A 57,671-nucleotide genomic window follows, 5' to 3' on the forward strand; every position below is an offset into this window, starting at 1 on the left:
AAAGTCTCTATGTCAAATATCCAAGCTCAAGAAAACTTGCCAAAAGACTAGGGGTATCACATACTGCAATTGCGAATAAGCTTAGGGATTATGGGGTGGGACGTTGAGCATTTTAATAATTATATGTTTGTTAAACAAGGTTTAATATTAGTTATTAAAAACAAATATGATTTAACTTTCATTACGTAAAGCATAATGATATATTTACAATATTAACATTTACTATAAACATTGAGAATATTTCAAGTTTAATTAAATATGACAGGAATTTATTATGATAAACCGGAACATTTTTTTATTGTTAGGTGGAAATAAGTTAAATTATGGTATTTATCAAAAATTTAAAAATAAAAATATGTTGGTTTATGTTGTTGATTGGAATGAAAAACCAGATATTGTTGGCGATAAACATTATCGTTTAGATGTTAAAGATGGTAAAAGTATTGCAAGAGCGCTTGAAAAAGACGGGGTAATTAATGATGTAATTTTTGCTTACTCGTCTATAGACCTAGCAGTGGAAGCGGTTGCATATTTAAATAAATTATTTGGATACAAAACATTAAATGATCATGGTGTTGCAAATGCATCATCTAAATCAATGATGACTAAAAAATGGAATGAAGCAGGTCTATTAAATCGATTTTCGAGAGCTTATTCAAGTTATGATTCATCTATATTGGAACAAAACAAACATGTTTCACTAATATTTAAGCCAGACAATTCTAGTTCTTCAAGAGGAATTACAATATGTCCTAAAGCTGATGATGAGGCAAACTTGTATAATGCTTTTATAAAAGCTTCGACTGAAAGTTCGAATGGTTTGGTTATAGTTGAAGAATTTGTAATAGGAACCGAATTTACCGTTGAAATGTTAGGAGATAGCAATTCAAATGTTAGTGTTTACGGAATTTCTAAAAAATCACATACTCCATATAATAAAAACAACAAAATTGCAGTTAAATTGCATTATAATTCAATTAGTGATTCTTTACAGAATAAAATTGCTAACTATGCTATACAGTGTTACCAAGCTTTAAATTTCTCATCGTCATTAGGACATTTAGAGATATTATTAAAAGAAGATGGGACATTATCACCGATTGAAATAGGTGCCAGATCAAGTGGTTTCATAGCCTCAGATCTTGTTGATATTGTTTCGGGACGCGATTATTTAATGGATTTATTAGATGTATATAAAGGTGGAATTGTCTTTCATGGACTTCTTCCTCAAACTAATTTTTCATCGATGTATTATTTTTATGATTTTCCAAATAATTTCACAATTAAGAAACAATGTTCACTATTAGACTTTTGCGATAAAAATATTGTGAGCCTTTATTCAGATCATTCATCTTTAAAATCAGGAGTTTGTTTTAATATTATTGATAATGATAATGCTAGAGTGGGATTTGAAATTTTGAAAGGTGATAAAAGTATATTAACTAAGGACTATATTGATTTACTTGAGAAAAAAATGTTAATGGAAATGGGAGGTTAAATGTTTTTTGATAGCCATATACACACTAAAACAAAAGAAAGTGGTGGATTTATCATTGGTCTTGAAGGAGCTCCTAAATTTGCAGATACAATGAATAATCAACAAGCATTAACTTATCATTCTCCTCAAAATGGTTATGTATCATATTTTTATGTTACAAAAAATATGTTGCATGAAGTAATTGAACATAAATTTTTAAAATATCATCCTCGTAGAGAACATTATACGCCTGAGCAAGTTATTCAATCGATATATCTCAATAAACCGCATTGTGTTATGATCGATACTTTAAATGAACCTTATTGGCAACCTTATGATTATTGGCAAATAGCTCGTATTTTCCCCGATATTATTTTTATATTTCCTCATTCGGGGGGATATTTAATTAATGACTTTATAAAAATATGTCATTTTCAGAAAAACATATGGATTGATTTCTCTTTAACACATACTGTTTTAGGCGGTTTAGGAAAAGGACTTGCCTATATAAATGATGCAATTTTATATTCATGCAAAAGTGCTTTCGCAGAAAGAGTTTTATTGGGATCTGATGCTCCTTTTTTTAATCAGCAGGATGTTGTGGATTTTTATAGGCGATTTGATTTGATAGATTCATTAAATTTGAATTTTAAAAAGTTGTTGGAGAAGATTAATGAAATTAAATGATAAAGTTGTAGCAATTCCGCCTGCTGCATCAATTTTGATAAATCAAATTGTATATGATAAAAGACAGCTAGGTGAAAAAGTATATACTTATTCTTTAGGTGAGGCTTTTTTTGAAATACCACGATTTGATATAACTGATGAAGAATTTGTATCAGGCTACCATTACTCCAGTAGTTTAGGGCAATTACTTTTACGAAAAAAAATTGCTGAACTTTACCAAAAATATTATGAAGTTGGAGTTGAAGCTGATTCTGAAGTTTTGATTAGTGCTGGCTCGAAAGTTATCATCTATATGTTATTGATGACGATAATCAATCCTGGTGATGAAGTGCTTGTTTCTGAACCGTCATGGTTAAGTTATAAAGAACAAATATCATTGGCAAATGGAGTTTATGTAGGGATACCTTTCACTGAAAATATTAATCAATGGGAAAAATATATTACTGATAAAACAAGAATTATAGTTATAAATAATCCCAACAATCCATCAGGCTATTTATATTCTGAATCTGAATTAAGTTTTTTACTAAATTTAGCTAAAAAATATAATTTAATCATTTTATCTGATGAGGCTTATAGTGATTTTCTTCTAAAAGATGATAAATTTATCTCAATTTTAAATTTAGACAAACACAAAGAGCATTCCATTGTTGTTAATTCCCTCTCTAAAAATATGGGGATGTCTGGTTGGAGAGTTGGTTATGCTATTGCTAATAAAATTATTATTTCTCAATTGTTAAAACTTAACCAACATTTAATTACGTGTGCACCTACATTATTACAAGATTATTTAGCTAAAAATTTTGATTCAATTTTAGAACATACTATACCTCAAGCTCGCCAAATGGCTGAAAAAAGGAAACAAGTACAATTACTTATTAATGAGCACAAACTTAATGTACTACCTGGTATTGGAACTTTTTATTTTATGATTGATGTTTCAAAATTCCCAGGCTCTACAGATGAGTTAGTATTAGAATTATTATTTAATCATAATATAGCAACTGTTTCTGGTAGTGCATATGGAATAAGTACAAGTGATTTTATTCGATTCGGTATAGGGGTTGAAAATCTTAATGATATAAATAAAAGTTTGAGTATTATTTCCTCATATTTGAGGTTGGATAAATATGATAATAAAGCTTTAAGGAAACAGTTAACACAACCTAGTAATAAATAAATTATCTTAAATTTTTCTTTCAAATAAATTTGGTGAATAATTATGGCAAATATTTTAGTTTGCGCTGATGGTTTTTTTCGAGCAATATCTCCGTTAGCTTTAGAACCACTAATAGAAGGATTTGTTGAATCTCTCGTAAAAAATGGAAATAATGTTTTACTATATATTAAAAAAGATTTCCCAGAAGATAAAAGTTTATCTACCAAATTATTGGAGTTTAAAGCAACTAAAGAAGTAAAAACTTTTAACCCTGAAATAATATTTACTTTTAATAATTGTATAAGAAAAAGTTTCCTACAGGTAACAAATTGTCCGGTTTATATAATTGCATCAGATACTCCTGTATATTGGAATAGAGGAAGACTGATAGAAAAATTTAATTCAAGATATCATTTACTGTATTTTAATGATGACTTGTGTGAAGATGTAAAGAATTTATACAAAATTGGATTTGAGAAGCAAAGGCGAATTCCTTATGTTACCGCGATAAATGCAAACTCAAAATTACCAAAGAAATATGATATTTCTTTTATAGGAAATTTTTATAATATTTCTCAATTTTTATTTGAGAATATTATCTATGAGCTTCATGTTAGAAAAGATGAAAAAACTTACAATGAATTTTGTGAACTTGTTGACGATATTATAATCTCAAAGAAAAAAACATCTAATATTCAAAGTAAGTGGCAACAGATTAAAGATAAGATAGGTAAAAATATATCCTTGGATTTATTAATTAAAGAAGTGTTTTTGATGAAAACTTCTGATATAAGACAAAACTACTTATCTAAAATTTCAGATATGGATTTACATATTTTTACTTGGATCCAAAATTTAAGAATTTCTTCAAATAATTTTAATCTTGCGAAGAGTACTCATATTTTGCCAATCTATGATATAAAGGGTAATGAAAAAATTTATAATTCATCAGTCATATCCTTAACGTTACCTCATGCTCAAGTTGATACGGGATTTTCATGGAGAGTTTGTGATATTCTGGCTTCTAACTCTATGCTACTCTCTAATCCGAGTAAAGATCTTGACAACATGTTCAACGGTATTATTCCTGTGTATAAGGACCCTTCTTCGCTACGGGATTTATGTAAATATTATATAAAGAACTCCAAAGAAAGAACAGAAGTTGTATCAGAATGTCAAAGAATAATAAATAAAAATTGCAGATATGATAACTTTTTAGATGTTTTATACGATTTTACAAAAATAAATTTTAAAAATTGTCAAAATATTGGTAAATTGATTAACTTTAAAAGTGTAGAAACCAAGCAGAATAAGTATTTTGCAATTAACAAATAAAACAAAATCAATTTGTTTTATTAATTTAAAAATTTTTTATAGAGCAGATGTTAAGATTAACATCTTGGTTGATATTTTATATGAAATATAAAAGTGTGAACAATGCATACAATTATTGATTTTAACGTTAAAGGCGATGAACGAGGGAATTTGGTTGCTTTAGAGCAATTTTGTGGTTGTCCTTTTGACATCAAAAGAGTGTATTATATTTGGGGAACCCTTGAAGGAGTAGTTAGAGGAAAACACGCTCATAAAAATTTAGAACAGATTATAATATGTGTATCTGGAAGTTGTGATTTTATTTTAGATGATGGAGTAAGTAGAGAAATAATTCACTTAGATACTCCTAAAAAAGGATTATATATTAAAAATAAAGTTTGGCGTGAATTCACAAACTTTTCGAAGGATTGCGTCGTGATGGTTTTGGCTAGTGAATGCTATAATCCTGAAGATTATATTAATGATTATGAGGAATTTATAAAAGAAGTGAGGACAAATAAATGATCAAATTTCTCGATTTATATAAAATAAATGAACAGTATCGCTCTGAAATTGATTGTTATTTTAACAAAGTTATGGATAAAGGCTGGTATTTACTTGGTGACGAAAACACTTCTTTTTGTAATGCCTTTGCTAAATATTGTGGTACTAAATATGCTTTAGGTGTTGCCAACGGACTTGATGCATTAAATTTAATTATTAAAGCATACGGATTTGGCCCTGGAGATGAAATTATAGTTCCAGCTAATACTTATATAGCTTCTATACTTGCTATCTCAGAAAATGGCTGCAAGCCCATTCTAGTTGAACCAGATATCAATACCTATAATATCAATCCCAATCTTATCGAAAAAGCAATAACACCAAAGACCAAAGCTATTATGGTTGTCCATTTGTATGGTCAAGCAGTAGAAATGGAAAATATATGGCGATTAGCTGAAAAGTACAACTTAAAAATAATAGAAGATTCAGCACAAGCTCATGGTGCAATGTATAAAGGCCGTAGAGTTGGTAATTTAGGTGATGCTAGTGGTTTTTCCTTTTATCCTGGAAAAAATTTAGGTTGTTTAGGTGATGGTGGTGCTATAACTACAAATGATGAAGAGTTATATTTAAAAATCAAAGCAATTGCAAATTATGGTTCTGATAAAAAATATGTCAATATTTACAAAGGGGTAAATTCTAGATTAGATGAATTACAAGCTGCTGTAGTAAATGTAAAATTACCTCATTTAGATGAAGATAATAATAAGCGACGTAAAATAGCCAATTATTATATAAAGAATATAAATAATCCGTTAATTGTATTACCGAAATTACCAAAAGAAGATATGCATGTATGGCATCTCTTTGTTATAAGAACTGAAAATAGAGATAAATTACAAAGTTATCTGCAAGCTAATGGAATACAAACTCTTATTCATTATCCTATTCCTGTTCATAAACAGGAGGCATATAAAGAATGGGGAAACCTTAGCTATCCTATTAGTGAAAAAATACATAAAGAGGTTTTATCTTTACCTATTAGTCCAGTAATAACAAGTGATGAAATGATTAAAGTTGTAGAAGTGATAAATGAATATAAGTAAATTACCGTTAGTTTCTGTTGTTATTTCTGCATATAACCATGAAAACTATATACAAGAGACTATTAACTCTATTATCGCACAAACGTATGAAAAAATAGAACTAATCATTATCGATGATGGTTCAATAGATTTAACTTTCGAAAAAATCCTTGAAATGGAAAATGTTTGTAAAGAACGTTTTATTAATATTATATTTAAAAAGCAAAAAAACCAAGGAATTGGTACAACAGCTAATAGTCTAATAAATTTATCTCAAGGAAAATATATATACTATATTGCTTCAGATGATTTAGCTAAGCCTACAGCTATATATGAAGAAGTCTCATTTTTAGAGAAACACGATGATTATTCACTAGTTGTTGGTGACAATGAAATCATTGATAAAAATGGAATAATTTGTTATTGGGATAAATCAAGAAATTTGATTTATGAAGAGAGTGCCGCTACCCACAAAACATATGGTGATTTTTTGAAGATTAAAGAATTAGGCAATAATTTTGGGCGATATTTATATTTATACAAAGGTAACCATATTCCTAATGGTTATCTAGTTAGAAAAGAAATATATGAAAAAACAGGTATAAATAATGAAAAAGCACCTTTAGATGATTGGTTTATGAACCTTCAAATAGCCAAGTATGCTAAAATTAAATATTTAGATAAAGTTTTATTTTCCTATAGATGGCACCATACAAATACTAGTAAACAAGGTCAAAAGATGCAATTGTTATATGATTTAACAATACAATATGAAAATGATTTACTCTCAAAAACTGATTTTAAATTAGTTCATAAAGATGCTTTATATTGCTTTTTATTTGGAAAGATTATAAAGAAAGTAAGTATAATAAATAACAAAATTGAATTTCATAAATATAGAAAAAATAATATCAAAATGTGGGTATTACATATTTTGGGATGTGAATTTATCATCAGAAAAAAATTTCTATCAAATGATTAAAAAACATTCTTTTAGTGGTGATATTGAAAAAATTAATAGAGTTATAAATTAAATTTTTAACAATTTTTTTTGTTTATTTCTTATAGAAGAATAGGATTGATTTTTATCCAATCCTCAAGTTGTTATATGATATAGTTTAACAAATTATATCTTATTGAAGTATTTAATAATACAATGAAGATTAAAAAATAAAATAAATAGTATTTTTAATCAATTAATTATTTTTTGGTTATTTTTAAAAATTAGTATTTGTTGGCCTAATATTTTTTTCAATACTCATCCCAGATCTAGGATGCTGTTTTGTTATAACACACTTTATAAGTTTTAAAAAACTTATAAAATTCAAATTATCTTTTTTCTTCATTTTATATGCATAAAATAAGTTGCGTCTAATTTGTTTTTTTGGATTTTGTTTTCGAAACATTCTTAATAACATTTTAGCGTATGCTATTTCAAGCCTTGCTCTTTCACTAAGTTCTCCTAATGAAAGCTCACAGGTCATGTCATGCTGCATTTGACCAATACATATTCCTTTTAAATTAGCCGATTGAGGAGTGTCATGAATTAAATCAAAAAATCTATGGTCAGTATGGTAAAAAGCAAATTTTTCATCAAAAACATAATTATTAATCGAAATTAATGTATTAACCAAATTTTTTGAAATAGCAGTTCCCGAATTTATAGTGCGGATATCACCTAATGTAAATTCACCTAATGGAGTTATTATCTCTTTTTGCTCATAATCTGAAGGAAATTGATGAATACCTTTATTTTTTTGTGGATAAATAGCTGGGCAAATCAAAGCATATTGCGAATTACCATGAATATTTTCAAAAAAAGATGGATCGATTTTAGAATCTTGGTCAAAAATAACAAAAAAATCGTAATTAGTCTTATAAATAAAATTATTATATATTTTGCTTAATGATAAATTACGTATATCTTGATAAATGGATGTTACTATACCTTTGTCTTTGCTTTTAATTAAATAATCATTAATATCTTTTTCTTCAAGTAACGTAGGTCCATTATTCCAAATAATCAAATTCAACTCTATATTGTCTAATTTTGTATCTAGAAGTGATTTTAATGTGATCGAATCAGATAGAGAAGAATTATATAAAACTGTTAAGAGATTTATTCTCATAATTAAAAATTAAAAATTAAAAAAGTTAAATATCATTTTACCATATGCACTACATAATTGTTAATATAAATTCTTAGCTCAAATTACTATATTAAGATTTATATTAAAAATGTAAGGATTATCTATATATAATATTGCTATTTATTTACTTTGTTATTATCATTTTATAATAGTTTTTTAAGAGGGAAGATAAATGAAATTGATTGTAACTGGTGGTGCTGGATTTATTGGCTCTGCTGTTGTTAGATATATTATAGAAAAAACGGAAGATGAAGTATTAGTTATCGATAAATTAACTTATGCTGGAAATTTAGAGTCTTTAGATGAAGTATCTAAAAGTAATCGATTTTATTTTAAGCAAATTGATATTTGTGATAGAAATTCCCTAAGGAGAGCAATAACAGATTTTCAACCTGATATTATCATGCATTTGGCTGCTGAAAGTCATGTTGATCGTTCTATTGATAATCCATCCACATTTATAGAAACTAATGTAATAGGTACTTTTTCTCTTTTAGAAGAGTCTTTAGCATACTGGAAAAATATAGATTCTACCAGAAAGGCAAATTTTCGTTTTCATCATATTTCGACAGATGAAGTTTATGGTGATTTGCATGGAACAACAGATTTATTTACAGAAAAAACTCCTTATTCACCAAGTAGTCCTTATTCTGCATCAAAAGCATCAAGTGATCACCTTGTTCGAGCTTGGTATAGAACTTTTGGATTACCAACGGTGATTACTAATTGTTCTAATAATTATGGACCTTATCATTTTCCAGAAAAGTTAATTCCGTTAATGATTTTAAATGCTTTAGAAGGTAAGCCTTTACCCGTTTATGGCAATGGACAACAAATTAGAGATTGGTTGTATGTTGAAGATCATGCTAAAGCGCTTTATCTCGTTGCAACTCAGGCGAAAATTGGTGAAACATATAATATCGGTGGACATAATGAACGAAAAAATATCGATGTTGTTAATATAATTTGTGAACTACTTGAAGAATTAGTACCAAATAAACCAACTAATGTTAAATCTTATAAAGAGCTTATTATAAATGTAACAGATAGACCAGGTCATGATCAACGATATGCTATAGATGCTTCTAAAATACATTGTGATTTAGGTTGGAAACCACAAGAAACTTTCGAGAGTGGTATGCGAAAAACAGTTGAATGGTATTTAAACAATCAAGCTTGGTGTGATCATATTAAAGATGGTTCATATGCTAGATTTAGACAAGGTATATTAAAATAATAGGTTAAATTATATGAAAGGAATAGTACTTGCAGGTGGATCGGGAACTCGTTTATATCCAATTACTCGAGGTATATCAAAACAGTTACTCCCTATATATGATAAACCAATGATTTATTACCCTTTATCAGTATTCATGTTAGCTGGTATACGTGACATTTTAATCATTTCTACCCCTGATGATTTACCTATGTTTAAGCGATTATTAGGTGATGGCTCGCGATTTGGTATCAAACTTAGTTTTGCTGAACAACCTAGACCTGAAGGCTTAGCACAAGCATTTTTGATAGGTGAAGAATTTATTAATGGTCAAAAATGTAGCTTAATTTTGGGGGATAACTTATTTTTTGGTGAGAGTTTCGGTAAAAAATTAGAAAAAGTTGTATCTCAAAAGACAGGTGCAACAATTTTTGGTTATCAAGTGATTGATCCGGAACGTTTTGGTGTTGTTGATTTTGATAAAAATTTTAAAGCATTATCAATTGAAGAAAAACCAATAAAACCAAAATCCAATTGGGCAGTTACTGGACTTTACTTTTATGATGAAAATGTTGTTGAGATGGCAAAACAGGTCAAACCGTCAAATAGAGGTGAATTGGAAATAACTACGCTTAATCAAATGTATTTAGAAGCAGGATTATTAAATGTTGAGATCCTCGGAAGAGGGTTCGCATGGCTTGATACAGGAACTCATGACAGTTTATTAGAAGCATCATCTTTTGTTCAAGTTATTGAAAAACGACAAGGCTTAAAAGTGGCTTGTCTTGAAGAGATTGCATATCGTAATGGTTGGTTAAGTATAGAACAAGTTAAAGAAGAAACTGTACACTTAGGTAAAACAATGTATGGTCAATATTTAGCTAGATTATTAGAACAGTAGTAGGTAAATGAATGCAAGTAACTGAAACAGAAATTCCGGATGTAAAAATTGTTAAACCCAAAGTATTTGGTGATGAAAGAGGTTTTTTTCTTGAAACTTTTGAACAGAAACGTTATCAACAAATGTTAGATATAAATTTTAATTTTGTACAAGATAATCATTCACGTTCTCAGAAAGGTGTTCTAAGAGGTCTACATTTTCAAAAACAAAATCCTCAAGGAAAATTAGTCAGAGTAGTAAGAGGGCAAGTATATGATGTAGTTGTTGATATTCGCAAAGATTCAAAAACTTTTGGTAAATGGGTAAGTATTATTTTATCCGAGGAAAATAAAACACAACTATGGATCCCGCCTGGACTTGCTCATGGATTTGTTGTTTTATCTGATATTGCAGATTTTGAATATAAGTGTACAAATTACTATGATCCCAAGTCAGAAGAAAGTTTATTGTGGAATGATCCTACAGTGAATATTGATTGGCCAGTTACAAATCCAATATTATCAACTAAAGATAAACAGGGTAAAACATTAATGGAGTTAGTATAGGCATATGAAAGTTTTGTTAACAGGTGCTAATGGTCAATTAGGTAATTGTATAAAAGCTATATGTCCCTTGAATTATGAATTAATTAATACTGATAGACAACAACTTGATATAACTGACAATTTAGCTATTGAAGCTATTATTAATAAATATAAACCTGATGTGATTATAAATTCAGCTGCTTATACAGCAGTTGATAGAGCTGAAGACGAACCAACGTTAGCTAATCAAATTAATGTTATTGGACCACAAAATTTAGCAATTGTAGCAAAAAAGTATAATATAAAACTCATTCATATTTCTACAGATTATGTTTTTGATGGCAATCAAAATATTCCTTATATTGAAAATGACGTAACTAATCCTATTAATATTTATGGCAAAACAAAACGCGATGGAGAAATTACTGTTCTAAATAATTATCCATCTTCAATTATTATTAGGACATCTTGGGTTTTTAGCGAATATGGTAATAACTTCGTCAAAACGATGTTAAAATTATCTAAAACAAGAACCGAACTGTCTGTAATTAATGATCAAATAGGTAATCCAACCTATGCTGGCGATATAGCATTAACAATTTTTGATATACTTGAAAAGAATATTCCCGGTGGTATTTATCATTATTGTGGGGATCAGTCTGTCAGTTGGTATGAATTTGCTAAACGTATTTTTGATATTGAACAACAATTAAATTCAACAATTAAAAAATCACCGGTTAATGTTTCACCAATTTTAACCAAAGATTATCCTACAAAGGCATGTAGACCTTTATATTCTGTTCTAGATATGCAGAAAATAAATTTATTAACTGGTATTTCGGGATCAGATTGGAACAAGGCGTTGAGACATGTGATCCCTCGAATAAATTTATAATAACTGTTTTGTTTTCATAGGTATACGAGATCTAGGATGTTTTCGAGTTACTAAACATTTAAATAGATTTAAAAAAATAGTTAAAGAGTATTCTTTTCTGACGAACCTTCTTAGTAAATATAAAAATACATTTATACTATTTTTATTATCATAAAATAATTTATTCAATACTTTTGAATATTCCATTTCAAGTTTTCTTGATGGACTAATTTTGGTTCTATCTTGTAAATTAAAATTTAAAGAATGATTGATTTTCCCAATACATAACCCTTTAAACGTTGTTTTGCTTAATGATTTCAAATCAATAAAAAAACATGTATCTATAGCATATAAAGCGTAATACTCATTAAATATATGCGTTCTCGTACTCTTTAGATAATCTATTAACTTATGTGATAATGTTAATCCAGAAGAAATAGATTCTATTTCACCCATCTTAAAGATATTTTTATCTAATAATTTTTCAGTTTGCGAATAAGTAGGAAAGCAAAGTGAATTTTCTTTTGTTCGCCATCCAGCAGAATAGATAGAAGGAACAATAATATCAAAATTATTATTTAATAATATATTTTTAAAGAAGTCAGAAGCTAAAACTGAATCTTGATCTAGGATTGAAAAAAAATCGTAATTTTCCTTGTTAATAAAAAAATTATAGATTTTACTCAATGCTATATTGTTTGTGTCTTCATATATTGAAAGCTGAACACCAAGTTTGTTAAATTTAGATTTAAATTCTTCACATTCATTAATATCAAGCTGTTGAGGACCATTATTCCAAATGATTAGATTTAAATTAGTATCTGTTTTTTCAGTGTTTAATAATGATTGTATAGTTTCAGAATTTTTTATTAATGAGTTATATAAGATGACTATCGCGGTAATGTTCATACTTGATCTAATTAATTGTAAAAAATGTTAATATTGTATCTTTTTATTATGAACAAAGATAGAATATTATACATCTAATTATTTAGATAACTCATTCTTTAAACTAGATTAAAATTTTATTTTGCATTCCAATTTATTAAGATTATTCACTTTATAAGTAAAAGGCGGTTGTTATAAAATAATTAAACTAACGAGACGTCCCTCATTTATAGTATAATAAATATTAAATTAGAAATTCACTTTTTATTATGTCTAAGAAATATAATTCTCTGAATACACTTGTACAACTGTGGCCATTCGTTAAACCGTTTAAAAAAGCTTTATTTATTGCAGTACTAGGGCTTTTATTAAATGCGGTTACTGATTCGGCTTTAATATCTTTGACTAAACCTTTACTTGATAATGGTTTAATGGATAAAAATTATTCTTTATTAATTATCATCGCTATATCGATCATTGGGTTAATTGCATTAAGAGGATTATCAAATTACGCTTCTACATATTGTCTCTCTTGGTTATCAGGAAAAGTTATAACTAAATTTAGACAAATGATATTTGATCATCTTGTAAAATGCCCAGTAAGTTTTCATGATAAACAAACTGTTGGTGATCTTGTATCTATCATAACTTATAACACACAAATGTTATCTAAAGCTTCATCTGATGCCTTGATTATATTGGTTCGTGAAATAACTTATGCCATTGGGTTATGTGTTGTTATGTTTTATGGTAATTGGAAATTAGCATTAGTGTTAATTATATTGGTACCATTTATTATTTGGGTTGCGCAATTTATTGCTAAGAAATTTAGGAAAAAATTGATGTCCATGCAAAAAGGGATGGGTGAAATTACCACTGCTGCTGATGAGATGCTGAAAGGGCACAAAGATGTTTTGGTTTTTAATGCTAAAGAATTTGAGAAAACTAATTTTAACAAAATTACCAATATATTTAGATGTGATATGTTAAAAATAGAATTAATATCACGATTATCAACACCGATTGTGCAAATGATTGCAACTTTAGGTTTAGGATTTATATTATTTTTAGTTGCAAGTCAAAGTTTAGATATTACGCCAGGTTCTTTTACTGTCGTTTTTTCTGCTATGATTGCAGTAATGCGACCTTTAAGAGAATTAACCAGTTTACACGTCGAATTACAAAAAGGTGCTGTTGCATGTGAATCTTTATTTGGACTTTTAGGCACTCCACTTGAAGATGATAGCGGTAAAATCGTAGCTAAAAATGTTAAAGGAAATATTGAATTTAAAGATGTAACCTATCAATATCCATCAGGCAATAATCCTATACTTAATGATATTAATTTTAGAATTGAGGCTGGACAAACTATTGCTTTAGTAGGTAGATCGGGAGCTGGTAAGTCAACTATTGCAAGTTTAATTCCTAGATTCTACGATTTAGAAAAAGGTCAAATCCTTATTGATGATATTAATATTAAAGATTACACATTAAAATCGTTACGTAACCAAATAGGATATGTTTCTCAACGAGTGCATTTATTTAATGGAACTATTGCCGATAACATTGTTTATGGTGAGAGAGGGTTGCATAGCAAGGAAGAGATTATTAATGCTGCTAAATTAGCTAATGCTATGGAGTTTATTGATAAGTTAGAAAAAGGCATAGATACCGAAATTGGCGATAATGGTATTTTATTGTCAGGCGGGCAACGTCAGCGTATCGCAATTGCTAGAGTATTATTACGCAATAATCCAATTTTAATTTTGGATGAAGCGACATCTGCACTAGATAATGAATCTGAACGACTTGTACAAGAAGCTATAGAATTATTACAGAAGAACCGAACTTCAATCATTATTGCCCACCGATTGTCCACAATTGAAAAAGCAGATCGTATTTTAGTGATTGATAATGGAAGAATTATTGAAGATGGAAATCATCAGACACTTATTAGACTAGATGGTATTTATGCATTAATGCATAAAATGCAATTTAATTCATAAAATAATTAATTTATTAAATAAATAACAATATGAGTAATAAACATAAAAACCTTGATCAAGATATATCAACTTGGCGAACTTTTTTAAAGCTATGGCCATATATTACACAGCATAAGTTTGTGTTGTTCATATCAATAATGTTGTTAATTGTTAGTGCATTCGCTGATACTTCATTGATTGGTTTATTGCGTCCTTTACTAGATTTGGGTTTTTCTATGAATGACCAAGAGTTTCTATATATGGCGCCTTTATATATATTTGGATTAGTGTTGATTAGAGGGATGGCTAATTATGGCTATTCAGTCTTATTAGCATTTATTTCCGGTAAAATCATAATGCGTATTCGTCAGCGACTCTTTGCTCATTATGTTGATGCTCCTGTTAGCTTTTTTGATAGATCATCAACAGGAAGATTATTATCGCAAATTACCTACGATACGGATCAAGTTGCAGCATCTTCTTCTGATGCTTTAATTACCATTATTCGTGAATCAGCGTTTATTTGTGGGTTATTTTATACTATGTTTTACAATAGCTGGCAACTATCATTATCTTTAATTATAGTTACTCCTATTGTAATAGCGTTGATTACTTTTATTTCCGTCAAATTTAGAAAGTTAGCAAAGAGCATGCAAAACTCAATGGGTAATGTCACTATGTCAGTAGAACAAATGTTAAAAGGACATAGAGAGATTATTGTATTCGGTGCTCAAGAAGAAGAATCTAAAAATTTTGAAAAGGTAAATAATAAATTTCGTCGGGATGGTATGCGGTTAGTTTCAGTTTCGGCATTATCGACACCAATCATTCAATCTGTTATTTCATTAGCTATTGCTTTTGTACTACTAACAGCGAGTGATCCAAGTTTAAATATTACACCAGGCGAATTTACAGTTGTTTTTTCATCGTTAGTTGCACTAATGCAACCTATCAAAAATTTAACCAGTGTTAATGCAAACTTCCAAAAAGGGATGGCAGCATGTCAAACATTATTTTTAATTTTTGAACAACCACGTGAGGTTGATAAGGGCATTATTAATGTAGATCGTGTGCAAGGGAATATCTCATTTAAGAATGTTTCTTTCGGTTATGAAACCAGACAAGATTTAGCTCTAAAGGATATTAGCTTCTCTGTACCTGCTGGAAAAATGGTTGCATTAGTCGGGCGCTCAGGATCAGGTAAATCAACAATAGCTAGCCTAATAACTCGATTTTATGATGTTTCAAAAGGAGAAATTTTAATTGATGATAATGACATTCGTAATTTCACACTATATTGTTTACGCAACCAAATTGGTTTAGTTTCTCAAAATGTTCACCTATTTAATGACACAATAGCTAATAATATAGCTTATGGACGAATTGGCGAATATTCTCAAGAACAGATTGAAGAAGCTGCTAAAAAAGCCTATGCATATGATTTTATTATGCAATGTGAACATGGCTTTGATACTAAGGTAGGTGAAAGTGGAATATTATTGTCAGGAGGGCAAAGGCAAAGAATTGCAATTGCACGTGCACTTTTACGAGATAATCCAATTTTAATTTTGGATGAAGCTACATCAGCATTAGACACTGAATCAGAACATGCAATACAAAAGGCTCTGAATGATTTACAGAAAGGAAGAACATCTATTGTTATTGCACATAGATTATCAACTATCGAAAATGCCGATAATATATTAGTTATTGATTCTGGAGAAATTGTTGAAAGTGGGACCCATAAAGAATTGCTCCAAAAAAATGGAATTTATACAAAATTATATCAAGCAAATCAATTATAGTTTATTCAATATAATAATTTAGCTATTGAGTAAATTAAGGAATATAAGGTGTACAATGAGTATCAGCAGGATTGTTATTGATTGTGTTAGTTTATTTGTAAAAGACAAAAAAAAGAAATATTTTCTAAAGAAAAAATATGGCAGCAATCCTCCTTATATTTTGACGAGAAAAAACGCCAAAGTTTATAAAGATATTTATATTCCAATTTATAAACATAATGTTCAATTATGCCCGGTTGAACCTGAAATTTATAATAAAAAAGGTGAGAGATTAAGAGTTATTTTTTTAAGGGATAACTATAAGCCCAATGCTTCTGCTCAAACAAGTAATTTAATATATTGGGATAAATATAATTTTGAACTGCCTCTACACCTTTATACTCATGGACGAATGTTGGAAACTATGGGGTCTCCAAGTAGCCGTTTTGGTGCTTTAGTTGAGACAAAAGGTATCAAACCAGATAGTTATGAAATTTTTTCAAAATATCAAGGTTTAGAAAAAGATTTTGATTTAATATTCACTTATGATGAAAAAATACTAAATGATATACCAAATGCTCGATTTGTGCCTTTTTGTGCTGATATAAAACTTTTTGCCAGTGATTTTGTTCTGTTACCCAGCCTAGATGAAATATTCCAACAAGATTTATTTTATGAAAAAAGTAAAAACATATCTATGTTATCATCGAATAAAAAATTATGTGATCTACATTTAAAAAGAATTTTAACGGCAAATAAATTAAAACATAATCCTAATGTAGATACTTTCGGTACATTTGATGGTGGCCAATTTGTTGATCCGTATGAAACTTTACGTGATTACCGTTATTCAATTGTTTTTGAGAATGAAATATCGCCTTATTGTTTTACTGAAAAATTAACTAACTGTTTTGCTACTCAAACTATCCCTATTTATATTGGAGCAAGTAAAATAGGTGAGTTTTTTGATGAGGACGGTATTATAAGAATTAGTGAAAATGAAATTGATAATATAGAAAATATTATCAAACAGTGTAGCGAAGATGATTATATCTCCAGAAAAGATGCAATAATGAAAAATTTTTTAGCAGTTCAAAAATTCAGTAATAATGAGGATTACATGTATAAAACTTATATAAAGAATCAATTTTAATTTGCATATATCAAATTTAAAAATTATTTTTAGCTAATTGAGTATTTTCATTTAAAATAAAACATTAGATTGTTCAATAAGATGGAATTGGTAATGATAGATATAAATGGGTGTGTTGAAGACAAAAAAGTTATCGCTTTCAATATTAAAGAAGTTGATAATCCATTACATGTTTTGCTTTGCTTTGATGATGATTATGCATTTCCCGCTGGTGTTAACATGTATTCTATTATTCGTAATAATCCTCATAGAGGATTACATTTTCATTTGTTTATGCAAAATGTAAGTATTGAAAATCAATCTAAAATCGCAGAACTTTCATCAAATCTTGTTTCAATTACTCAATATTCAATTAATAATAAATTTAGAATTCATTCTAATAATACGAAATCTTTTCCTATTTCGGCTTGCTTACGTATTATTGCACCTTTAATTATATCCCAAAATGTAAACAAGTTACTTTATCTTGATAGTGACACAATATGTTTATCCTCGCTAGATGAAATTTTTAATGCAGATATTAATGATAAAATTATTGCGGCCGTAGCAGATGTTGAAAACACTCAAGTTTCTCAGTGTAAAAAATTTCAATTAGAATATGGTAGTTATTTTAATTCAGGAGTGTTGCTATATAATCTTGAAAACTGGAATCAGGCTAATATAACTGAACAGGCACTTAATTTATTAAATGAAGGAATAGAGTATAAATTTCCAGATCAAGATGTATTAAATATTTTATTAAAAGATAAAATTTATTATCTTCCTAAAAAATTTAATAGTTTAACATTATTAACAGTTCAAGGTTTTGAAGATCAACAAAAAGCCGCAATGGGAGCGACTATTATACATTATACTTCGGGGAGTAAACCTTGGTTTAAATTGTATTTAACTCCAATCTATAAAAAATATATAGATAATTCACCATGGAAAAATACAAAACTGCTATTAGCTAACAATCATTCCCCATCTACAACACGACGTTATTCAAAATATTTATCACGACAGCATAAATATTTTCGTTCTTTCTTTTATTATGTGTTATATCTAAAACATAAGTTTTTTAAAGCGTAATTTATTAGTAATATTGTGTAGCTAATTATGATTAAGGTTTAATATGAACAATTCCCCACTTATATCTGTTATTATTCCTGCATACAATACAATAGATGTTATTGAAGAAACGTTGAAATCAGTAGAAGCGCAAACCTATCAAAATTACCAAATTGTACTTATTGATGATGGATCTACAGATGGGACAGGAAAATTTATTGACAATTATTGCAAACATAATAAGAAAGCAATAGCTTTTCATCAAGATAATTCTGGTGTGTCAATTACGCGTAATAAAGGCATTAATTATGCAACAGGGGAGTTTATTTGTTTTTTAGATAGTGATGATACTTATGCAACGACTTTTTTAGAGAAAATGTTAAATCGTCAGCAACAAACAAATTCTAATATAGTTTATTGTAGCTTTAATCGTATTAAAAAAAATAATATTGTTGAAGAGATCTTACCTTTTGAAGAAGGGAATATCCTTAAAAGTTTTATTGAGAAAAGCTTCCATTTCTCAGGGATGCTATTTAAGCGTTCTTTTTTGCTCCAGAATAGTATTTATTTTGATGATGATCTTAAAATTTGTGAAGATATTTTTTTTACTATCAAAGCAATAAGTCAAACTGAAGCTTATACAGTTAAAGAACAGTTGTTTAATTATTTTTATAGAAATCAATCAGTTACTAACTCTATTTATAATGCTGAATTATATGAAAATGATATTAAAACATGGTCACGAATTCAGTCTTATTTAAGAGAGAATTATAATAAAGAAGATAAAAAAGATATTATCCAACTAGTTTATTTTATATTAGTTAAATTAAAGATAAGACTTTTAACTGAATATTTAAAAGATTTTAAATATAAAGAAATTCGTGATTATTTAAACAAGGACTATAATCTTAATGATGATTTAATGAGTCTTAATGATAAATTCTTACATAAAAGTGATAGAAAAAAATTCAATATCATAAAACGAAATAATTTAATTGTATGGCTTTGGGGCAGTATATATTATCGATATGTTAGGCGTGATATCAAAAAATAATAAAATTTAAGTAATTGATTAAAAATAAAATTTTAAAGGTTATAATAAGGATTTTTTAGAATGAAAGATAACACGATAAATATTGCCTTTTGTACAGATAAAAATTATCTTGAATTTGTAGCGATATCTATTAAGTCAATCCAATTAAATAATTTGAATAATGATATTCAGTTTCATGTGTTTTTGTATGATGTACCTGTTAATGAGATAGAAAAATTTAAAAAATTAAATATTCCAATTAAAACTTATTTTATTGAAAAAGAGCAATTGGAACAATATCAGACTGAGCATAAATTAAAGCATATTAATCGATCAATGTATATTCGACTTCTTGTTCCACGCTTATTGAGACATGAAGTTGATCGATTCATTTATTTGGATGCAGATGTATTATGTTTTAAAGACATTTCGTCTATCAATAGCATTAATATTGATTCAGTTGTTTGTGCGGTTGTTTCAGACTCTTTAAATAATAATAACCTGAAAAAAAACATTAATCGTTTGAAGTTAAATTCAACAAACTATTTTAACTCAGGATTTCTATATATTAATACTAAAAATTGGTGTGATTATGATATTGAAAGTAAAGTCAATCAGGTTTTATTAAACTCTGACAATACTCAACTTATCTATCCTGATCAAGATGCTTTAAACATAGTTTTAAATAATAAAGTTCTCTACATTGATAGTAAATGGAATTATCTTTTTACTTGGATGAATGAGGAAGAAAAACAAAATTTTTTTTATGATAGTGAGTTTTTACCATTTATTATACATTTTACAGGCGCTAGAAAACCTTGGTATAAAGAGCATGTTGGACTCGCACAGAACTTATATTTATTTTATAAACATTTTACACCGTGGCATGATACTCCTTTACAAAGTTATTTGCCTAAAATGAGAGTTAATGATTATCGTATATATGCAAAAAATTATTTTAAAAAAGGAAAAATTTTTAAAGGAATAAAATTTTTCACACAATATTTATTACTAAAAAATGTTAAAAAATAATAACAATAGTTAAGTTTTATAGGAAATCTTCAGTATGAGTCGTATTATGTGGGAAATAAAATTTATTCGAAAAAAAATTAAATTATACATTTCAAATTTATTAAATCGAATTGTGATGTTTTCCTTTCCTAAAAGGAAAGAAAAGTTTAATCCTGAAAATATAAAATCAATTTTAATTGCACGTAATGACAAAATTGGTGATATGGTTGTAACTACATCGTTGATTAAAAATCTTGCTCTAGCCGGCTACGATGTCTATGTTTCATCTCAACAATCAAGTTTAGAAATCCTTAAGAAGAATCCTTATGTTAAAGGAACGTTTAGTTATAATGATTATTCATATAAAGATTTATTTGAGTCAATAAAGAAAATAAGGAAGTTTCATTTTGATCTTGTAATCGACACAAGACCCTTCTATTCTTTTGAAATGAAAAAAATTATTTTTTGTGCATTTACTAATTCGACCCATTTAATGGGGTTTAATAAAAGTAATGTGAAATCATATAATATTTCAATTCCTTATTATAACAATGATTCACATATTACCAATCAATTGAATAAAATATACGATTATATAAATATTCAAAACTATGATAAAAGCTATGATTTATATATTGCTGAAGATAATAAAAAGTATATTAATGAATTTATAACAAAATATAATATAGCTAAATTTGTAATTATTAATCCTTTTGGCGGAGCAAAAAAACGAGAATTATCTCAATGGCAAATGGAATATCTCGTTGAAATATTAAAAAAAATAAAGCCAGATCATACAATTGTTTTTATTGGTGAACAAAATAAACTTAAAAATATTGATCCAAATTTAGGATTAAAATTCCAATCAAACTCTATTTTAGATGTTATTGCTCTAATAAAAGAAGCGTCATATGTTGTAACGGTTGATACTTCCATTGTTCACATAACTTCAGCATTTGGTTTACCATGTTTAACAATTTATTCAGAATCAATATTATTTGAAAAAACAGATGATATTAATTTAACTATGCGGAAAAAGTGGAAGGAATACTATCGTAATGCATGTAATAATTTAGTTGATAAATCCTATTTAAAAAAGAATAATTTATTGGTTGAATTACCATATTGTTACGATCAGCTATGGTCTCCTAATAATCCAAATGCCAAACAAATTGTATTTTACAAATCTTTTTTAAGTAAAGTTGATAATGAAGAATTTAGTCAAAGGATATTATCTTGTATAAAATAGTATTACTATGAAATTATATTTATAATAAATAGGTAAAAATTTAATTCATAAACAAATGTAAATAATTATAGTGCTTTTTTATTATAAAAATGGTTAATTATCCAATTTAATGACTATTGTTTCATGCCAATTTTATGAGGGCGTTATATTTTACTAACGTTAATTATTTCTTTAACAAATTTTCTAAAGTATATAAATAGGGCTTATCTTTTGATTAGGTGTATTTTAAGTGATTGATGATTTTGCAGAAAATGGTTTACTTGCGACAGCTATTGATGGCTTTGTTGCAAGAACGCCACAAAAACAGATGGCAAACAAAGTCACTAAAGCAATACAAGCACAACAATCACTGGTGGTTGAAGCGGGAACCGGTACAGGTAAAACCTTTGCTTATTTAGTTCCAGCATTACGAAGTGAGAAGAAAGTCATCATTTCAACTGGCTCGAAAAATCTACAAGAACAGTTGTATAGTAAAGATTTGCCGATTATCAAAAAAGCTTTGAACTATACCGGTAAAATTTCACTTCTTAAAGGTCGAGCCAATTATCTTTGTTTAGAGCGTATGTATCACCAATATGCGGCAGCAGGCGATTTAGATAAGAATTTACGTACAGATCTTGTCCGCGTAAAAAATTGGTCGATTAAAACTAAAGACGGTGATATTAGTAAATGTACAACGGTAACCGAAGATAATCCAATTTGGCCAATTTTAACTAGCACTAACGATAATTGTTTAGGCAGTGAATGCGAGCACTATAATGATTGTTATGTGGTTAAAGCTCGTAAGCGAGCGTTAAATGCTGATATTGTTGTGGTCAATCATCATCTGTTTTTAGCTGATGTAGTGGTAAAAGATACTGGGTTTGGCGAACTGATTCCTAAAGCTGATGTAATGATATTCGATGAAGCTCATCAACTGCCAGACCTGGCATGCCACTATTTTGGGGAACAGTTAACCAGCCGACAATTGTTTGATTTAGCCAAAGAGATAAATTTAGCTTATCGAACCGAAGTCAAAGATATGTCTCAGTTACAGCAATGTGCTGATAAACTGCAAAAATGTACCCAAGATTTACGATTATTAATAAATCAGCAAAATAATAAAGGCAACCTGCGTTATCTATTTAATCAAGCTAACATTAAAAAAGAATTATCTTATTTATTTGATGCTCTTGATTTTTGCAAAGAAGTACTTTTATTAGCGATAGGGCGCTCTACCACGTTAGATAATTGTTTTGATCGTGTTAACCAGTATCAATTATTATTGAAGCGTCTAACAGAAACACATGTATCTGGTTTTAGTTATTGGTATGAGAGTTCATATAGTTCTTTTCTCTTTGCATTAACACCATTGTCGGTAGCTGATAAATTTGCAGAGTTATTAATCGAGCGCAAAGGAAGCTGGATCTTTACATCAGCAACCTTATCAGTCGATAATCAATTAGATTATTTCACCAAACGTTTAGGGTTAACTAATTCTGACTCATTGATTTTAGAAAGCCCTTTCGACTATAACAACCAGACAATATTGTGTGTGCCACGTTATATACCATCACCAAATGAGCAAGGTAATGCTGAAAAATTAGTTAATATTCTATTACCTGTTATTGAAGCTAACAAAGGACGCTGCTTTTTCCTCTGTACTTCATATGCCATGATGAATGCTTTAGCGACACAATTTCGAGAATTGACTAAATTACCTGTGTTAGTTCAAGGTGATACCAGTAAAGTAAAATTATTGGAGCAATTTATTCATAGTGGTAACGCTCTATTAATTGCAACTAGCAGTTTTTGGGAAGGAATCGATGTTAGAGGCGACACACTTTCTTGTGTTATTATAGATAAATTACCTTTTACTTCACCTGATGATCCTTTAATGAAAGCACGCATGGAGGATTGCCAAATGCAAGGTGGTGATGCCTTTAATGAAGTGCAATTACCTGAAGCTGTTATTACCCTAAAACAGGGGGTGGGGCGATTGATCCGTCATCATAATGATCGAGGAGCAATTATAATTTGTGATAATCGATTAGTGATGCGCCCTTATGGTGCAACGTTTATTAATAGTTTACCGCCATCACCAAGAACCCGAGATGTTAACAAGGTAATCGATTTTTTATTATCTAACGATGAACCTGATAATTTGGAAAACAAATGAGTACTATTTTAGCCATTGATACTTCAACAGAAGCTTGTTCCGTCGCATTATTCTATCAAAATGAAATCATTCATGATTTCATTATTTCAGAGCGAGATCACACCAAAAAAATCTTACCCATGGTGGATAAAATTTTGCATCAAGCTGGGTGTAGTCTTTCACAACTAGATGCTATTGCTTTTGCTCAAGGTCCTGGTAGCTTTACTGGAGTGCGAATAGGGATTGGAGTGGCTCAAGGTTTAGCGCTTGGTATTGATGTTCCAATGATAGCTGTATCGACATTGCAAACTTTAGCACAAGGTGCTTATAGAACTAAACGTGCAACTAAGGTTATTCCAGCAATAGATGCTAGAATGGGAGAAGTCTATTTAGGACAATACCATTATCAAGATCAACAATGGCAAGCGATCATTCCTGAATGTGTGATTAAACCTGAGGATGTGGTAACTAAAATCCAACATATTGATAATGATGATTATTCGGCTGGCACTGGTTGGCAAACTTATCCTAATATGTTAGCAATGATTAAATCAAGTGAAGTGTTATTACCTGAAGCACAAGATTTGGTGGTTATCGCCCAGCAAAAATGGTTAAGAAAGGAAGTGGTTAAAGTTGAAGATGTTGAGCCAACATATTTGCGCAATGAAGTTACATGGCAAAAATTACCAGGTCGATGACAGCAGATAAGCGATCGAAATGCGTTATCTGCTGTGAAATTAGGTTTACTGCTTATTCTTGAAATAATCCCAAATTAGCTTTGGCATAGGCTTCAAAGTCAGTACAACCACCAATTGGTTTTTCATCGATAAAAATTTGGGGTACGGTTTCGACCGGTTTACCAACACTTTTTGAAAGATCTTCTTTGGTAATACCTTCAGCATTGATATCAACGTAACGATATGAAAAGTCGTCTCGTTCTTGTGATAATTTTTCTGCTAACTCTTTAGCTCGCACACAATATGGACATCCTTGACGTCCGAAAATTACAGCATACATAGTTCACCTCTAATAGTTAAATTTAATTGTTGGATTAACTATACTTCAGTTTTAAATAAAAAAAAGTAGTTAAATCTAGTTGATATAATAGATTATACCTATTGACATTACGCTTGCAAAGTTAGCAAGGTATACGTTTTAATCATTTAGATACTTTATCGAGTATTTTGTCTGTTATGACAAAAAAATTTTGAGGAAAGGGGGTTTTAAGCCTCAAAAATAGTGCTAATTTGATATTACTCGCTATAATTTTAATTTCAACCATTAAATGGATGTCAGTATGTTAAAAAAAATGATATTTATTTTGTCATTAACTTTATCGATAGCTACTTTTGCAGCACAAAAAGAGTGCCCTGTAAAACCAAGTTACGATATTGTGATAAATAAAGACAGTATCCATATATATAATAAATCAAATGATTTATCTATTATGAATGATGGCCAGGTGATATTAAATAAAAAAATAATATCACCAAATCCATCATTGCGAAAAAAGCTTGATCAGTTTGAGAAAGGTTTACGCTCACAATTACCTCAACTAGAGCAGCAATCATTAAGCTTATTGTCTGAAGTGAAAGTCGCTTTTGATCAGGCAATCACCAAAAAGTTGAGTGATGATCGTGAACTGCATAGCGAGTTAAATAAATTATATAAAAGATTAGTGAAACTATTACATGGCTCTCTTATTAGCGAGAATGGCAGCACAAAATTTTATTATCAAAATTTTAATAAATTGAAAAAAGATGGGCATGATATTGGTGAACGTATTTTTTATAATGTTATTGGTGGTAGTATTTTAGATTTTAATTTGTTTAAAAACATAGCTGCGATTAAAGATATTTCGAAAAATGAATGGAAGGCTCAAAAACCAAAACTTAAAGCCTTTGATGCTCATATTTGCTCGGTTATTACGGATGTGGATCAACAATATCAACAGATTTTAACAGAACTTAATCAATCGGCCGACAAGTAAATAGACAATAATCAAAACTTTTGCGAAAATATCTTATCTACAATCATCAGGTAAAAGAAGTAATCAGCTTATGACAGCGAATATAATTGATGGCAAAGCGTTAGCATTGCAAATACGCAATGAAATTGCTCAAAAAGTAAAAAAACGTACTGAACAAGGTTTATCTGTTCCCGGTTTGGCTGTTATACAAGTTGGTTCGGATCCGGCCTCGAAGATTTATGTAAAAAATAAACAAAAAGCTTGTGATGATGTTGGTTTTGCTTCTTTTGCTTATGATTTTCAAGCGTCAACCACTGATGAATTATTAGCATTAATTGATGAATTGAACCAACGCTCCGATATTCACGGTATCTTAGTTCAATTGCCTTTACCGGATAATATTGATAAAACTAAAGTGCTAGAGCGTATCGATCCTCGTAAGGATGTCGATGGTTTTCATCCTTATAATATTGGTCATTTATTACAACGTGATCCAATACTACGACCATGTACACCATATGGTGTCGTTAAAATGTTGGAATCAACCGGTATTAATTTATCGGGGTTAAATGCAACAGTTGTTGGGGCGTCGAGTATTGTTGGTCGTCCTATGGCATTAGAGCTATTACTTTTAGGATGCACAACCACAATCACCCATAGTCGAACAGTGGATGTAGCAAAGCATGTCAGTAATGCAGATATTGTTGTGGCTGGTGTCGGTATACCTAATTATGTCAAAGGTGAATGGATAAAACCGGGTGCTATAGTGATTGATGTTGGTATTAACCGTTTGCCTGATGGGAAATTAGTTGGTGATGTGGAATTTGATGTTGCTAGCCAACGAGCCGGCTGGATTACACCGGTACCTGGTGGTGTTGGGCCGATGACGGTAGCAATGTTAATGAGTAATACATTAGATGCATGTGAAAGATTTAGTGAGTAAGCATATTAAAATATATTGCTCACCTTTTTAACAATTTTTACGTAATAGAATGAAATTAAGGAACATTTTATGATTATATTTCATACTTCATTAGGCGATATTAAGATTAATACTTTTGAAGACAAAGCTCCAGAAACAGTTAAAAATTTTGTTGAATATTGCCAAGAAGGTTTTTATAACAACACCATTTTCCATCGTGTCATTAATAATTTTATGATTCAAGGTGGTGGTTTTGAACCAGGTATGAAACAGAAAAAAACTAAAGCACCGATTAAGAACGAAGCTGATAATGGTTTAAAAAATAATCGTGGTACATTAGCCATGGCGCGTACCAGTGATCCTCATTCTGCAACAGCGCAATTTTTCATCAATGTCGTTGATAATGATTATTTAAATTATCGCTCATCAGATATCAATGGTTATGGTTATTGTGTTTTTGCCGAAGTTGTCGATGGTATGGATGTGGTTGATAAGATTAAAGCGGTTAAAACTGGCCGTAGTGGCATGCATTCTGATGTTCCTGTAGAAGATATCATAATTAAGAGTGTAATGGTTGAATAATCCGGTTCGCTTTTTTATTGCAGATATTCATCTTGCAGACAATCAGCCTGCTGTAGATCATTTTGATATAACAGCAGGTTTTTTATCTTTTCTTAAACAATTACCTAATCAATGTGAGCTTTATATACTTGGTGATTTGTTCGATTATTGGGTAGGTGATGATGTACAGTCAATACTACACAATCAAATCGCTGATGCCTTAAAAGAGCTCTCGTCACGCCATATTAAAAAATTCTTTGTACATGGCAACCGTGATTTTTTAATTGGTAAGCATTACGCTAAACGCTGTGAAATGACTTTGCTAGGCGATATTAATTGTTTGTTGAATCAAAATAAAAATATTGTATTTTTGCATGGTGATTTGCTTTGTATTGATGATCCTCAATATCAAAAATTCCGCAAAATCATGCATAAAAAATGGCTACAAAAAATATTTCTATTACTACCATTAAAAATACGTTTAAAAATTGCCACCAAATTACGTAAAGAGAGCAGCCAGCATAATCAAATCAAATCTGAAACTATTATGGATGTAAATCCAAAAGCTGTCATTGATATGATGATTGCCAATAACGCTAGTATTATGGTCCATGGACACACTCATAAACCTGCTACACATCATCTTTATATTAATGGCGAGCCAGCAACTAGAATTGTGTTAGGAGCTTGGCATGATGGCATTTCATATATAAAACAAGAAAAAAATAGCACCACTTTAGAACTTTATAACCACTCTTTCAAATAATCACTTTGTAGAATTTGTTCAGTATCACCATAGACTTGTAATTTCCCTTGCTCTAAAACTGCTACTTGTTGTGCAATGCGTTTAACTTCATTGATATTGTGCGTTACATAAACAATAGGGATATTTAGATCATTTACTAGTTTATCAATATAGCTTAATAGCTCTTTTTTACGGGGCATATCTAAAGCTGAGAGTGGTTCATCCATTAGTAATAATTTTGGTTCTGCTAATAGCGCTCGACCAATGGCAACACGTTGTTTCTCACCACCCGATAACATTGCTGGATAACGATTGAGAAGTGAATCAATATTGAGCACCGAAACTATTTCGTCAAATTTTTCTGTATTCAATGATTTTGCACCATAAGTTAAGTTTTTTATTACTTTATAATGGGGAAAAAGCAATGCATCTTGAAAAACAGTACCAATTTGTCTTTTTTCTGGTGGAGTAAAAATTCCTTTTTCAGTATCAACCAAAGTAGTTTGATTTAGTTTAATATAACCGATATCTGGTTTAATCAAACCATTAATAAGGTTAATCAGAGTTGATTTTCCTGAACCGGAGACACCTAAAATTGCCGTCACGCCATGACAGTGAATTTCATGTTTAAACTGGAAAACAAACGAGGCGAGTTTTTTGCTCACATTGATATTTAACATGACGAACTATCCTGTTAACTTCTTTTTATGCCAACGATTAAGCATTTCTGATAAAAATAAAGCAATTAATGATAATAGTATCGAAACAATGCAAAGCCGTAATGCACCGGATTCGCCATCAGGAATCTGTAATAAAGTATACATAGCTAAAGGAATAGTACGGGTTTCACCTTGAATATTTGAAACGAAGGTAATTGTTGCTCCAAATTCACCTAAACAACGCGCGAAACCAAGTACGGTTCCCATTAAAATGCCTGGAAATGCTAATGGTAATGTAATGGTCATAAAAACACGAAATGGTTTAGCACCGAGGGTTCTTGCGACTTTTTCTAATCTTGAATCAATTGATTCAATCGCTAATCGAATCGATCTGACCATAAGAGGGAATGCCACCACAGCAGAGGCTAAGGCAGCACCTTGCCAATTAAAACTGAAACTGAGATGGAAATAGTTATTTAACCATTCGCCAATAATACCATGACGTCCCATCGTTAAAAGTAGTAGATAGCCTAAAACAACAGGCGGTAAAACTAATGGAAGATGAACAATACTATCAAACAATGATTTACCTATGAATTGACATCTTGCTAAAATCCAAGCAGTTAATATCCCTAGTGGTAGGCTAAAGATTATTGCTGCTCCAGCTATTTTTAAGCTTAGCAGCAATGTTTGCCATTCAAATTCAGTTAATATCATCTTTTCAAAATACTAATTAATTAAAAAACCATATTTTTGGAAAATATTTTGTGCTGTTGGTGAATTTAAATATTGATAAAAATCTTTCGCTTCAGGTTTCAATAATGTTATTGGATATTCAATAGCTTTGAATGTATCGGCAGGAAAACTACCAACGATCTTCACTTTATCACTTACTTTTGCATCAGTGCTATACACAATCCCTAATGCAGCTTCATTGCGTTCAACTAACATTAACGCATCACGAACATTACTTGCTGGAGCCATTTGTGGTAACAATTTATCAAATACGCCTAAATTAGTTAAAGACTCTTTAGCGTAAAGTCCGGCAGGGACATGGTCAGGATCACCTACGGCTAATCTTTCGCCTTTGGGTAAAATTGTTTGCCAATTAGTCTCTGTATTGATATCTACTTTGTCTAATTTAGATTGTTTTGGCGCTATTAAAACTAAGCCGTTTTTTAACAAATTTTGTTTTTCTGTTGTAATTTTATGTTCAATAAGATAATTCATCCATTTTTGATCTGCTGACATAAATATATCTGCTGGAGCACCTTGTTCAATTTGTTTAGCTAATACAGAAGAAGAAGCAAAGGAAAATACGATTTCGGTATCTTTATGCTCTTTTTTATAACTAGTTGCGATATCTTGCATTGCATTAGTCAGCGATGCTGCGGCAAATACTGTGATTTTTTGACTGGCTGTTGCAGATAAACTCAAAAATAAAGCTGTTAATATTATTATTAATCCAGTGATTTTTTTCATATTATCCCTTATTTTCGTTATATAAAATAATGCATAACGATGCTATCAAACTTTATCGATAATGTACAATTAATCTTTACTTGTTAGCGAAATTTTATTGTTCATAAAGAGATATGATTACAATTTTTGGTGGAAAATAAAAAACGTCTACAATAGAATAACTTTACCATTAATAATGGTTTATTTAATCTAATAAGGCACGAAGTAATGTTGTCAGCAGAAATTTTATTAACTTTAAACTTAAATCAGCAATTATTTACTGATCCACGGCGAATTGCCCTACTAAAAGCGATAGAGCAAACAGGCTCATTAAGTCAAGCGGCCAAACAAATCGGTATAAGTTATAAAACTGCATGGGATGCGATTAATGAAATCAATAAGTTGGCTCCAACCCCTTTTTTGATTACCGCTACAGGAGGAAAAAATGGTGGAGGTACCAAACTTAGTGCTTACGCTGTAAGATTTATACAACTTTACGATCTATTAACTCAGCTACAATATAATGCATTTAATATTTTAAATGATGACAATATTGCGCTGGATGATATTTTAAAAATCACAGCTAGATTATCATTGCAAACCAGTGCTCGTAATCAAATTTATGGTAGTGTTGCAAGTATTGAAACCAATAATATTGCCGGATTTGTAAAGATTAAATTAAATGATAATCAAACGGAACTAAAAGCTTATATAACTCAGCAAAGTATTGAACGTTTAAAAATAGATGTTAATAAAACCGTGCTTTTACTTATTAAAGCGCCTTTGATTGAATTGAATAATTTAAATGAAAATCAATTAACGGTTCAAGTTGAAAAAATAGTCACTGATGGTCAGTTATCTGAAATTTCATTTTCACTGCCATCAGGTATGATACTTTACGCAAGCAAGTTAACCAGTGAAGTTAATCATGTAAAGTTAATTGAAGGTCAGCAAACAACCATATCTATCGATCCTCAACATATTATCATTGCTACATTAGTTTAGTCATTTGAGGTATTTATGTTACAAATTGAAAATACTATATATAAAATTAGTGATTTCCGTGTTTTTACTATCGAGTCTTTGACGATTAATGCTGGCGATATTGTTGCTTTTGTCGGCCGAAATGGATCGGGTAAGTCAGTATTAGCTAAAGCGTTAGCTGGTGATCAAACAGTATTATCAGGGAAAGTAATTAATCATTTTAAATCTATCGCGCACATCTCCTTTGAGCACTTACAAAAAATAATCGATGATGAATGGAAACGAAATAATACTGACATGCTAAGTGATAAAGAAGATGATACTGGATTAACTACGGCAGAGATTATTCAAGAGTATAATCAAGACCAAGCGCTTTGTGAAAATTTAGCATTACAATTTGGTATAGCAGATCTTTTAAATCGTCGTTTTAAATATCTTTCCACCGGAGAAACTCGTAAAACCTTAATTTGTCGCACATTAATGAGTAAACCTGAACTATTAATTTTAGATGAGCCATTTGATGGTTTAGATGTTGCATCTCGAGCTAATTTAGCTGAAACACTCAGCCAACTATCAAAACAAAATATTACTATTGTAATGGTATTAAATCGTTTTAATGAGATTCCGCCATTTGTTAAATATATTGGATTACTGGCTAATTGTCAGCTATTGAAATATGGTACAAAAGACACCATATTAAATGACGTAGCGGTGAAACAACTTACTAATTTAGAACATTTATCTAATTTTACTTTACCAGAGCCTGATGAAGTTTCTGTTCCATTACCCAACGATTTAGATCGGATTATTTTAAATAATGGTTATGTTCAATATGATGGTAAAGCAATTATTAATGGATTAAATTGGTTAGTAAAAGCTAATGAAAATTGGCAAATAGTTGGGCCAAATGGGGCAGGAAAATCGACATTATTGAGTCTAATAACGGGTGATCATCCTCAGGGATATAGTAACGATTTGACACTATTTGGACATAAGCGAGGCTCTGGTGAAACAATATGGGACATTAAACGCCATATTGGTTACGTCAGTAGTAGTTTTCATCTTGATTATCGAGTTAGCTTGAGTGTAGAAAATGTATTGATATCAGGTTACTTTGATTCAATTGGCGTATATCAAACAGCTAGTGATAAACAATTAAAATTAGTTAAACAGTGGTTGCAATTATTAGATTTAACCGAATTAGCTGAGAAACCATTTCAATCACTTTCATGGGGGCAGCAACGTTTAGTCCTAATTGCTAGGGCTTTAGTTAAACACCCAACGCTACTGATTCTAGACGAACCATTACAGGGACTTGATTATTTGAATCGTGAATTGGTCAAAAATTGGATTGATAATTTAATTGATAAAGGTAATACACAATTATTGTTTGTTTCGCATCATGTAGAAGATGCGCCAAAATGCATCACTCATCGATTAACTTTTGTGCCTAATGAGACTGTTGGCTATCAATATAAAATAGAAGGTATTAAAAAATAGTTTAGATAAAAGCTATTAAATTAAGTTTTAAAAATAGGAATAATCAATAAAAAAAGTTTTTTAAATAGCTCAAAATTTAGTCAAAATTTGGAAAAAAGTTTATATTGATTATACTTAGCAAGTTATCCCCTATGCCTGTGGATAAGTCTGTGAATAGTTGATTGAAAAGTGTGTTAACCTCAATGTTCATCAGGTTTTTATTTGATTTGATTACAACTTAATCATGATTTTGAATATTTATATATATCAATTGGTTATCATAAATCAAGGGTTGTTTGTTAAGGCGGCTTTACATTCTTTTAGCTTAACTGAACAAAAAATATAACATTTCTAAAGGTCAAGTGTTTTTTGGGGATAATTTTTATTAATAGGTAAAATTTTAGGTTGCGAGTAATGAGAAAATTTAAATTATGTTCTGATTTTAAACCTGCTGGCGATCAGCCAGCGGCAATTGATCGGATAAATCAAAATCTTGATGATGGGATTGCGCATCAAACATTATTAGGTGTTACAGGTTCAGGTAAAACATTTACTATGGCCAATGTCATTGCCAAGCATAATCGTCCAACTATTATTTTAGCACCTAATAAAACTTTGGCGGCGCAGTTATATGGTGAAATGAAAGCATTCTTTCCAGATAATGCTGTTGAATATTTTGTGTCTTATTATGATTATTATCAACCAGAATCATATGTGCCTTCTACAGACACATTTATTGAGAAAGATGCCTCAATTAACGAGCATATCGAGCAAATGCGTTTATCGGCTACTAAATCGTTATTAGAACGCCGTGATGTAGTGATTGTGGCTTCAGTGTCTGCTATATATGGATTAGGCGCGCCTGAAACTTATATGTCCATGATTTTACATTTGGCAAGAGGTACCATCACTGATCAGCGTTCAATCTTAACGCGTTTAGCTGAATTACAATATACCCGTAATGAAATTGGTTTTAGTCGTGGTACGTTTCGGGTACGAGGTGATGTTATTGATATATTTCCTGCTGATTCTGATGAACTAGCTGTACGTGTTGAGCTTTTTGATGACGAAGTTGAACGGATAGTTATGTTTGATCCATTAACTGGTAATGCGATTAATGAAGTACCTCGTATTACTATTTATCCCAAAACGCACTATGTAACCCCAAGAAATATTATGGATAATGCGATTGCTGAAATAAAGCAAGAGCTTCAAGAACGCCAAAAAGTTTTGTTGGATAATAATCGACTTTTAGAAGAACAACGATTAACTCAGCGGACGCTATTTGATATAGAGATGATGACTGAACTTGGTTACTGTTCTGGAATCGAAAATTATTCCCGATATTTGGCTCAACGTAAAGCAGGAGATCCACCCGCAACATTATTTGATTATTTGCCGGCTGACGGCTTATTATTTATTGATGAATCTCATGTGGCAATTCCGCAATTGGGGGCGATGTATAATGGTGATAGATCACGGAAACTTAATTTAGTTGAATACGGTTTTCGTTTACCATCAGCATTAGATAATCGACCGCTAAAATTTTCAGAATTTGAAAACATAATGCCACAAACAATTTATGTTTCAGCAACACCAGCTAAATATGAAATTGAAAAATCGAGTGGAGAAATTATCGAGCAGGTTGTTAGACCTACAGGTTTATTAGATCCGATTATTGAAGTTAGACCGGTTGCTACTCAAGTTGATGATCTATTATCTGAAATTAAAGTGAGAATAAATCAAGATGAGCGAGTATTAGTCACTACTTTAACTAAACGTATGGCTGAAAACTTAACTGATTATTTATCTGAACATAATGTTAATGTTAAATATTTGCATTCGGATATTAATACTGTTGAAAGAATGGAAATTATACGCGATCTTCGTCTTGGTAAGGTTGATGTGTTAGTCGGTATCAACTTATTACGAGAAGGATTAGATATCCCCGAAGTATCATTAATTGCAATTTTAGATGCTGATCGCGAAGGTTTTTTGCGTTCAGAAAGTTCATTAATCCAAACGGTTGGTCGTGCAGCTCGAAACGTGAATGGTAAAGCGATTTTATACGCCGACAAAATCACACCTGCTATGCAGAAAACGATCGATGAAACAGCGCGCCGTCGTAAAAAACAGGAAGATTTTAATGAAGCTCATGGTATTACGCCAAAATCAGTACGTAAAGAAATTAAGGATGTTTTAGATGCTGGTTTAAGCACGAAAAAAGCTACGGCTAAAGTACAAGCTTTTGAACCTGGTGGACAGTATAATTATGTTTCGGTCAAAGAAGTTCAAGCAAGAGTCAAAGAACTTGAAGCCATGATGTATGAAGCTGCCCAAAATCTAGAATTTGAAAAAGCAGGTGTTTTACGTGATGAGATCAAAAAATTACGAGCTGATTTCATCAAAGTATCTTAATAAAAAGTTTTTAAGGAAAATATAATGACAATTACTCGTATAGATCCCGAAGATAGATGGTCGGAAGCGGTGATCCATAATAATGTGATCTATTATACAAGTGTGCCAACAGATTTACGTGATGATGCTTATACGCAAACCCAAAGTGCCTTAGCTGAAATAGATAAAATTTTAGCAAGAGCAAATAGTGATAAAAGTCGTATTTTAGATGCGACCCTTTTTTTGGTAAATAAAAGTGATTTCCCTGCCATGAATAAAGCGTGGGATGAATGGGTAGCAAAAGGGAAAGCTCCAGTTCGTTGTACTGTTCAGGCAGGATTAATGAAAAAAGAGTATTTGGTTGAAATTAAAATCGTTGCAGCCGTTAATCCATAAATTTATATGATTATCCGCCATATATTGGCGGATTTAATAACGTTATATTATGAGATTAACTGTTTTATTTATATATTAGCTTAAATTGTCCGAATATACAGTTTAACTTATTGATAAGAAGTCATACTTCTTGCTATCCCATTTATCAAATTTTAGTGTATACTTTCGACACTTAATATTTACATCTCCTTATAATCATCTATGCATACTCAACCAAAAATTGCCATTGTGATGGGTTCGAAAAGTGATTGGGCTACTATGCAGCATGCTGCTGATATTTTAGATACTTTAGCCATTACTTATCATATTGAAATTGTTTCTGCTCACCGTACTCCAGATAAATTATTCGAATTTGCTGAACATGCTAAAACAAAAGGTTTTGATGTCATCATAGCTGGTGCTGGTGGTGCAGCTCATCTACCTGGTATGTTAGCGGCAAAAACCTTAGTTCCTGTTTTAGGTGTGCCAGTTCAAAGTGCTGCATTAAGTGGTGTGGATAGTCTTTATTCTATTGTACAAATGCCAAAAGGCATTCCTGTAGGAACTTTAGCTATTGGTAAAGCTGGAGCCACAAACGCAGCCTTATTAGCTGCGCAAATTCTAGCATTACATAACCAAGAAATTTATCAACGTTTATCGAATTGGCGATTAAGTCAAACTGATGAAGTTTTAAGTAATCCTGATCCGAGAGTAGCGATATAATATGACAATTCGATCTGTTTGTGTGTTAGGGAATGGCCAGTTAGGGCGTATGCTTCGACAGGCAGGTGAACCATTAGGTATTCATGTTTATCCTGTAGGACTAGATGTTGAACCTGCATCGATCCCTTATCAAGATTCTGTTGTTACTGCTGAAATTGAACGTTGGCCTGAAACCCAATTTACGCAAATTTTAGCTAGTCATCCTCAGTTTGTTAATCGAGATGTATTTCCTATTATTGCTGACCGTTTAACTCAAAAACAGTTACTTGATGAACTGAACTTACCAACAGCTAAATGGTTTGCTGTTAATAATCAGCATGATTGGCCGAATTTTTATGAAAAATTAGGTGATTTACTAATTGTTAAGCGTCGAACCGGTGGTTATGATGGTCGTGGGCAATGGCGACTTTCTGTCGATGATGACATCACTGTGCCAAATGACGTTTATGAAAATGCTATTGTTGAACAAGCGATTCCTTTTGAAAAAGAGCTGTCGCTGGTTGGGGCTCGAAATGCAAAAGGGGAAACAGTTTTTTATCCTTTGACTAATAATTTGCATCAAGATGGCATATTAAAAATGAGTGTTGCTATCCCATGTGAAAATGAGACATTACAGGCAAGCGCTGAGCAGATGCTAGCAAAGATTATGCATAAGCTTAATTATATCGGCGTTATGGCAATGGAATGTTTTGTCATTGGTGATAGCTTATTAATTAACGAATTGGCTCCAAGGGTACATAATAGTGGTCATTGGACGCAAAACGGTGCTTCTATTAGTCAGTTTGAATTACATTTACGGGCTATTTTAGATTTACCGTTACCTAAGCCAGATGTTTTTTGTCCATCAGTGATGGTGAATTTAATTGGTACCGAATTCAACATTAATTGGTTAGCGGTAGATTTAGTTCATTTGCATTGGTATGAAAAAGAAGTAAGAGTAGGGCGTAAAGTTGGTCATATCAATTTAAGCCATCAACATCGTCAAAAATTGATCGACGCTTTAAATCAACTTGCTTCTATGTTACCAGCAGAATATGGTTCACCAATCAAGTGGGCAAAACAGAAACTGTAGCTGATTGAACCGCGGGTTGCGATATGATCGATTTTAATAAAAAAATTAATTATCAACGATATGCTAGTAAACAACGTCAAGCATCTGATGAATATTCTGTCTTGCGTTTTTTTGAAAGTGATCGGGGGCGCATTCTTAATTCAGCAGCGATACGGCGTTTACAGCAAAAAACACAAGTATTTCCTTTAGAGCGTAATTCTGTTGTGCGAACTCGGCTTACTCATTCAATGGAAGTACAACAAGTTGGTCGTTATATCGTCAAGGAGATTGTTAATCGTCTTAGTCTCTCTGGAAAATTAAAGACGTTTGGCCTAGATAAATCAGTCATGTCGGTAGAAAGCTTAGTTGAAATGGCTTGTTTAATGCATGATATTGGTAATCCACCATTCGGCCATTTTGGTGAAGCAGCGATCAATCAGTGGTTTACTGCGCGTTTGGGGATTGATAAAGATTCAAGCTATCCAATACTTAATATTAATGAGACCGATGCACAATCACTCAAATCATTAAAATTAAAAATTCGCCAAGATCTTGCAAACTTTGAAGGTAATGCTCAAGCAATTCGATTGGTGCATACTATTCTACGACTTAACTTAACTTATTCACAAATCGCTTCAATTCTAAAATATTCTAAGCCAGCTTATTGGTCTGATGATATTCCAGATGAATTCAGTTATTTAATGAAAAAACCTGGATATTATCTGTCTGAAGAATCTTTTGTTAATGAATTATCACAGCAACTGGATATTCAACCATTTCATCGCTATCCACTTACTTATATTATGGAAGCGGCTGATGATATTTCCTACTGTATTGCCGATCTGGAAGATGCAGTAGAAAAGAAAATATTAACGGTACAACAGCTTTACCACTATTTAAAAGAAGCATGGGGACCTGTTAAAAAAGGTGATTTATTTGATGAAGTTGTTAATAAACCTTATGACAATTTGAAAAAAAATGAATTTGAAGCGATAGGCATTGACCAATTCTTTATGTATTTACGGGTAAATACTATTGCTAAATTGGTACCTCATGCGGCAGAACGATTCATTGAAAATATTGAAACAATCTATCATGGTTCATTTAATCACGCTTTACTTGAAGATCATGAAGCTGAATATAAATTACTGAATATATTTAAAACAGTTGGATTTGAACATATCTTTAATCATGAGATGGTTGAAAATATTGAATTACAGGGTTATCGAATAATCACTGGTTTATTAGATATTTATAGTCCACTGCTAAATATGGCAACAGATGATTTTATTAACTTAGCCAAAACAAGTAATCATAAAAACTATCCTATCGAAACAAGGTTATATCATAAATTATCGGCAAAACATTGTGTCGCTTATCAACAAGCTATTGCATTATTGAACAAAGAGCATTCTAGCTTTAAATGTTGGGAATTCTATTATCGTTGCCGGTTAATTCAAGACTATATTAGTGGTATGACTGATCATTTTGCTTATGACGAATATCGCAAACTAATGGTAACATTCTGATTATTAATATCTATCGGCACCAAAAATAGGCATAAGCACCAAATTGGTGCGCTAGAAAGCTTATTTTTATCTTTAAAAACCCCTTTCCTCAAAATTTTTTACTTAACAATAATTACCAATCAGTTTTAAAAATAGCAAATATTTCAATGGTTAATCATTCTATACTAATTTTGGCATGTTCCTTGCATTAACTTAAATAACATTAATAGTAATAAGGAGTAATGGATGAAATTTGTCACCGTAGTTATAAAACCTTTCAAATTAGAAGAGGTCAGAGAATCACTATCCAATATTGGAATTACTGGTTTAACCGTAACGGAGGTTAAGGGATTTGGGCGACAAAAAGGTCATGCCGAGCTGTACCGTGGGGCAGAATATAATGTCAACTTTCTACCTAAAGTTAAAATTGAGCTCGCAATTAGTGATGATTTGCTTGATGAGGTAATTAGTACCATTACTAAAGCGGCTTATACGGGAAAAATAGGGGATGGGAAAATTTTTGTTACTCCGCTAGAACATGTCGTTCGTATTCGTACCGGTGAAACCGATGAATCAGCACTGTAATTATCAATAAGGATATCATTATGTTGAAAAAATTTATTCTCTGTTGCGGATTGGCTTTAGCTAGTCCAGTGTTTGCCGATGAAATAGTAGTTGCAGATAAAGCTGATAATGGTTTTATGATGATTTGTACCGCATTAGTTTTATTTATGTCAGTACCAGGTATTGCACTTTTTTACGGTGGCTTATTAAGATCTAAAAACGTTTTATCCATGTTATCGCAAGTATTAGTGACATTTTCGTTAATTGCGGTGTTATGGATAGCTTATGGCTACTCTTTAGCCTTTGGTGAAGGTAACTGGTTTTTTGGTAATTTTGACCATTTTTTATTGGTTAATGTCGGTATTACTGATGTTTCTGGTTCGATCTATGAAATGATTTGGATTGCATTTCAAGGTTCTTTTGCTTGCATCACTTGCTGTTTAATCTTGGGGGCTTTTGCAGAAAGAATTCGTTTTTCAGCAGTTCTTATCTTTATGGTGTTATGGTTCACTTTCTCATATATTCCGATGGCGCATATGGTTTGGGGCGGTGGAATTCTTGGTGATGAAGGTGCATTGGATTTTGCTGGTGGTACTGTGGTACATATTAATGCTGCTGTTGCTGGTTTACTCGGTGCTTATATGCTTAAAAATCGTATTGGTTACAATCGAGAACCATTAAAACCGTTTAACTTACCTTATGTTTATTTAGGTGCAGCCATATTATATATCGGTTGGTTTGGTTTCAATGCCGGATCGTCAACACATGCAGATGAAATTGCTGGTTTAGCTTTTATTAATACCGTTGCCGCAACTGCTGCCGCTGTTTTGGCGTGGTCATTTGCCGAATGGATATTACGTGGTAAACCATCATGTTTGGGCGCAGCATCAGGCGTGATTGCTGGATTAGTGGGTATCACTCCAGCAGCAGGATTTGTTGGTGTCGGTGGAGCAATGTTAATCGGTCTTATTTGTGGGGTAGCTGGAGTTTGGGGAGTTTCATCTTTAAAAAGGATTTTAAAAGTTGATGATACCTGTGATGTATTTGGTGTACATGGTGTATGTGGTATTGTTGGTTGTCTATTAACTGGGGTCTTTGCTTCTGAGTCATTAGGTGGAACAGGTTATGCCGATGGCATCACTATGACAAGTCAAGTGGGTATACAGTTAATGAGTGTTATCACTTGTGTAATTTGGACGGCAATCATTGCTTATATTGCGTATAAAATTGCTGATTTTAGTGTTGGTTTACGGGTATCTGAAGAGCATGAACGTGAAGGACTTGATATCAATAGTCATGGTGAAAGTGCATTTAATAGTTAACATTATTTAGAAGATCTAAATTAAAAATCTACAGTATGTCTATACTGTAGATTTTGCCTTATTAATTATTGTTAAGTTTTTTTTAGTCATCCCAAAGCATAATAGTATTATCTTCAGTTAAGACTAAGGGTGGAGCGAAAAGGTAATCTTTAAATCTGGTTGGTAGAGATTGAACATTATTCAAGTTAAATTGTATTTCAGGGTAAAACTTGGCAAATTCCTTTAAACGATCATTCAGCAATTTCTTTACTCTATTTGATTCTTTGGCAATTAAGAGCTCATCTTTCAACATACCAATTTGTTTTTTATGATGTTCTGATTCAAATATTTCTTGAAAAATAAAAGAAAAACCTGACTTATTATTTTGTTTATCATCATGATATTCCCTATATTCAGAATGGTGAAGTTTCAATTCCTTAATACGTAAACCAATAATTTCATCAATATGATCTGTATAATCATTTAATGTTGGGTCAAGATACGCTAAGGTTTTATGCTCAGGTATAGCATCATTGCTATGCACTAAGGTAAATAATGGTTTTTTATATGTCTTCATTCTGTAACTTCCTTTTAATTCAGGGTAAAAATAGAACAATAAATTTGACAATAAAACAGTGTTAATACTCATTATTGTCAAGGCATATCTGTTTAACTTTATGTTTACACATACAAAACAACTAAGACTGTTACTATACTGCTATTTACTACTGACTATTAAAACCAATGATTTAAGAAAAAATCATCTTGTTACGATATAAATAAGACTAACATGCTATTTAATAGCTTGTTTTAAACCTACTATTTTGCTGTGCCTCCTGTTATCTAAATATTATTAAAATACATAGCTTTGGTTAATATTTACTATATCTATAATATATATAGTAATAACTATGTAGCTTTTATTAATTGGTTCAAGATAAATTAGAGAAATCTTAATATGCTTGTTTATTAAGTTATTAATCTATAATAATAAACTGCATGTCTTAGGATGATGATTTAGATTTGAGATATATTGATACCTCGAATGCCAATCATTGGTTGATATAAGTCCATTTTAGAAGTATCAAATCTTCTGGAAAACGTTCACTAAAAAAAGGATAGACTTTATTAAATTATCATTTCGGACTTAATTTTATGTTATTACGCTACTAAAAATATCTTTTGAAAAACAACTTATTCTTATCAAAGCAACGCTAATCATTCTTAATTTAGAATATCAATTATGATATTGAGACGATCAATAAACTTTTCAATACCTACAGATAACATTACTTCATTTGTGTCATTTTACTAAATGTACTAAATAACAAATTATATCAACCACGGTAAAGACTTTATTTTATAGATATTAAAACTTATAAAAAATATAGATTACTTTTCTCTAATGCCTTAGCTAATACTACACTTTTTACAGTAATAAATACTAGTATTTTTTGTTTTTTTTGTCTAGTATTTGACAAATGATCTATTGTTAACTTTGCATGAGCTAAATTGTTGCAACATAGACGTCACATTAACCTGATAAAAAATAGTGGCTTTCCGAACGGTAATAGATTAGATTAGTCGAATGATCTTTTATAGTGTTCTTTGGGATCACTGCAAATGAATAGTGAAGATAAAGTATCAAATAGTAGCCGTTTTATTAATCGTTATCAATTATCGAAGTTACATACGTTTGAGTCTGCCGCTCGCCATTTATCTTTTGCTTCTGCCGCTGAAGAACTCTGTATTAGTCCTAGTGCTGTGAGTCATCAAATTAATAAACTTGAAGAAGAACTCAACTTTAAATTATTTAACCGATTTCACCGAAGAATAACTTTGACCAATGATGGTAAGAATTTATTTGCTGTGGTTAAAAAATCATTAAGTATTTTAAATCAAGAAATTGTCGATATTAAAAATAAGGATGTTACCGGCGCTATCACGATCTACTCCTGTCCCTCTTTTATTCAAGAATATTTGATCCCTAAAGTATCGCAATTTACAGAATCTTATCCGCATATCAATTTGAATATGATATCAGGAAATACACCTATTAATTTCAACCAATATCCAGTTGATTTAGCAATCTATTATGATTCTTTGCATTATGATGAATTAAATTGTGAACATTTAATTAGTGAAACACTTATTCCGGTATGTACCCCTGATTATGCTAAGCAATTTAATCTACTTTGCAATATCGAAAATTTAAAAAAATGTATTTTATTACATTATAATTCAGGTGATATGCTAGATTTTAGTTTTGATGAATGGTGCACATGGGCAAATTACTTTTCGTTATCTTTTGATTTTATTAAAATGCAAAATTTGTTATTCGATCGTTCAGACCATGTCATTGCTGCTGCAATCAATAATGCCGGAATTGCCATTGGTAGAAAGCAGACTATCAAAAAATATCTTGAATCGGGTCAGCTGATAGCCCCTTTTTTAGATATGGAAGCACCATGTGCACAGCGTTATTATATTTGCCGCTCACATGAAAGATATAATCCTAAAATAGATGTTTTTGTACAATGGCTTAAAAGCCATGTACAAGAGTAATTATGATAAAGACAATTAAGTGCAGTAATTTTATTACTACACTTAATACATTGCAGGATTATTATTTTTTCAGGTGTTTTAAATTAGGTAAGGCAATTGCCAACAAAATAATGATCACCCCAATCCATTGGTTTAAATATACCGATTCTCTCAAATAGAAATAAGAGCATGTTACCGCAACGGGAAGTTCTGCCGCTGATAAAATAGCACTTAATGAGATGCCAATTTTTGGAATACCTACCGAGAATAAAAAAGGTGGTAAGACAGTACCTAATAATGCCAGTAAGAAACCTAATTGGTAAATTTTATCATCAATATTTAATTCAAAGAAAAATAGTGGTGGAAAAATAATAAAGGTGACAATACAAGCTCCGGTTATCATGAGTGCACTTTTTTCTAATTTTGGTAATTCGTTACCAATATTGCTACTAGTGGTAATAAAAAGCGAATACATTAAAGCAGCTAAAAAGCCAAATAAACAACCCGTTAAATTCAACTTAATAGTTTGATTGAATATACCTGCGGCTAAACAACTACCAATGATAATTGTAATGATTGTCACTAACTGAATAGGCGTTGGTTTATTTTTAAAAATAACAAAATCAATAATTACACTTATCCATAAATATTGCATAAGCAAAATAATAGCAATAGATGCTGGAACCAATTGCACGCATTGATAATAACAAATCCCAACTAAACCAGGAAATATACCAACGGCACATACATGCCATTTTTTAGTTGAGCTTTTTTTGTGTTTATTCGTTACTTTATGTTTATTGGTAGCTTTTACTATAAAATGGATCCCCCATAATATCAGCATACCTAAGAAACATTGAACTCCAGTCACTTGGCCAAGTGTATAACCTGATTTATAAGCGGTCTTGACAATAGAAGAGAGAACGCCGAAGCTACAAGCGCCTAAAAAAACTAATAAACCACCTAAAAATTTTTCTTTCATAACTAAATCTCATTATTTTTAAAACTATATGTGTCGTCAATTATTGGCACATAAAAATTATAACCAACAAGAAATATCTTGTGGCTTTATGTCACTATTTTTACGGTATGGGAATACTCAAAAAAACAGAGGATAAATAAGGGATGAGTTATCCCTTATTTATATTGATAAGTTATTACTTCGCAGATTCGGTTTTATGTTGATCATAATTAAAGGTAAAATAAAATACTATACCTAAAACTAATGCGTAAGCAGCAAAACTTAACCATATTGAGTGCCAATCTTTTAATCCATCATGTGTATTGATATCAACCACAATACCACTAATAAATGAACCTATAATCGCACCGATACCATTAACCATGGTCATAAATAACCCTTGGGCACTAGCACGTATATTAGCATTAACTTCTTTTTCAATAAAGATGGAGCCTGAGATATTAAAGAAGTCAAATGCACAACCATATACAATCATTGATAGCATCAATAATACAAAACCAAATGGTGTTGGATCACCATAGGCAAAGAAGCCAAATCTAAGTGTCCAGGCAATTAAGCTGATCATTATGACTTTCTTTATGCCAAATTTGTTAAGAAAATACGGAATAGTCAAAATAAAAGCAACTTCAGCCATTTGCGATACAGATAATAATATCGCTGGATGTTGAACAATTATGCTGTCTTGAAATTCGGCAATTCTGCCAAAATCTTTTAAAAACGCACCACCAAAGGTATTAGTAATTTGTAATATAGCGCCTAACAACATCGAAAACAGAAAAAATATCAACATTACTGGTTTTTTAAATAACACAAATGCATCTAAACCTAAACGTGAAATCCATGATTGTTGTTGGTTTTTGGTGATTCCAATATTGGGTAATGTCGCACTATAGATCACCAGAATAACGGAGGCCGCACAAGCAATATAGAGTTGGGCATTGCTTATATCGAATTTTAGTAAACTGATGGTCCACATTGCGATAATAAAACCTACAGTTCCAAAAACACGGATTTTTGGGAAAACCGTAACAGTGTCTAAATTACTTTTATCTAAACAGTGATAACTTAATGAATTAGATAATGCTATAGTTGGCATAAAAGCCATTGCATTAACCAGCATCACCCAATACAGTTGATTGGGTGTTGTTACTGAGGCTGCATAAAATAATGCAATAGCACAAATAGTATGACAAAGCATAAATAAGTATTTAGGTGGAATAAATTTATCGGCAATAATACCAATAATAAATGGCATAATTAATGCAGCAAAGCCTTTAGTACTGTAAACCAAACCAACGTCATAACCAGAAAAATTCAACGTATTGATCAAATAAATACCAAAAGTTGTTAACCAGCTTCCCCAAATAAAATATTGGAAAAACATCATGACTTGTAATCTATGTTTTATGTTCATTATTTATATCCAAAATAAAGTGAACTGCTAATATAAAATTATAAAAAATTACTTTTTAGAATTACCTATTAAAAACTAAAAACGAGCAATTGTTTTAGTAATCAATTGTAAGAAAGTTGATTTAACTCGTTCAGCGGTTTCAATAACTTCTTCATGACCTAAAGGTTGATCTAAAATGCCACAAGCCATATTGGTTAAACATGAGATTCCGATGGTTTTAATACCTGAATGATGAGCAATAATTGCTTCTGGTACGGTTGACATACCAACAGCATCAGCACCTAATACTCTGATCATTCTAATTTCTGCTGGCGTTTCATAAGTCGGGCCAGTCCACCATGCATAAACACCTTGTTGTAACGTGATATTAAGTTCTTTAGCAACTTCGCTAACTGTTGCGCGTAATTGTTTATTATATACTTCGCTTACATCAAGAAAACGTACACCTAATTCAGGATTATTCGGCCCCATTAATGGGTTATTAGCGGTTAAATTAATGTGATCTGTAATTATCATTAAATCACCCGGTTTAAAGCTGGTATTAACCGCACCACAGGCATTGGTAATGATAAGTTTTTCTACGCCAAGCATTTTCATTACCCGAACAGGGAAGGTAACTTGATCCAATGAAAAGCCTTCGTAGTAATGAAAACGCCCTTTCATGGCAACAACGGTTTTATCGCCACAGTTACCAATAACTAATTCATTAGCATGACCGACAGCAGCAGATTTGGCAAAATGAGGGATATTGTCATAAGGAATATGTACTGCATCTTCAAGAGTATCGGCAAAAGGGCCTAAACCAGATCCAAGTATAATTCCAATTGTAGGTTTTTTATCTGTTTGTTGTTGAATATAGTTTACTGCTTGTTGTATATCTGCTGTTTGATGCATGACTCTATCCTTTCAAATTTAAGTATACGCTTAATTGATAACACGATTAAAAATCATTATTTAAGAAACTTTTTTACTAATGCTTTAATTTTAAATTCAAGAAAATCATTATGATTATTAATCAGTTATGTAAAATTATTTATAATATCAATAACTGACAATTGATTAAAATTAGAACAATCATTTAAAAAAGAATATATAATAAAAACAAAGTTGTTCTTATTTTCGGCGTATATTATGATGATCTTCGATAAATAAAGAAAGGTGTGAAATAATATATATTGAACTAAATTTATTTTTATATGAAAAATCAATAAATTGAATGATTAATTATTTTATTGGTTATGTAAAATAATTGTTTAGTCTGAATTTATTATTGATAGCCTATTTCTCAGTGATTCGTTCACTATTGGTATAAATTACTCCTTGGGTGTTTCTAAAAAAACCAACTAAAGTTAAATTACTTTGTTTGGCTAGTTCAATTGCCATTGTCGTTGCTGCTGATACGGCAAATAGAATTTCTATACCACAACGAGCTGTTTTTTGTACCATTTCATAACTAGCTCGGCTTGAAACAAGAATTATTCCTTGTATGTTTTGCTTAGTTTCTTGTTGTATTTTTGCTCGATAACCTAACAATTTATCTAATGCAACATGTCTGCCGATATCTTCAAATCCAGCAATAAAATTACCAGTTAAATCCAACCATACAGCCGCATGCGTACAACCGGTTTGTCCCCCAACAGTTTGAACTTGCGTTAGATAATCAAGGGCATGATGAAAATCAGATAAACGGATTTTATCGTTTGATAATAGAGGCTGAGTAAATTGACAAACTTGCTCTATTTGTTCTGTGCCACAAATACCACAACCAGTACGACCGGCTAAATTGCGACGCTTTTCTTTTAATTGCATAAAACGTCTTGACGATAGTTCAATATGGACTTCAATACCTTGTACTGTTTCAATAATATCAATGCCATAAATTTCACTAACTGATTCTATAATTTTTTCAGTTAATGAAAAACCAATAGCAAAATAATTGAGATCTTTTGGGGTTGCCATCATGACGACATGAGAAATACCATTATAAATTAGTGCCACTGGCTTTTCTGTGGCTACCGTATCATCTTCTGATGGTTGCAATTGACCATGTTTAAATTTATTTACATTAAAGTTTTTAATGCCCACTGTCATGGTTTATCTCGTAATAATTGTATGACTAAATCTAGCTATCATTTTAAATATAATAACTTAGCTTAGTATCAATAAAAAGGCCAATATTTAGGTTAGTTGATTTTGTAAGATTCTACCAATGGTTAATCCCATTAGAATTATCATATATTTGTTGTGTTAGAATAAAGCCTATCCAAAATGATTATGCGAGGCAACTTTATGTCATTAAATGAAATTACGCATACGATTATGCACTTTATTGAAACTCATCAAGTGTGGTCTCTGCCAATTATTTTTTTATTAGCATTTGGTGAATCATTGGCTATCATTTCTTTACTAGTTCCTGCTACAGCAATTTTATTAGGAGCCGGAGCTTTGATTGGAACTGGGGTGATTTCGTTTGTTCCAGTTTTGGTTGCGGCATCGTTAGGAGCTATTATTGGCGATTTAATTTCTTACTGGTTAGGCAAACATTATCATCAACAGGTAATAGCTTCATGGCCATTGAATAAATATCCGAAAATGGTATTTCGTGCTGAACAATTTTTTCAGCGTTATGGGACTTTTGGGGTGTTTATTGGCCGATTTTTTGGTCCTTTACGAGCTGTCGTTCCTTTGATAGCTGGCACCATGCATATGCCAGCAACAAAATTCAATATTGCTAATGTGGCTTCTGCTCCTATCTGGGCATTTGTCCTATTGGCACCCGGAGCTTTTGGGGTGCCATGGTTAGAAACAATTTTTGGCTAAACTGTGCCAATAGTATAATTTCGGCGACCACTTTTACGACCAAGCGCTTCTAAGTTTGTTTGCAATGGTGGGAATGGTAAGGTCAGGTTATGACGTCGATAAGCATCCAGAATGAGTTTATGTATTGCACTGCGTAATTTCATTCGATGTCCCATTTCTGCCGCAAATACCCGTAATTCAAACAGTTGGATTCCTTCTTGAATATCAACTAAAAAGACTTGTGGTTCTGGATCGTTAAGTACAAATTCACATTCTTCAGAAGCTTGTTGTAAAAGCTTCATAACCAGTTCACTATCTGCATCAATGGTTGCTGGTATGGTTAATACTATACGAGTGATTGAATCGGATAATGACCAATTGACTAATTGTTCGGTGATAAACGCCTTATTCGGCATGACAATTTCTTTACGATCCCAATCGACTATAGTAATAGCTCGTGTACTAATTTTAGTGATATTACCAGTTAAATCGCGAATCGTAACGGTATCACCAATCCTTACCGGTTTTTCAAACAAAATAATTAAACCGGAAATAAAATTAGCAAAGATCTCTTGTAGACCAAAACCTAAACCAACACCAAGTGCAGCAATTAACCACTGTATTTTAGCCCAATCTATACCAATGAATGAAAAAGCAATCATACAACCTATCATCAAAATAATGTACTTCGATACCGTGGTAATCGCATATCCAGTGCCTGGAGCTAAATCTAAATGTTGTAAAATGCCTAACTCAAGTAATGCAGGTAGATTTTTAACCAATTGAACAGTGATGGTCATGACTAAAATAGCGATACACACTGCACCAAGTGTGATATGTTGTTCAATCTCATTACCATTGATAATGGTACTTGTGCCCCAAAGCTTTATATTATTCATAAAAGCAAAAGCCGAATGAAGTTCAGACCAAAGTAAGATCATACTAATTAAGGCTATTAGCATAATAATCGATCTGACTAATTGTAATGACTGAGCACTAATTGCATCTAAATCAATAATAGGTTCATCGACATTATCATTGATTGCAGTTATATCTTCTTCTATACCTTTGGCGCGTTGCATTCGTTCTAATCGGCGCTGTTTAGTCCGTTCGAATTCAATACGACGTTTTTGTATCCACATCCAACGACGAATCATAAAATAAATAACTAATAAGCCAAACCAGATTATGACTGAGGCTTCTAATCTGCCCAGTAAAACTTCTGCTGTCGACAAATAACCTAAACAAGCAGCAATGATGGCTAGCCAAGGTGCACTTAATAGCATAAACCACAAAATATGACTTAATAAGTTATCCCCTGAACCTTTTTTATCAATATAAAGAGGAACGCCAGCTCGATGAATTGAATTAGTCATAAACACTAAGGCAAAACAGAGGATAATAAAGGCTATACGACCAATAGTTGCAGCAAATTGGCGATTACTAAACTGATCAAAACTCATCACAATGACAACTAATGGGATCACGACCCAAACAGATAGTTGATAGTATTTCATTGCGTGACGAACATTTTGTTTTGCCCAACCAAAGTGAGTGATAAACAATCCATTTGGGGAAGCAAAGTGTGCCGTAATAATGAATACCCACAAAATAGGTGCTGCGGCATTGACACCATAGCCTAAAGCAACTGCAACAGGGTAATCCCAATTAATTTGTAGTGCATAACCTAATGCGGCCCACAAAATAGGTACAGGTAATGCCATTATCAATGAAAAAATAATGACTTTTAAAGTCAGAGAATAACTATCTTGGGTGACTTTACCGACTCGAGTAGCTGATTTATTTAAAAATGTGTTGTATTTGCCACGCATTTTAAAATGCACATATACAAACATTATCGATAATACTAAAAAGAATAGTGGTTTTGGTGCGCTAAGAACTTCTAAACTAGCATTGTAGAGTTGTGATAGCGTATCAATTGAAACGGTGACATAAACCACATCTTTGGCTAAGTCTAAAGGAAAACTAAGTGAAATAGGGTTAACATCAGCAACCCAAAAGAAGTAGCGATGAGCGGCATCATTAACTTCATCGATAGCATTGGTTAATTGTTTATTGGAAATTTTTAATTTAGTTAATTCAAGAATCGTGGTATCAGTTCCTGAAATTAATGTTTTAAGTAGTTCACTTTGTTCGCGTAACAATCGTCGATATTGACTAGCTGATTTAAGATTACTGAGAGCAACGCTTAGTGTTGGATAATTTTCTAAGCCATTTAAGGTATTTGAATAATTAAGTTGTTGTACTTTCGCCTCAGCGATTTCTGCATCAAGTGGTTGTGACTTAGGTTTTTCTGGTAATCGCAATAGTTGTTGGCGCAAAGTTTCACCTAACGCCGTTGAAAAACTTAGCCATTCACCTTGTTCTGCAAGGGTTGCAAGGGTATTTTGAACATGTGAAATTTGGGTATTAATATTATTTTGTTCATTAATAATGCTGGTTAAATGTGTTTTTTGGTACTCCATATTCTGACGAAGATCTTCATTCTTTTCATCGAGTTTAGTAATCACTTCTGCAAGTTGATCTTCATTATCAATAACTGGTATTGATTCTTCAGCTACAGCAAAGCATGAAATAGCCAGTAATATCCAACACAAAAAACCACGCATTAACATAACGTTAGATCCTTTCGGCTAGTTTTTGACCTACACGGGTGATATCTCCATGTTTTAAATGGCTATCAAATTCAACTGCGTTGGAGGCAAATAAGGTGATGACGGTTGAACCTAATTTAAAACATCCCATATCTTGACCTTTTGTTAACTTAACCTCACCAGCATATGTCCAACGTTTCATTACACCATCACGAGGAGGAGTAATTATACCTTCCCAATTTAATTCAATACTACCAACGATAGTCGCGCCTACCATAATTTGAGCCATTGGTCCAAATTCGGTTTCAAATAAACAAATTACTCGTTCATTTCGGGCAAAAATATTTGGAATACTTTCAGTTGTAGCTTGGTTAACTGAAAATAGAGAGCCTGGTACATAAATCATTTCACGTAATATACCATCACAAGGCATATGAAAACGATGATAGTTTTTAGGTGATAAATATGTGGTAGCAAAAGAGCCATTTTTAAAAAATTTTATCATATCCGGATGACAAGCAAGCAGAGATTCTAATGAGTAAAAATGGCCTTTAGCTTGTAACAATAAATTATCTTGAATACTACCGAATTGACTAATTACACCATCTGCCGGCATGACAATTGAACTTTCTGAAGGATCAATAGGTCTCGCATCTTCATTGAGTTCACGAGCAAAAAAGTCATTAAATGTTGGATAATCTTTAGCATCAGTTAACTTCGCTTCACTTAGATCAATTTTGTATAGCTTACAAAAGCCAATAATCATCCATGTGGTGACTTTCCCTAAACGTTTATTAGCTAACCAACCAAATATAACGGTTAATAACTGTTTAGGTAAAAGATACTGAATTATTGCTTTTAATTGATTTAACATAAATAGCTCTCAATTTATTTACTAAATGAACCATTATATCAATATTTGTTATGAAAGTATAAAAACACCACCTTTATTCTTATTTTGTGGTACAGATCACAAGCGTTTTAAAAATTTTGCCAAACTTATTTAACAATGGCCATCGATTAAAAGTGTAAATCAAAATAGTTCACTAGACTCTCTTCATTAGTAAAAATGAGGGTAGTTATAATGGCAAATAGATATATTGCTGCAATCGATTTAGGCGCATCAAGCGGCAGAGTCATGTTGTCGAGTTATCGATCTCAAACAGGAAAATTAACACTAACTGAGATACATCGATTTAGTAATGGATATAAAAGTGATGGTAAAAATTTTTGTTGGGATTTGACGTACTTAGAACAAGAAATCATAACCGGATTAAACAAAATTATCCAACAAGATATCAAACTCGATAGTATCGGTATTGATACATGGGGGGTTGATTATGTGTTGCTTGATAAACAAGGTCAAATTGTCGGCCCTACTTACTCTTATCGAGATCATCGTACTGACAATATTATGTCAAAAGTACAAGATGACATTGGTCTAGAAAATATTTATCAAAAAACGGGAATTCAGTTTTTAACCTTTAACACACTTTATCAACTTAGGGCAATGATGCTTGAATCACCAGAATGGTTATCACGAGTAACTGATTTTGTCATGATTCCTGATTATCTGATTTACCGATTAACCGGTGTATTAAATCGAGAATATACCAATGCAACCACCACACAACTTGTCAATGTGACGACTCAAGATTGGGATAAAGATTTACTTGATTATCTTGGTATACCACGTAAATGGTTTGGTGATATCAGTAAGCCTGGAAATCAAGTTGGATATTGGCAAAGTGACAAGGGTGATCATATCCCTGTAATTGCAGTCGCAAGTCATGATACTGCTAGTGCGGTTATTGCTGCACCAATCATCAATTTACATAGTGCTTATTTATGTTCGGGTACTTGGTCATTAATGGGATTGGAATCAAAACAACCACTGATAAGCAAACAAGCATTAAAAGCCAATATTACCAATGAAGGTGGTGTAGATGGTAATTATCGAGTATTAAAAAACATCATGGGATTATGGTTATTTCAACGGGTTTGTGCTGAAAATAATGTTAAAGATATTATTGAGTTAATCGCATCGGCAAAACAAGAACAACCTTTTACGTTTCTTATAAATCCCAATGATCCAAGGTTTTTAAATCCGGACTCCATGACAGAAACCATCAAACAGGTTTGTTTAGAAAGCAGTGGTCAAATTCCTGAAAACCTTCCTCAATTAGTCAGATGTATTTTTGACAGTCTAGCTCATTTATATCGAGATGTATTACACGAATTATCGACACTGAGTGGTAATCCTATTAAGACATTACACATTGTCGGTGGAGGTTGTCAAAATGCTTTTTTAAACCAGTTATGTGCTGACTTATGCAATGTTAATGTCACCGCTGGACCTATTGAATCTTCGGCATTAGGAAATGTTGGCTATCAGTTAATTTCATTAGGTGAAATTACGGATATTGATGCATTAAGACAGTTAATTTCACAGAATTTTGACACCAAATTTTATCAACCAAATTGTATTGAAAATTTTTATATTAATTAAGGAGTGCTACATGAACACTATTGAAAATGCTTATCAGATCGCTAAAGCAAGATTTGCTGAAATTGGGGTAGATACAGATGCTGCAATAGCAGCAATGGCAAAATTACCGATTTCAGTTCATTGCTGGCAAGGGGATGATGTTGGTGGTTTTGAAAAGCAAGAAGGTGAATTAACTGGTGGTATTCAAGCAACTGGTAATTATCCTGGTAAGGCTCGTACAGCTGATGAATTAAGAGCAGATTTAGATAAAGCCTTTAGCCTTATACCAGGCCCTAAACGACTAAATCTACATGCTTCTTATTTAGAATCAGATCAAAAAGTCGATCGTAATGAAGTTAAACCGGAACACTTTGCCAATTGGGTCAAATGGGCTAAAAAACATCAAATCGGTTTAGATTTTAATCCAACTTATTTTTCACATCCTTTAAGTAATGAAGGCACTTTAACCCATGTTAATCCAGAAATTCGACAATTCTGGATAGAACACGGCAAAGCATGTCGTAAAGTATCAGAATATTTTGGTAAAGAATTAGGTACACCTTCTGTTATGAATATCTGGCTACCTGATGGTATGAAAGATATTACTGTCGACAAATTTAGTCCTAGACAACATTTAGTTGAATCATTGGATGAAATTATTCGTGAAAAAATTGACCCAAAATATCATATTGATGCGGTTGAAAGTAAATTGTTTGGTATTGGTCTCGAATCTTATACCGCTGGTTCAAATGAATTTTATCTAGCTTATGCGACATCACGTAAAACTGCATTATGTCTAGACGCAGGGCATTTCCATCCAACGGAAGTGATTTCCGACAAAATTTCTGCAGTTATGCCGTTTGTTGAACATCTATTACTTCATGTCAGCCGCCCTGTTCGTTGGGATAGTGATCACGTGGTGCTTTTTGATGATGAAACACAAAATATTGCAAGTGAAATCATTCGAAACAAACTATTTGACCGTGTGCATATTGGTCTAGATTTCTTTGACGCTTCTATTAACCGTATTGCAGCATGGGTAATTGGTACTCGTAATATGAAAAAATGCTTATTGAAAGCATTATTAGAACCAACAGAAAGATTAAAAAAATATGAGCATGATCGTGATTTTACCTCGCGACTCGCATTACTAGAAGAACAAAAATCATTACCTTGGCAAGCAGTTTGGGATCAGTACTGTTTATTAAATGAAGTTCCAGTTGGTGGTCAATGGCTAGATGAGGTTCGTCAATATGAAACAACTGTCTTAACTAAACGATCATAAGGAACATAAAATGCAACAGATTCTTTCTTCTTGGTTTGTAAAAGGAATGATCAAAGCCACTTATGATATGTGGCTAAAAGGCTGGGATGAGCGTAATGGTGGTAATGTCAGTTTAAGGTTACTTGAAAGTGATGTGATCTCTTTTCAAAATGATTTTTATGAAAAAACACGTCATGTATCTTTGACGCAAGATGTCACTAAACTTGCTAACCAGTACTTTATTGTCACTGGATCTGGTAAGTATTTCCGCAATGTCATATTAGATCCTGCTGACACGTTAGCTATTGTTAAAATCGATGAACAAGGCAAAGGTTATTACATTATGTGGGGATTGATAAATGGGGGGTTACCGACTTCTGAGCTAGCTGCTCATCTTCAATCTCATATTGTAAGAATTGAGCAAAGCCAAGGAAAAGATAGAGTCATCATGCACTGTCATGCAACTAATTTAATTGCTTTAACATATGTCCTAGAGCTTGATACTGCGGTAATAACCAGATGGCTGTGGGAAATGAGCACTGAATGTTTAGTTGTATTTCCGGATGGTGTAGGTGTGGTGCCTTGGATGGTTCCGGGTAAAGACGAGATTGGTTATGCCACTGCAAAACAGATGGCAAAACATAGTTTAGTTTTATGGGCTTTTCACGGTGTATTTGGAACAGGTCCAACCTTAGATGAAGCTTTTGGCTTAATTGATACAGCTGAAAAATCGGCAGAAGTTTTAGTCAAAGTGTTATCAATGGGAGGAAAACGTCAAACTATCACCTCGGAAGAGTTCAGATTGTTAGCTGAGCGTTTTGGTGTCACTCCATTGGAAGATGCTATAAACAGTAAAAATTGCTAATAAAAATATAAGGATAAGGATATGGGTAGTTCAATTATTTTAGGCATATTCTGGCACTTTGTTGGTGCTGCTTCTGCTGCTTGTTTTTACGCACCACTTAAAAAAGTAAAAAACTGGTCATGGGAAACCATGTGGTCAATCGCAGGGTTATTTTCTTGGATCATATTACCATGGTCAATAAGTTATTTTTTATTACCAGACTTTTGGGCTTACTATGGTTCGTTTGGTTCAGACATATTAATTCCGGTCTTCTTATTCGGCGCAATGTGGGGAGTCGGTAACATTGGTTATGGCCTAACAATGCGTTATTTAGGTATGTCGATGGGAATAGGTATCGCTATTGGGATAACCTTAATCGTCGGCACTCTTATGACCCCAATATTACAAGGTAAATTTGGTGAATTATTGGCCTCGACTGGCGGTAAAATGACATTATTGGGCGTAGTCGTTGCTGTTATTGGGGTTGCTATAGTAACTTACGCAGGCTTATTGAAAGAAAAAACCTTAGGTGTACAAGTTGAAGATTTTAACTTAAAGAAAGGTCTTCTTCTTGCCATCATGTGTGGTATTTTCTCGGCTGGTATGTCATTTGCTATGAACGCTGCAGTACCTATGCATGAAAAAGCGGCTGAGCTTGGTGTAGATCATTTATACGTGGCACTTCCAAGTTATGTCATTATCATGGGTGGGGGGGCAATTATTAATCTCGGTTTCTGTATAAGTCGACTCTGCGTTAAAAAAGACTTATCCTTCAAAAAAGATATCTCTGTTGCCAAAGCCTTATTAATTAGCAATATTCTTTTTGCTATCTTAGGTGGTGCAATGTGGTATTTCCAATTCTTCTTCTATGCTTGGGGGCATGCAAATATTCCAACAGAATATGGCTTTATGAGTTGGATGTTACATATGAGTTTCTATGTACTTTGTGGTGGGATTGTTGGTTTAGCACTAAAAGAGTGGTTTGGTACCGGTAAAAAACCAGTACGTATTCTTTGTATTGGTTGTTTAGTAATCATTGTTGCTGCCAATATTGTTGGTTTAGGAATGACTAGTTAATTAAAAGGAAAACATTATGGCTTATAGAATGATTTTAAATGAAACATCTTATTTTGGTGCAGGCTCAATCAGTCAAATCGTAGATGAAGTTAAAAAACGTGGTTTTAAAAAAGCGTTAGTAGTTACAGATAAAGATCTAATCAAATTCAAAGTAGCAACTAAAGTAACACAATTACTAGATAACAATGGTTTTTCTTATCAAGTATTTGATGAAGTCATGCCAAATCCAACCATTAGTATTGTTCAAAAAGGGGTTGAAGTTTTCAAACAATCTGGTGCAGATTATTTGATTGCGATTGGCGGGGGGTCACCGCAAGATACCGCAAAAGCTATCGGTATTATCATCAATAATCCAGAATTTGCGGATGTTCGTAGTCTTGAAGGCGTTGCGCCAACTAAAAAACCAGCCGTACCTACGATCGCAATTCCTACGACAGCAGGTACAGCTGCCGAGGTGACCATTAATTACGTAATCACAGATGAAGAAAATAAACGCAAATTTGTCTGTGTTGATCCACACGATATACCGGCTGTTGCAATTATTGATTCAGATATGATGACAAGTATGCCTGCTAGTTTAAAAGCAGCAACTGGTGTTGATGCCTTAACTCACGCGATTGAAGGTTATATAACTAAAGGGGCATGGGAATTATCAGACATGTTCCACTTGAAAGCGATTGAAATTATTTCTCGCTCATTACGTGACTCGGTAAGCGGGATCGCAAAAGGTAGTGAAGATATGGCATTAGGACAATATATTGCTG

At 31.8% G+C, this 57,671-nt stretch carries 51 protein-coding genes and 3 pseudogenes (2 of these 54 only partly in view); 41 read left to right on the top strand and 13 right to left on the bottom strand.

Features of this window, described 5'->3' with window-relative positions; translation table 11 throughout:
* The 8 genes and pseudogenes from H3U97_RS01050 to H3U97_RS01085 all read left to right on the top strand — a co-directional run.
* Positions 1-107 (top strand): annotated as a pseudogene (locus H3U97_RS01050) (sigma 54-interacting transcriptional regulator); its annotated part reaches 763 nt to the left of the window's first position; the annotation flags it as partial.
* A 167-nt stretch (positions 108-274) separates the two neighbouring features.
* A complete protein-coding gene (locus H3U97_RS01055; protein WP_198197632.1) occupies positions 275-1,498 on the top strand; it encodes an acetyl-CoA carboxylase biotin carboxylase subunit family protein in 1,224 nt (407 codons plus the stop codon).
* Complete coding sequence (locus H3U97_RS01060; RefSeq protein ID WP_198197634.1) at positions 1,499-2,164, top strand: amidohydrolase family protein; 666 nt, start codon at positions 1,499-1,501, stop codon at positions 2,162-2,164.
* The gene (locus H3U97_RS01065; protein WP_198197636.1) at positions 2,151-3,344 is read left to right on the top strand and encodes a pyridoxal phosphate-dependent aminotransferase; all 1,194 of its coding nucleotides are present in this window, start codon (positions 2,151-2,153) and stop codon (positions 3,342-3,344) included. The genes H3U97_RS01060 and H3U97_RS01065 overlap by 14 nt, the downstream gene beginning before the upstream one ends.
* 42 nt (positions 3,345-3,386) lie before the next feature.
* On the top strand, positions 3,387-4,658 hold the full coding sequence (locus tag H3U97_RS01070; protein ID WP_198197638.1) for a glycosyltransferase: 1,272 nt from the start codon (positions 3,387-3,389) through the stop codon (positions 4,656-4,658).
* Between the two features lie 102 nt (positions 4,659-4,760).
* A complete protein-coding gene (locus H3U97_RS01075; RefSeq protein ID WP_198197640.1) occupies positions 4,761-5,162 on the top strand; it encodes an FdtA/QdtA family cupin domain-containing protein in 402 nt (133 codons plus the stop codon).
* The gene (locus H3U97_RS01080) at positions 5,159-6,247 is read left to right on the top strand and encodes a DegT/DnrJ/EryC1/StrS aminotransferase family protein (protein WP_198197642.1); all 1,089 of its coding nucleotides are present in this window, start codon (positions 5,159-5,161) and stop codon (positions 6,245-6,247) included. Before H3U97_RS01075 ends, H3U97_RS01080 begins: the two co-directional genes overlap by 4 nt.
* On the top strand, positions 6,234-7,208 hold the full coding sequence (locus H3U97_RS01085; protein ID WP_198197644.1) for a glycosyltransferase family 2 protein: 975 nt from the start codon (positions 6,234-6,236) through the stop codon (positions 7,206-7,208). The genes H3U97_RS01080 and H3U97_RS01085 overlap by 14 nt, the downstream gene beginning before the upstream one ends.
* 235 nt (positions 7,209-7,443) lie before the next feature.
* Here the strand turns inward: H3U97_RS01085 and H3U97_RS01090 are convergent, their stop codons facing one another.
* The gene (locus tag H3U97_RS01090) at positions 7,444-8,253 is read right to left on the bottom strand and encodes a hypothetical protein (protein WP_086361314.1); all 810 of its coding nucleotides are present in this window, start codon (positions 8,251-8,253) and stop codon (positions 7,444-7,446) included.
* A 295-nt stretch (positions 8,254-8,548) separates the two neighbouring features.
* Here H3U97_RS01090 and rfbB point away from each other — a divergent pair, with 295 nt between their 5' ends.
* From rfbB to rfbD, 4 genes are read left to right on the top strand one after another with little or no spacing between them, the layout of a single operon-like run.
* Positions 8,549-9,613, top strand: coding sequence for a dTDP-glucose 4,6-dehydratase (rfbB, locus tag H3U97_RS01095; RefSeq protein ID WP_086362430.1), 1,065 nt, complete (start codon positions 8,549-8,551; stop codon positions 9,611-9,613).
* A gap of 13 nt (positions 9,614-9,626) precedes the next feature.
* Positions 9,627-10,493 carry a glucose-1-phosphate thymidylyltransferase RfbA gene (gene rfbA / locus H3U97_RS01100; protein WP_198195528.1) on the top strand — a complete coding sequence of 289 codons (867 nt, stop codon included), beginning with the start codon at positions 9,627-9,629 and terminating at the stop codon, positions 10,491-10,493.
* 11 nt (positions 10,494-10,504) lie between these two features.
* A complete protein-coding gene (gene rfbC, locus H3U97_RS01105; protein WP_198197646.1) occupies positions 10,505-11,038 on the top strand; it encodes a dTDP-4-dehydrorhamnose 3,5-epimerase in 534 nt (177 codons plus the stop codon).
* Positions 11,039-11,042: 4 nt separating this feature from the next.
* Positions 11,043-11,912 carry a dTDP-4-dehydrorhamnose reductase gene (gene rfbD, locus H3U97_RS01110; RefSeq protein WP_198197648.1) on the top strand — a complete coding sequence of 290 codons (870 nt, stop codon included), beginning with the start codon at positions 11,043-11,045 and terminating at the stop codon, positions 11,910-11,912.
* Here the strand turns inward: rfbD and H3U97_RS01115 are convergent.
* Complete coding sequence (locus tag H3U97_RS01115; RefSeq protein WP_086361231.1) at positions 11,907-12,800, bottom strand: glycosyltransferase; 894 nt, start codon at positions 12,798-12,800, stop codon at positions 11,907-11,909. The two genes, rfbD and H3U97_RS01115, sit on opposite strands and share 6 nt — an antisense overlap.
* Positions 12,801-13,048: 248 nt before the next feature.
* Here H3U97_RS01115 and msbA (H3U97_RS01120) point away from each other — a divergent pair, with 248 nt between their 5' ends.
* The 9 genes from msbA (H3U97_RS01120) to tsaB all read left to right on the top strand — a co-directional run bounded on the left by msbA (H3U97_RS01120) (position 13,049) and on the right by tsaB (position 24,879).
* On the top strand, positions 13,049-14,785 hold the full coding sequence (gene msbA / locus H3U97_RS01120; RefSeq protein ID WP_198191764.1) for a lipid A export permease/ATP-binding protein MsbA: 1,737 nt from the start codon (positions 13,049-13,051) through the stop codon (positions 14,783-14,785).
* Positions 14,786-14,814: 29 nt separating this feature from the next.
* The gene (gene msbA / locus H3U97_RS01125) at positions 14,815-16,569 is read left to right on the top strand and encodes a lipid A export permease/ATP-binding protein MsbA (RefSeq protein WP_065579315.1); all 1,755 of its coding nucleotides are present in this window, start codon (positions 14,815-14,817) and stop codon (positions 16,567-16,569) included.
* A gap of 55 nt (positions 16,570-16,624) precedes the next feature.
* Positions 16,625-17,701: a glycosyltransferase family 10 domain-containing protein gene (locus H3U97_RS01130; RefSeq protein WP_086357364.1), complete on the top strand. Its 1,077-nt coding sequence runs from the start codon at positions 16,625-16,627 to the stop codon at positions 17,699-17,701.
* A gap of 93 nt (positions 17,702-17,794) precedes the next feature.
* Positions 17,795-18,772, top strand: a complete 978-nt coding sequence (locus H3U97_RS01135) for a glycosyltransferase family 8 protein (protein ID WP_198197650.1) — start codon at positions 17,795-17,797, stop codon at positions 18,770-18,772.
* A 43-nt stretch (positions 18,773-18,815) separates the two neighbouring features.
* The gene (locus tag H3U97_RS01140; protein ID WP_198197652.1) at positions 18,816-19,805 is read left to right on the top strand and encodes a glycosyltransferase family 2 protein; all 990 of its coding nucleotides are present in this window, start codon (positions 18,816-18,818) and stop codon (positions 19,803-19,805) included.
* 60 nt (positions 19,806-19,865) lie between these two features.
* Entirely contained in the window at positions 19,866-20,816 is a 951-nt protein-coding gene (locus H3U97_RS01145; protein ID WP_198197654.1) for a glycosyltransferase family 8 protein, read from the top strand.
* Positions 20,817-20,850: 34 nt separating this feature from the next.
* The gene (locus tag H3U97_RS01150) at positions 20,851-22,044 is read left to right on the top strand and encodes a glycosyltransferase family 9 protein (protein WP_198197656.1); all 1,194 of its coding nucleotides are present in this window, start codon (positions 20,851-20,853) and stop codon (positions 22,042-22,044) included.
* Between the two features lie 229 nt (positions 22,045-22,273).
* Positions 22,274-24,202, top strand: coding sequence for an ATP-dependent DNA helicase (locus H3U97_RS11520; RefSeq protein ID WP_198197658.1), 1,929 nt, complete (start codon positions 22,274-22,276; stop codon positions 24,200-24,202).
* Positions 24,199-24,879 carry a tRNA (adenosine(37)-N6)-threonylcarbamoyltransferase complex dimerization subunit type 1 TsaB gene (gene tsaB / locus H3U97_RS01160; RefSeq protein ID WP_198197660.1) on the top strand — a complete coding sequence of 227 codons (681 nt, stop codon included), beginning with the start codon at positions 24,199-24,201 and terminating at the stop codon, positions 24,877-24,879. Before H3U97_RS11520 ends, tsaB begins: the two co-directional genes overlap by 4 nt.
* A gap of 52 nt (positions 24,880-24,931) precedes the next feature.
* Here the strand turns inward: tsaB and H3U97_RS01165 are convergent, their stop codons facing one another.
* Positions 24,932-25,198: a GrxA family glutaredoxin gene (locus tag H3U97_RS01165; RefSeq protein ID WP_065579308.1), complete on the bottom strand. Its 267-nt coding sequence runs from the start codon at positions 25,196-25,198 to the stop codon at positions 24,932-24,934.
* Positions 25,199-25,478: 280 nt separating this feature from the next.
* On the opposite strand from H3U97_RS01165, the gene H3U97_RS01170 reads away from it, so the two are divergent.
* The 4 genes from H3U97_RS01170 to H3U97_RS01185 all read left to right on the top strand — a co-directional run bounded on the left by H3U97_RS01170 (position 25,479) and on the right by H3U97_RS01185 (position 28,399).
* Complete coding sequence (locus H3U97_RS01170) at positions 25,479-26,171, top strand: DUF2884 family protein (RefSeq protein ID WP_198197662.1); 693 nt, start codon at positions 25,479-25,481, stop codon at positions 26,169-26,171.
* A 70-nt stretch (positions 26,172-26,241) separates the two neighbouring features.
* Positions 26,242-27,093, top strand: coding sequence for a bifunctional methylenetetrahydrofolate dehydrogenase/methenyltetrahydrofolate cyclohydrolase FolD (folD, locus tag H3U97_RS01175; protein ID WP_086360404.1), 852 nt, complete (start codon positions 26,242-26,244; stop codon positions 27,091-27,093).
* A gap of 69 nt (positions 27,094-27,162) precedes the next feature.
* On the top strand, positions 27,163-27,654 hold the full coding sequence (gene ppiB, locus H3U97_RS01180; RefSeq protein ID WP_198197664.1) for a peptidylprolyl isomerase B: 492 nt from the start codon (positions 27,163-27,165) through the stop codon (positions 27,652-27,654).
* Positions 27,647-28,399 (top strand): UDP-2,3-diacylglucosamine diphosphatase, encoded by a 753-nt coding sequence (locus tag H3U97_RS01185; RefSeq protein WP_110453209.1) that lies wholly within the window; start codon positions 27,647-27,649, stop codon positions 28,397-28,399. The genes ppiB and H3U97_RS01185 overlap by 8 nt, the downstream gene beginning before the upstream one ends.
* Here H3U97_RS01185 and modC read toward each other — a convergent pair.
* From modC to modA, 3 genes are read right to left on the bottom strand one after another with little or no spacing between them, the layout of a single operon-like run.
* Positions 28,378-29,058, bottom strand: a complete 681-nt coding sequence (gene modC / locus H3U97_RS01190) for a molybdenum ABC transporter ATP-binding protein (RefSeq protein WP_198197666.1) — start codon at positions 29,056-29,058, stop codon at positions 28,378-28,380. The two genes, H3U97_RS01185 and modC, sit on opposite strands and share 22 nt — an antisense overlap.
* 6 nt (positions 29,059-29,064) lie before the next feature.
* A complete protein-coding gene (gene modB, locus H3U97_RS01195; RefSeq protein WP_065613372.1) occupies positions 29,065-29,754 on the bottom strand; it encodes a molybdate ABC transporter permease subunit in 690 nt (229 codons plus the stop codon).
* 12 nt (positions 29,755-29,766) lie between these two features.
* The gene (gene modA, locus H3U97_RS01200) at positions 29,767-30,519 is read right to left on the bottom strand and encodes a molybdate ABC transporter substrate-binding protein (protein ID WP_198197668.1); all 753 of its coding nucleotides are present in this window, start codon (positions 30,517-30,519) and stop codon (positions 29,767-29,769) included.
* A gap of 207 nt (positions 30,520-30,726) precedes the next feature.
* Here modA and H3U97_RS01205 point away from each other — a divergent pair, with 207 nt between their 5' ends.
* From H3U97_RS01205 to amtB, 9 genes are all read left to right on the top strand, one after another.
* Positions 30,727-31,503, top strand: coding sequence for a TOBE domain-containing protein (locus tag H3U97_RS01205; protein ID WP_198197670.1), 777 nt, complete (start codon positions 30,727-30,729; stop codon positions 31,501-31,503).
* Between the two features lie 15 nt (positions 31,504-31,518).
* On the top strand, positions 31,519-32,982 hold the full coding sequence (modF, locus tag H3U97_RS01210) for a molybdate ABC transporter ATP-binding protein ModF (protein WP_198197672.1): 1,464 nt from the start codon (positions 31,519-31,521) through the stop codon (positions 32,980-32,982).
* A 393-nt stretch (positions 32,983-33,375) separates the two neighbouring features.
* Positions 33,376-35,379, top strand: coding sequence for an excinuclease ABC subunit UvrB (gene uvrB, locus H3U97_RS01215; RefSeq protein ID WP_198197673.1), 2,004 nt, complete (start codon positions 33,376-33,378; stop codon positions 35,377-35,379).
* A 24-nt stretch (positions 35,380-35,403) separates the two neighbouring features.
* The gene (locus tag H3U97_RS01220) at positions 35,404-35,754 is read left to right on the top strand and encodes a RidA family protein (RefSeq protein ID WP_065613362.1); all 351 of its coding nucleotides are present in this window, start codon (positions 35,404-35,406) and stop codon (positions 35,752-35,754) included.
* Positions 35,755-35,955: 201 nt separating this feature from the next.
* Positions 35,956-36,456, top strand: a complete 501-nt coding sequence (purE, locus tag H3U97_RS01225) for a 5-(carboxyamino)imidazole ribonucleotide mutase (protein ID WP_198197675.1) — start codon at positions 35,956-35,958, stop codon at positions 36,454-36,456.
* 7 nt (positions 36,457-36,463) lie between these two features.
* Entirely contained in the window at positions 36,464-37,528 is a 1,065-nt protein-coding gene (gene purK / locus H3U97_RS01230) for a 5-(carboxyamino)imidazole ribonucleotide synthase (RefSeq protein ID WP_198197761.1), read from the top strand.
* Positions 37,529-37,551: 23 nt separating this feature from the next.
* The gene (gene dgt / locus H3U97_RS01235; protein ID WP_198197678.1) at positions 37,552-39,036 is read left to right on the top strand and encodes a dGTPase; all 1,485 of its coding nucleotides are present in this window, start codon (positions 37,552-37,554) and stop codon (positions 39,034-39,036) included.
* A 225-nt stretch (positions 39,037-39,261) separates the two neighbouring features.
* Positions 39,262-39,600: a P-II family nitrogen regulator gene (glnK, locus tag H3U97_RS01240; protein WP_110453216.1), complete on the top strand. Its 339-nt coding sequence runs from the start codon at positions 39,262-39,264 to the stop codon at positions 39,598-39,600.
* Between the two features lie 20 nt (positions 39,601-39,620).
* Positions 39,621-40,901 carry an ammonium transporter AmtB gene (amtB, locus tag H3U97_RS01245; RefSeq protein ID WP_065651815.1) on the top strand — a complete coding sequence of 427 codons (1,281 nt, stop codon included), beginning with the start codon at positions 39,621-39,623 and terminating at the stop codon, positions 40,899-40,901.
* A gap of 82 nt (positions 40,902-40,983) precedes the next feature.
* Here amtB and H3U97_RS01250 read toward each other — a convergent pair whose 3' ends face one another.
* Positions 40,984-41,457, bottom strand: a complete 474-nt coding sequence (locus tag H3U97_RS01250; protein ID WP_065579292.1) for a hypothetical protein — start codon at positions 41,455-41,457, stop codon at positions 40,984-40,986.
* A 1,046-nt stretch (positions 41,458-42,503) separates the two neighbouring features.
* On the opposite strand from H3U97_RS01250, the gene dsdC reads away from it, so the two are divergent.
* Positions 42,504-43,445 carry a DNA-binding transcriptional regulator DsdC gene (gene dsdC, locus H3U97_RS01255; RefSeq protein WP_065651816.1) on the top strand — a complete coding sequence of 314 codons (942 nt, stop codon included), beginning with the start codon at positions 42,504-42,506 and terminating at the stop codon, positions 43,443-43,445.
* Between the two features lie 61 nt (positions 43,446-43,506).
* Here the strand turns inward: dsdC and H3U97_RS01260 are convergent, their stop codons facing one another.
* The 4 genes from H3U97_RS01260 to fdhD all read right to left on the bottom strand — a co-directional run bounded on the left by H3U97_RS01260 (position 43,507) and on the right by fdhD (position 47,911).
* On the bottom strand, positions 43,507-44,406 hold the full coding sequence (locus H3U97_RS01260) for a DMT family transporter (protein ID WP_198197679.1): 900 nt from the start codon (positions 44,404-44,406) through the stop codon (positions 43,507-43,509).
* 175 nt (positions 44,407-44,581) lie between these two features.
* The gene (locus tag H3U97_RS01265) at positions 44,582-45,820 is read right to left on the bottom strand and encodes a nucleoside permease (protein WP_198197681.1); all 1,239 of its coding nucleotides are present in this window, start codon (positions 45,818-45,820) and stop codon (positions 44,582-44,584) included.
* A 75-nt stretch (positions 45,821-45,895) separates the two neighbouring features.
* A complete protein-coding gene (locus H3U97_RS01270; RefSeq protein WP_086365465.1) occupies positions 45,896-46,714 on the bottom strand; it encodes a purine-nucleoside phosphorylase in 819 nt (272 codons plus the stop codon).
* A gap of 384 nt (positions 46,715-47,098) precedes the next feature.
* Positions 47,099-47,911, bottom strand: a complete 813-nt coding sequence (fdhD, locus tag H3U97_RS01275; protein ID WP_198197683.1) for a formate dehydrogenase accessory sulfurtransferase FdhD — start codon at positions 47,909-47,911, stop codon at positions 47,099-47,101.
* A gap of 198 nt (positions 47,912-48,109) precedes the next feature.
* Here fdhD and H3U97_RS01280 point away from each other — a divergent pair, with 198 nt between their 5' ends.
* Positions 48,110-48,640: a DedA family protein gene (locus tag H3U97_RS01280; protein WP_198197685.1), complete on the top strand. Its 531-nt coding sequence runs from the start codon at positions 48,110-48,112 to the stop codon at positions 48,638-48,640.
* Here the strand turns inward: H3U97_RS01280 and mscM are convergent.
* Both mscM and asd read right to left on the bottom strand, forming a co-directional pair.
* A pseudogene (mscM, locus tag H3U97_RS01285) lies at positions 48,637-51,168 on the bottom strand (miniconductance mechanosensitive channel MscM); the annotation flags it as partial. The gene H3U97_RS01280 and the pseudogene mscM overlap by 4 nt on opposite strands.
* 94 nt (positions 51,169-51,262) lie before the next feature.
* Positions 51,263-52,108: pseudogene (gene asd / locus H3U97_RS01290) on the bottom strand (archaetidylserine decarboxylase); the annotation flags it as partial.
* A gap of 210 nt (positions 52,109-52,318) precedes the next feature.
* On the opposite strand from asd, the gene rhaB reads away from it, so the two are divergent.
* The 5 genes in view from rhaB to fucO are tightly spaced (at most 21 nt apart) and all read left to right on the top strand, a layout consistent with a single transcriptional unit that may run on beyond the window.
* Positions 52,319-53,743, top strand: coding sequence for a rhamnulokinase (gene rhaB / locus H3U97_RS01295; RefSeq protein ID WP_198197689.1), 1,425 nt, complete (start codon positions 52,319-52,321; stop codon positions 53,741-53,743).
* Positions 53,744-53,753: 10 nt separating this feature from the next.
* A complete protein-coding gene (locus H3U97_RS01300) occupies positions 53,754-55,007 on the top strand; it encodes an L-rhamnose isomerase (protein ID WP_110447524.1) in 1,254 nt (417 codons plus the stop codon).
* A gap of 10 nt (positions 55,008-55,017) precedes the next feature.
* Complete coding sequence (gene rhaD, locus H3U97_RS01305) at positions 55,018-55,851, top strand: rhamnulose-1-phosphate aldolase (RefSeq protein ID WP_198197691.1); 834 nt, start codon at positions 55,018-55,020, stop codon at positions 55,849-55,851.
* Positions 55,852-55,872: 21 nt separating this feature from the next.
* On the top strand, positions 55,873-56,907 hold the full coding sequence (gene rhaT / locus H3U97_RS01310) for an L-rhamnose/proton symporter RhaT (protein ID WP_198197693.1): 1,035 nt from the start codon (positions 55,873-55,875) through the stop codon (positions 56,905-56,907).
* Positions 56,908-56,923: 16 nt separating this feature from the next.
* On the top strand, positions 56,924-57,671 hold the 5' portion of the coding sequence (gene fucO / locus H3U97_RS01315; protein WP_065651827.1) for a lactaldehyde reductase. It continues 407 nt past the right edge of the window; the window shows 748 of its 1,155 coding nt (coding positions 1-748); the start codon lies at positions 56,924-56,926; its stop codon lies beyond the right edge, outside the window.

The sequence above is a fragment of the Gilliamella sp. W8128 genome (assembly GCF_016100545.1).
GTDB lineage: Bacteria > Pseudomonadota > Gammaproteobacteria > Enterobacterales > Orbaceae > Gilliamella > Gilliamella apis.

Excerpts from the sequence above, each read along its gene's own strand:
- H3U97_RS01055 (WP_198197632.1), top strand. The coding sequence starts at position 275 with ATGATAAACCGGAACATTTTTTTATTGTTAGGTGGAAATAAGTTAAAT.
- H3U97_RS01060 (WP_198197634.1), top strand. The coding sequence starts at position 1,499 with ATGTTTTTTGATAGCCATATACACACTAAAACAAAAGAAAGTGGTGGA.
- H3U97_RS01065 (WP_198197636.1), top strand. The coding sequence starts at position 2,151 with ATGAAATTAAATGATAAAGTTGTAGCAATTCCGCCTGCTGCATCAATT.
- H3U97_RS01070 (WP_198197638.1), top strand. The coding sequence starts at position 3,387 with ATGGCAAATATTTTAGTTTGCGCTGATGGTTTTTTTCGAGCAATATCT.
- H3U97_RS01075 (WP_198197640.1), top strand. The coding sequence starts at position 4,761 with ATGCATACAATTATTGATTTTAACGTTAAAGGCGATGAACGAGGGAAT.
- H3U97_RS01080 (WP_198197642.1), top strand. The coding sequence starts at position 5,159 with ATGATCAAATTTCTCGATTTATATAAAATAAATGAACAGTATCGCTCT.
- H3U97_RS01085 (WP_198197644.1), top strand. The coding sequence starts at position 6,234 with ATGAATATAAGTAAATTACCGTTAGTTTCTGTTGTTATTTCTGCATAT.
- rfbB (WP_086362430.1), top strand. The coding sequence starts at position 8,549 with ATGAAATTGATTGTAACTGGTGGTGCTGGATTTATTGGCTCTGCTGTT.
- rfbA (WP_198195528.1), top strand. The coding sequence starts at position 9,627 with ATGAAAGGAATAGTACTTGCAGGTGGATCGGGAACTCGTTTATATCCA.
- rfbC (WP_198197646.1), top strand. The coding sequence starts at position 10,505 with ATGCAAGTAACTGAAACAGAAATTCCGGATGTAAAAATTGTTAAACCC.
- rfbD (WP_198197648.1), top strand. The coding sequence starts at position 11,043 with ATGAAAGTTTTGTTAACAGGTGCTAATGGTCAATTAGGTAATTGTATA.
- H3U97_RS01115 (WP_086361231.1), bottom strand. The coding sequence starts at position 12,800 with ATGAACATTACCGCGATAGTCATCTTATATAACTCATTAATAAAAAAT.
- msbA (WP_198191764.1), top strand. The coding sequence starts at position 13,049 with ATGTCTAAGAAATATAATTCTCTGAATACACTTGTACAACTGTGGCCA.
- msbA (WP_065579315.1), top strand. The coding sequence starts at position 14,815 with ATGAGTAATAAACATAAAAACCTTGATCAAGATATATCAACTTGGCGA.
- H3U97_RS01130 (WP_086357364.1), top strand. The coding sequence starts at position 16,625 with ATGAGTATCAGCAGGATTGTTATTGATTGTGTTAGTTTATTTGTAAAA.
- H3U97_RS01135 (WP_198197650.1), top strand. The coding sequence starts at position 17,795 with ATGATAGATATAAATGGGTGTGTTGAAGACAAAAAAGTTATCGCTTTC.
- H3U97_RS01140 (WP_198197652.1), top strand. The coding sequence starts at position 18,816 with ATGAACAATTCCCCACTTATATCTGTTATTATTCCTGCATACAATACA.
- H3U97_RS01145 (WP_198197654.1), top strand. The coding sequence starts at position 19,866 with ATGAAAGATAACACGATAAATATTGCCTTTTGTACAGATAAAAATTAT.
- H3U97_RS01150 (WP_198197656.1), top strand. The coding sequence starts at position 20,851 with ATGAGTCGTATTATGTGGGAAATAAAATTTATTCGAAAAAAAATTAAA.
- tsaB (WP_198197660.1), top strand. The coding sequence starts at position 24,199 with ATGAGTACTATTTTAGCCATTGATACTTCAACAGAAGCTTGTTCCGTC.
- H3U97_RS01165 (WP_065579308.1), bottom strand. The coding sequence starts at position 25,198 with ATGTATGCTGTAATTTTCGGACGTCAAGGATGTCCATATTGTGTGCGA.
- H3U97_RS01170 (WP_198197662.1), top strand. The coding sequence starts at position 25,479 with ATGTTAAAAAAAATGATATTTATTTTGTCATTAACTTTATCGATAGCT.
- folD (WP_086360404.1), top strand. The coding sequence starts at position 26,242 with ATGACAGCGAATATAATTGATGGCAAAGCGTTAGCATTGCAAATACGC.
- ppiB (WP_198197664.1), top strand. The coding sequence starts at position 27,163 with ATGATTATATTTCATACTTCATTAGGCGATATTAAGATTAATACTTTT.
- modC (WP_198197666.1), bottom strand. The coding sequence starts at position 29,058 with ATGTTAAATATCAATGTGAGCAAAAAACTCGCCTCGTTTGTTTTCCAG.
- modB (WP_065613372.1), bottom strand. The coding sequence starts at position 29,754 with ATGATATTAACTGAATTTGAATGGCAAACATTGCTGCTAAGCTTAAAA.
- modA (WP_198197668.1), bottom strand. The coding sequence starts at position 30,519 with ATGAAAAAAATCACTGGATTAATAATAATATTAACAGCTTTATTTTTG.
- H3U97_RS01205 (WP_198197670.1), top strand. The coding sequence starts at position 30,727 with ATGTTGTCAGCAGAAATTTTATTAACTTTAAACTTAAATCAGCAATTA.
- modF (WP_198197672.1), top strand. The coding sequence starts at position 31,519 with ATGTTACAAATTGAAAATACTATATATAAAATTAGTGATTTCCGTGTT.
- uvrB (WP_198197673.1), top strand. The coding sequence starts at position 33,376 with ATGAGAAAATTTAAATTATGTTCTGATTTTAAACCTGCTGGCGATCAG.
- H3U97_RS01220 (WP_065613362.1), top strand. The coding sequence starts at position 35,404 with ATGACAATTACTCGTATAGATCCCGAAGATAGATGGTCGGAAGCGGTG.
- purE (WP_198197675.1), top strand. The coding sequence starts at position 35,956 with ATGCATACTCAACCAAAAATTGCCATTGTGATGGGTTCGAAAAGTGAT.
- dgt (WP_198197678.1), top strand. The coding sequence starts at position 37,552 with ATGATCGATTTTAATAAAAAAATTAATTATCAACGATATGCTAGTAAA.
- glnK (WP_110453216.1), top strand. The coding sequence starts at position 39,262 with ATGAAATTTGTCACCGTAGTTATAAAACCTTTCAAATTAGAAGAGGTC.
- amtB (WP_065651815.1), top strand. The coding sequence starts at position 39,621 with ATGTTGAAAAAATTTATTCTCTGTTGCGGATTGGCTTTAGCTAGTCCA.
- H3U97_RS01250 (WP_065579292.1), bottom strand. The coding sequence starts at position 41,457 with ATGAAGACATATAAAAAACCATTATTTACCTTAGTGCATAGCAATGAT.
- dsdC (WP_065651816.1), top strand. The coding sequence starts at position 42,504 with ATGAATAGTGAAGATAAAGTATCAAATAGTAGCCGTTTTATTAATCGT.
- H3U97_RS01260 (WP_198197679.1), bottom strand. The coding sequence starts at position 44,406 with ATGAAAGAAAAATTTTTAGGTGGTTTATTAGTTTTTTTAGGCGCTTGT.
- H3U97_RS01265 (WP_198197681.1), bottom strand. The coding sequence starts at position 45,820 with ATGAACATAAAACATAGATTACAAGTCATGATGTTTTTCCAATATTTT.
- H3U97_RS01270 (WP_086365465.1), bottom strand. The coding sequence starts at position 46,714 with ATGCATCAAACAGCAGATATACAACAAGCAGTAAACTATATTCAACAA.
- fdhD (WP_198197683.1), bottom strand. The coding sequence starts at position 47,911 with ATGACAGTGGGCATTAAAAACTTTAATGTAAATAAATTTAAACATGGT.
- H3U97_RS01280 (WP_198197685.1), top strand. The coding sequence starts at position 48,110 with ATGTCATTAAATGAAATTACGCATACGATTATGCACTTTATTGAAACT.
- rhaB (WP_198197689.1), top strand. The coding sequence starts at position 52,319 with ATGGCAAATAGATATATTGCTGCAATCGATTTAGGCGCATCAAGCGGC.
- H3U97_RS01300 (WP_110447524.1), top strand. The coding sequence starts at position 53,754 with ATGAACACTATTGAAAATGCTTATCAGATCGCTAAAGCAAGATTTGCT.
- rhaD (WP_198197691.1), top strand. The coding sequence starts at position 55,018 with ATGCAACAGATTCTTTCTTCTTGGTTTGTAAAAGGAATGATCAAAGCC.
- rhaT (WP_198197693.1), top strand. The coding sequence starts at position 55,873 with ATGGGTAGTTCAATTATTTTAGGCATATTCTGGCACTTTGTTGGTGCT.